This is a genomic window from Nostoc sp. PA-18-2419 (genome assembly GCF_005869855.1).
In the GTDB taxonomy this organism is placed as follows: Bacteria; Cyanobacteriota; Cyanobacteriia; order Cyanobacteriales; family Nostocaceae; genus Nostoc.
In genome coordinates this window covers 173,014-230,684 of the sequence record NZ_SZNH01000003.1, presented here as the reverse complement: position 1 = coordinate 230,684, position 57,671 = coordinate 173,014, and the positions used below count along the sequence as shown (strand labels likewise).

Genomic DNA, 57,671 nt, shown 5'->3' with positions numbered 1-57,671 from the left:
GAAGCCGTAGCCACTATTAATGAAGGAGTTAAGCTTGTATCTCTACCATTGTCAAGCAGTGACAGCATTCCGCTCGCATTGGTAAACTATGTCAAACACAGTTTAAAAACTGTTGTGCTAGATGATGCAACAGCCGCCAACGACTTTAGTTTCGACGAATATTTAATACAGGAACAACCAAAAAGTGTATTGTGTAAACCAATATTACATCAAGACCAATTAATTGGATTATTGTATTTAGAAAATCGGTTGACAATTGGCGCATTTACCAGCGATCGCCTGCAAGTATTAAATTTACTTTGTAACCAAGCAGCGATTTCCTTAACAAATGCTCATCTCTATGCCAGCGAACAGGAAAAATCTAGATTGATTGCTCAAAAAGAAGAACAGTATCGCAACATCTTTGAAGCTGTCAGTGATGGACTATCTATTTGTGATTTTGAAACTGGCGCGATTGTCGCAGCAAACACAACATTATGGCAGATGCATGGCTGTGCTTCCTACGAAGAGTTTCTCAGTCTGACTCCAGGCGATTTAATTCACCCAGACTCGCTGCATCTGTTTGCAGATCATCTGGAAGTTCTCAAATCAGATCGGCAATTCTTTTGTCAAGGTGTTTGTTTGCGTAGAGATGGAACTTTGTTTGACTTTGAGGTTAAAGCTACCAAGTGTATGTACAACGGTAAGCCTCATACATTAGCAATTGTGCGAGATATAAGCGAGCGCAAACAAACAGAAGCCGTAATCCTTGAGAAATCCCACGAGTTGGAGGCGACGCTACAAGAACTTAAGCAAGCCCAATTACAAATCGTGCAAAATGAAAAAATGGCAACTTTAGGAAACTTGGTTGCAGGTGTGGCTCATGAAATTAATAATCCTGTTGGATTTCTCAAGGGCAGTCTCAGCAATGCCGAAGAGTATATCCAAGATTTACTTGCCCATATCCAATGCTACCAACAATATCATCCCACCGCAGCCCCACCAGTCATTGAACATGGACAAGATGTTGACTTAGAATTTCTGAGTGAGGATTTACCTAAGCTAATAGGCTCAATGAAAGTCGCTTGCGAACGAATTCAAGACATTAGCACTAGTCTCCGCACTTTTTCTAGAGCCGATACATCTGAAAAAGTTGCTTGTAATCTTCATGAAGGGATTGAAAGTACGCTGTTGATTTTGAAGTATCGCCTGAAAGCTAATGAAAAACGCCCAGCAATTGAAGTCATCACAGAGTACGGTAAATTACTACCTGTTAAGTGTTTTTTAGGACAACTAAATCAAGTATTTATGAACATTCTGGCGAATGCAATTGATGCCTTAGATTCCTACACTGAAACGCTTTCTTTTGCTAAAATCCTCAAAAATTATCAACAAATATTGATTTTTACCGAAGTATCTAGTGACGAAAGTGCAGTAATAATTCGCATCAAAGATAACGGGCCAGGAATCCCAGAGGAAATCAGAGTACGAATTTTCGACCACCTGTTTACAACTAAAGAGGTTGGAAAAGGAACAGGATTAGGATTAGCGATCGCTCGTCAAATTATTGAGGAAACTCACGGTGGGCGATTGATTTGTAATTCTATTCTTGGTGAAGGATCGGAATTTATCATTGAGCTTCCAGTTATCTCATAGCAATTCTCTATGAACAAATTTTAGGGGTGGCTATGAAACCACCCCTTTATTCCCCTCATATTAGAATTTAATTCCAGCACCCTTCGTAGGATGTATATTTTACTTTGAAATATTAATTAAACTTTCAACTTCAGAACTAGCCAAGGTTGGTGCTGTAAAAATATGCGAGTACAGACTTGATGGTTGCTGATGAGCAACAACTGGTAGAACTTGGCGAGCATGGGTAGCTAATTCGACTGCCTTCACATCATAAGTCTGCGTTGCCAACTTAGGATAGAAGCCAATACCAATGATTGGTAGCAGCAGAGAAGCAGTAATAAATATTTCCCGAGGTTTGACATCAGATATTACAGCATCCAAGTGCAACTCTTGATTTTGCTTACCGTAGAAGACTTGACGCAACATTGACAGTAAGTAAATCGGTGTCAAAATCACGCCAACTGCTGATAGCAGCACTACTACAACTTTGAAGCTAGAACTGTAAACATCACTGGTAGCTATACCCAGAAATACCATCAACTCACCTACAAAACCACTCATTCCTGGTAAGGCGAGAGAAGCCATTGAACCAACGGTAAACAGAGCAAAAGTTTTGGGCATTACCTTCGCCATTCCGCCCATTTTGTCCATCATTAAGGTGTGGGTGCGATCGTAAGTGACACCAGATAAGAAGAACAAGCTAGCAGCAATCAAACCGTGGGAAACCATTTGTAGTACTGCACCGCTGATACCAATTTCTGTATAAGAGGCAATTCCAATCAGCACAAACCCCATGTGGGCAATTGAAGAGTAAGCCAAGCGACGTTTAAGATTAGTTTGGGCAAAGGCACAGCAAGCACCATAGACAATGTTCACCACACCCAAAATCGCTAGCACTGGAGCAAAGTAAACATGGGCATCAGGCAGCATTTCAACGTTGAAGCGGATAAGAGCATAACCACCCATTTTCAATAACACACCAGCTAAAATCATCGAACCGGGTGCTGATGCTTCACCATGAGCATCAGGTAGCCAAGTGTGTAAAGGGAAAATCGGCAGTTTTACACCGAAGGCAATCAAGAAACCTGCGTAAACTAATAGTTCTAAAGTTTTAGGATATTCTTTCATTCCCAGAGTCGCCGTATCGAAACTGACGGTATCTCCTGAGAATGCCATTGCAAAGCCCGCTACCAAGATAAATATCGAGGCAGCAGCAGTGTAAAGAATGAACTTAGTAGCTGCATAACGGCGGTTTTGTCCTCCCCAAATGGAAATTAGCAGGTAAACCGGCACTAATTCGATTTCCCACATTAGGAAGAACAACAGCAAATCTTGAGCAACAAACACCCCAAGCTGGGCGCTGTACATCGCTAGCATCAAACCATAAAATAATCGCGGCTTGTTGGTAACTTTCCAAGCCGCGAAGATTGCGAGGGTATTTATTAAGCCTGTCAGAAGTACCAGGGGCATTGATAAACCATCAACCCCCACAGCCCAATGTAAACTCAACTGCGGTACCCAAGGGTAGTTTTCTATCAGTTGGAGTGTTGAACTTTGAAAGTCGTATTTATACCAAAAGGTATAAATCATCAATGCAAAATCTGCAAAAGCAATTCCTAAAGCATACCAACGGACGGTTTTTCCCTCTTTATCTGGGATTAATGGGATAGCTAAGGCAGCCACCAATGGCAAGGCAATTATGGCTGTTAGCCAAGGAAATTCTATAGCATTCATCACTTCTGACAATTAATTTAAGCTTTCAATTTTAATTACATTATATTAAGGAGTTTGTACTTTTGTAAACGCGATTGCCCTCAAAAAGATTAAATTTTCGTTTTAGATAGTAATAAATACTTATCTATAGCTACTCTAGACAATTCTAAATGTAAATTTTTGCTACGTCAACAGAAAACGGCGGCTAATGCCACCGTCTTAAGTTAGGGTTTAGTCTAATTTTGGGATGATGAGTGTTTGCTCAGATTTCAGACAATTCGGTTGACAATTGTCCAGACTTCACCATCAGAGCGGACGTAAGGAACAGAGATTGTCTTGAACCCAGTAATGAAAGGTTTGTAATAAACTTGCCAATAAATCGGACTAAGTTGATCGGCGCACGCTTTGAGTAGCCGAATTTCTGTAGCTAGTTCTGCTGCAAGTTGATTAATGCGTTGAGCATGAACCTGAGCTACTTTTTTGGCTTCTTCTAGCTGCTGCTGTTGGGTAAGTTGTTTTGATTCAATTTCCCAACGGGCTAATTGGCCTTGTTTTTGCTGTAGTTGCAATTCCAGTGCTGCAACTGCATCATCTATGCCTTTGAGTTCAGCAGATAATTGGGGATTTTCTCTAGCTTGGCTACGGTAAGCCTCAACAATTGCCAGAGGTGAATCATTCTCGTCAATAATATTATTAATAGTGAGTGCAGCGCGTTCTTGTTGGAGAACCTGAATTTGAGACTTAAGCGCAGCTATTTCAACTTGAATTTGATCCATAAGGGGAGTGGGGAGTGGGGAGGTAGGGAAGGTGGGGCCCCCTCTGGGGATAAGGGGAGATGGGGAAGGTGGGGCCCCCTCTGGGATAAGGGGAGGTGGGGAGAATAACTTTTAACTGCTAACTCAACAGCCAACAGTCATCAGTCATCAGTCATCAGTCAACACTCCCTGTTTACCCAATTTACTAATCTTCTAACTTTTTGTGCCTTGGATATCTAGAGAAAGCGATCGCACTTTGGCTGTAATTCCTTCTTGTTCCCAAGTGTTGGACATTGCTGCTTCTACAGCTTGTGAGTGTAACTCATCTGTCAAAGCCAACAGTGTCGGTCCTGCACCACTAATCACCATGCCATAAGCACCGGCTGTTACAGCCGCTAGATTCACGGCATCGTAACAAGGAATTAAAGTTTTACGATATGGTTGATGCAATTTATCTTGCAAAGCTGTTTTTAACCATTCTGCTTTCCCAGTTTCCAAGCCGCGCAATAATAAACCCAAGTGTGCAGTATTAAAAATAGCATCTGCACGGCTGACTTCCGTTGGCAGAACGCGCCGTGCTTCGGAAGTGGAAAGTTCAAAATTAGGAATAGCTACAACTGGAATGATATCTTGATGCCAAGGAACATCACAAATTTCCCAACCTGCACCACCAGAAGCAGCCAGACGACATCCGCCCAACAAAGCTGGAACTACATTATCAGGATGTCCTTCCATAGCGATAGCCAATTCCATTACCTGCGACTGACTCAGCGGCGCACCCTCAAGTTGATTCGCCGCCACCAACCCACCAACAATTGCGGTGGCTGAACTACCCAAACCCCTAGCTAACGGTACACCTAGTTGAATTTCTATTTTCACTGGTGGTGGTGTCTGCTCTATATGTTGATAGAACTTAATAAACGCTTGGTAAAGGAGATTGCTTTGATCGGTTTGTACTCGTTGAGCTTCTTCACCTGTGACAGCGATCGTTAACCCACCCTCTTCCACACGAGTGAACTTGAACTGATTGTACAGCTTTAAAGCTGCACCGATGCAATCAAAACCAGGCCCTAAATTAGCAGTTGTAGCGGGAACAGTAACAGTGACATCACAAACAACAGACATCTGCAAATACTCCCTAATCAATCAACCAGCATCCCACGCAAAAGGTTAATTTGCTCATCTGGTTTTTAATTGAGTAGGGTAGCACAGTTAGCTGTACTACCCTACGAATTGTTTGTACTTTAGTTGATTGCAAACCGCTGTATATATAATTTTCTAAGATAAGTATTGCCCACCCTACTTTGTATTAGAAATTATCGAAGTCAGCGATCGCCACTTTCATTTTATCCAACACTTCATCTACAGAAATAGCTCCCAATTCCCCAGAGGCACGGGTACGGATACTCAAGGTGTTAGTTTCCACTTCCTTAGCTCCCACAACTGCCATCACTGGTATTTTATCTTTCTCTGCGTTGCGAATCAGTTTACCCAAGCGATCGCCACTAGTATCCACCTCTGCACGGATACCTAATGCTCGCATCTTTGTTGCAACTTGTTGAGTAAAATCTAATTGTGCTTCACCTACTGGCAGTAATCTCGCTTGCACTGGTGCCAACCATAAAGGAAAATCACCCGCATACTCTTCAATCAAAATACCAATCAGCCTTTCTAGGGAACCAAAAGGCGCACGGTGAATCATTACCGGACGTTTGCGAGAACCATCTTCAGCAACGTACTCTAAATCAAAACGTTCTGGCAAAATATAATCTACTTGTACGGTTCCTAATTGCCACTCCCGTTCTAAAGCATCACTAAAGATAAAATCGAGTTTAGGGCCGTAAAATGCTGCTTCTCCGATTCCTTCAAAGTGTTGCATTCCCAAGGTTTCAACTGCACGGCGAATCGCACTTTCGGCTTTGTCCCAAACTTCACTGTCACCGATGTACTTATCACTAGTTGGATCGCGGAAACTAAGTCTAGCTTTAAAATTTTTCAGTTGTAGTTTATTGAATACCGACAAAATCAAATCTACCACGCTGAGGAATTCGCTATCTAGCTGTTCTGGGGTGACGAACAAGTGAGAATCATCTACAGTAAAACCGCGTACCCGCGTTAAACCTCCCAATTCCCCAGATTGTTCGTAGCGATAAACAGTACCGAATTCTGCCAAGCGCATCGGTAGTTCTCGGTAGGAACGCAACTCACTCTTATATATTTGGATGTGGAAAGGGCAATTCATCGGCTTCATCACGAAGCCCACTTCGTTTGCGGCTGCTTCTGCATTCTCCGCCATCAAAGGAAACATATCTTCTTTATATTTTTGCCAGTGTCCAGAGGTTTTAAATAAATCAACTCTGGCTATGTGAGGCGTTACTACAGGCAAATAACCTCGTTTTAATTGTTCCTGTTTGAGGAAGTCTTCTAAAATACTTCGCAACAGAGTACCTTTAGGAGTCCACAAAGGTAAACCAGGTCCCACTAAATCAGAGAATACAAATAATCCCAGTTCTTTACCGAGTTTTTTATGATCTCGCCGCAACGCTTCTTCTTTGCGTCGCTTATACTCAGCAAGTTGTTCTGGACTTTCCCAAGCGGTGGCGTAGATGCGTTGGAGTTGGGCTTTGGTTTCATCCCCACGCCAATAAGCACCAGCAACACTTTCTAATTCAATAGCTTTGGGGTTTAATTCACTAGTATTTTCCAGATGAGGTCCCGCACATAAATCCCACCATTCATTCCCTAAATGGTAAATTGTGATAGGTTCCTCTTTGATGTCTGCTAGAATTTCTAGCTTGTAAGGTTCGTTAATTTGCTCAATCCGGCGTTCGGCTTCTTCGCGACTGACTTCTTCCTCAATAACTGGCAATTTACGATTGATAATCTTTACCATCTCTTTTTTGATGGCTTTAAGATCGTTTTCGCTAAATGGTTCTGGATTATCGAAGTCATAATAAAATCCGTTTTCAATCCAAGGGCCAATTGTAACTTGCGCCTTGGGAAACAGCTTTTGTACTGCCATTGCCATCACATGGGAAGCAGTATGACGAATCTTTTTTAATTTCTCTGATTCGCTGGTACGCGGTAAATAAATTTTTTCAGGTTTTTCTAACTCTTGTGAAGAATTTGATGATAATTTTAGCGACATTGGCTGCTGAACCATTGACGAAGTGATTACAAAAGACGATTGATGTGAATTTGTAGGCTTATTCAAATATAACGGCATTGGCATTAGGCATTGTTTATTTCTACCTGCTACCTCCCCTAATCTTCATCTATATCTATAGACACCTTTCTAAAGGAAGTGTACAAACGCCTTAGCAAAAATATATAATTGAAAATGTAATTTTTGCTACAAAAATCCGAAAATTTTCAATTGATTGTGTGTGAGAGAAATAAGACAATTGTTAAGAATCGTAAATAACGTTAATATTAGCTAAGAAAGTTGGAAATATTCCTCTGATTTATGCCAGACTCAGATTTACCAGGGACTCAGTTGCTTAAAAGGGTTTTGGAACCATTGCTAGACGATTTTCAGTTTTGGTTTACGCGCTCGCGCGATTTACTCGAAACCAACCAACTCTCATTTATGAGCAACCAAGAGCAATCTGACTTGCTGTCGCGGGTTAAGCAAGCGCAAGAAGAACTAAATACTGCAAAAATGCTGTTTAACGCTACTGATGGACAAGTTGGGATTGATATGGCAACTTTGATGCCTTGGCATCAATTAGTCACAGAATGTTGGAATGTAGGAATGCGCTTTCATCAAGCACCTGAAGCGTAAATACCATCAGTTAAAGTTAGATACCGCACACAGCTTAACAATTGGAAGATGAGATATTCAATCGTTAACTAAATAGTACAAAATTCTTAACACTATCTTAAGTTTGTTTCCATTAACAAAATAATGTATCCTATGTTACCGTAAGTGGAATAACGGTTGACAGATCGCTCCATTTCAATACATGCGCATGAAAAGTGCGTTAAATAATCGTCCTAACTGTGAGCTTAAACGTGAGCCGCAGCGTCGGCGAACCAAAACGTTACAAAATAAACTTTTAAAAATTGCTGCCCTGGAGGAAAATCCAATGTTACACCTGCTTTACATCTTTGCTTTTACAATCCTTGCATTTATAGCTGTTGGTAATTTGATTCGTAACCTGATTATGTTCAGTTTTGATCGGGAGCGAACTTACCCAGCGAATTCTTCGCCAATGGGTAGTCAAGGTAGTTTTGGTTATTACGCATCGAGAAAACAGTTTGTACCACATCCAGAGTTATTAGATAACGCAGGTAATTTAATTAAAGAGCCATTATTAGTAATGCGTTCGATTAATGTTGAAGATGCTCGCCAGCATTTAGATGCACTTTACGAAGCATCTCCAGGGCATAAAAGTGAAAATTCCGAAGAAGCATAGAAATAAAGTTAGGAATTAAAAGTTAAAGATTAGGACAAACCTTGGAGGAGTGCGATAGTGCAAAGTAACCACCAAGGTTTTTTATTGGCGATCGCTTCCCCATACTTCTGATAGCATTATTTATCACATTCAGAAAGACAAAAAACAGATGAGCATTGCAAGGTTTTGGCACTCATCAAAATTCAGCCTTGAATTGTAATTGTAAGTTTTTATAATAAAGTGTATTGACAACGTAAATACATCTTCCTTAGACTATCAAGCATGGATGTGTATTTCGTGCTGAGTGGTGTAACCTTTGTTTGGAACGAAGACAAAGCCCGCATTAATCCCAGCAACCATGATGGTATAACGTTTGAGCAAGCCACAGAAGCTTTCTTCGATCCGTTTCTAGTTGTGGTTAATGCTAGCCGTAACGATGAGGAACGGGATGCTGTGATTGGCTTATATAGACGATGTAATCTTCTATACGTTGTCTACATTGAACGTGAAAAAGACATGATTCGGATCGTCTCGGCTCAGAAAGCGACGAGTAAGGAATGTGAATACTATGAAAGCTGAAGTTTTAAAAAAGCGACTCGATAAAAATCGTCCAATGACGACAATCACAATTCGCATTCCTGAAGATGTGATTGAGGATTTGAAGCAAGTAGCACCATTATTAGGGTTTTCTGGTTATCAGCCATTAATTCGTGCTTACATCGGACAAGGACTGAGAGCCGATCTTGAGCGACTTGAGAGTGATACTGTTTCTACATTGATTGCCAGCCTAAAACGGCATGGTGTCAGTGATGACATCATTCGTGAAGCACTTAGCGAAGCTACTGAGCGGTAGTTTAATGTTCTGGTTACACCCAGTATTTCAATAAGGTAAGATTCACCTGTAAGGTAAACTGCATAATACTGTCTTGTGTTGTTCTAAATTTAGTTGAATTTCGTTAATAAGTTGAAAAAGGAAGTGGTGAGTAGGGAGTAGAAATTCACCACTCCCTACTCCCTTGCTATGCTTCGATAACTACCCGCAGATTCCCGCGTTTTTTGGCAACGCGACAAGCAGTCGTACTACCAGAACGCTCGAATTCTAAATCGAGGATGGTAGTACCAACTTGTAAATTATGTAAGCACAGGCGATTAATTGATTCTGGTAAAGCTGGGTCGATGATTCGCAAACAGTTATTTTGAGCATCAGGCACCAAGTTGACCATCATTTGCAGTAATTGGAAGATACTCCCAGTAGCCCAAGCCTGGGGAGTACAGGCGACTGGATACTGCACGGGGGCATTATCACCGTTACGTTCGTACCCACAGAAAAGTTCTGGAGGACGTTGGTAGGATTGCTGACTAGTCATGTCCAATAAACCTTGGAAAATTTCCAGTGCTTGGTCAATAAGACCGAGCGATCGCAATCCCATTGCAATCAAAGCGTTATCATGAGGCCAAACTGAACCTATGTGATAGCCCATTGGATTATAAGCAGGTGACAAGCTACTCAAGGTACGAATGCCCCAACCGTTAAACATATCTGGTCCCCGTAACCGTTCTGCTACACTGTAGGCTTTTTCGTGTGTAAAGATACCCAAATTCAGACAATGACCGGGATTTGAGGTAATACTATCTACTCGCTTACCATCTCCATCCAAAGCCAAAGCGCAGAAATCCTGGTCTTCCATCCAAAAATCTTGATTAAAACGCACCTTGAGATTTCTCGCCTCTTCTTGCCAACGGTCTGCTAAATCAAGCCGCTTCTTCATTCTAGCTATTTCTGCTAAGCGCATTTTTGCAGCATAGACGTAAGCTTGGACTTCACACAAGGCAATTGGACCGTTGGCTAATTCTCCCTTGTAGTCAACAATACAATCACCAGAATCTTTCCAACCTTGGTTAACAAGACCGCGTTTAGATCTACGGTAGTAGCTGAGGTAGCTGGTTTGTTTGGTATTGCGATCAATCCACTCCATTGCTGCTAGAGCATTGGGCCAAAGTTGCTCTAGAAGTTCTTGGTCGTGAGTCCAAGCATAATATTCCGCATATAGCATCAACCACAAAGGAGTAGCGTCAACTGTACCGTAGTAAGGTGTATGGGGAATTTCTTGACAGCGAGCCATTTCCCCCAAACGTAACTCATGTAAAATCTTACCCGGTTCTTCTTCACACCATTCATCGTCAATTTGACCTTGGTATGTCGCGAGTAATATCAGGGTTTCTTTAGCAATTTGCGAGTTTAACATCAAAGTTTGGGAAGCTGTAATCAGCGAATCTCGCCCAAACAATGTAGAAAACCACGGTACTCCGGCGGAAACAGTTTTGTGCTTACCAAAGGACTGACGCAACAAATACATATCTTGCTCAGCTCGCTCAATTACTCGATTGAAGATACTCTTATCTGAGCTAATCCGTGTAATTTGTTGTACCCAACGTTGTTCTTCCATCCACTCAGCATCTTTCGCTTGTCCTAAGGTAGCAGGGGCGCTGACAGTTGAAGTAGACTTGTTGTTGGTCAACATGTTCACTCGGTAACCGAGCTTTTGGGTTTCGTGAGAAGCCAAGTCTAGTTGCCAGACCGCAGTATAACCCTTGAAATAGTCTGGTTGGTGATGTTGGAATAGAAGGCGCGATTCCATCACTGAGCCATCTACACCTTGATAGGCGAGTGTTAAAGATTCTTCCCTAGAGGTGTCTGCTTTGGCTACAGGCGAAACCCCATTACCAAAAGAAAATGTTCCTTCTTCGGCTGTTGGTTCCATTAAGCGTAATAGCCTACCCCGTTTTTCTCTGTCATAACCTCGAACTTCAAATAAATCAACAAAATCGGCATCAAAGCTGATGCTGAGTTCAAAACTGACGGTGGTTGTGCTGTAGTTAGAAATCTCTATTTCTTCAAATAGCGCGCCATTGAGTACCATTTCCCGACGAATTCCTACAGTTTCTGCTTTCAAGCGTTCGTCGATTTTCGGGTTGGTACACAAAACTGAGACTGAAAAGCCTTTTTGGGCAGTACTACTTAAGAGTACAGGCGACCGCCCTTCAATTTGCAGCTCCAAGCGATTGAGAAATCGCGTATCACAACAAAACAGTCCCATGCTCAGGTTCCCATCATTGAGGGAACAGCCAGAAATGTTGCCTATGGTATCTGTAACGAAAAATAAATCATCATCTTTAATCGTCAGTGTCGGCTGTGGTCTTTCACTCACAACACAAGGCCACTCCGGAATAGGTAATTGTTCAGCAGCAATAAAGGTTTTTCCATCCACTAAAATTTTTTCTGGGGTCATGAACGCATCTGGTGTCATTAGCCAAAGTTCCGTCTACAGGTCTATCTGTTTGCGATCATATTATTTCTAGCTGTTATCGATTAGGTGCAATATATCCTTAAAGAGGAAAGTTGGTTTTCCTGGAGAATCTTGGGTTTAGCCATACTTCACAAAAGTATTCCAGCACAGCTACCTGTGATTTTAAAAATCTGTTCTGAGGCATTATTAACAGTTGTCAATTGTCAGTTTTGTTGCTTTGGTAGCGATCGCTCCACCTATTCAACTGTATACTTTGATTAACAGTATGATTGTATCAATCACCTACGTGAGGAACTTTGGGGCATCGCACCCTAGCAACAATCTCAAGGCTTCGATAGTAAAGCTGGTCGAGAATATATATTGAGCTTAGTGGTCTAGTATTTAAAAAATCACGATTAGCGATTGGGGATTAAGAATCAGAAGTATGTTCTAGAAAACCAGTCCCCAGTAACAGAGCGCTCCGCGACCAGTTACATTTTGTAAATAAACCTGCACCCACTTTCGCTAATTGGTAACAAAGTGTTGCGTTTACTCAAGCAAAAAGTGCTTATTTAGCGTTGTTTACATATTGAAACTATCTATTTAACTTGAGAGTCCATTGGAATTTGTACAATGCAGCTGTGACGTGGATCTTGTTGAGATTGAGCGTTTAACGATAATTCATGAGCATTTCGACTTCTGTGCTGAGTGATCTGCTAAAGTCCCTACCCTACTTGCGGCCCCAGCTATATTTTAAGGCTTCACTAACAGCGCTCTCCCACGCGATGGAAGATCAAGTTTTGGCTGTGACTTTAGCTCAACCCCTTGTAATTGCCAGTTTTCAGCGAGAGCGATTCTATCGCCAAGAAGCTCATCGCTACCAGCGACTTGCCTTGCGAAGTAATCAAATATACGTATTGTCGGCTCCAGAAACTGATTTTGCTAACAGTTCCGAACACTATGAAAAGGTAGCTTTTGAACCAGAGGATGGCTTAAGTCAAGAGTGGCATTTGGTTGTGATTGCTGACAGTTATGCAACTTGTTTGGTTTGCCGGGAAAACCTTGGTTCTATTGCTAAAAACAAGCAACAACCAGAGCAAAGCCCCAGTATGGATATGGATACAGCGCGAAGATTTGAGGGAATTTGGACATCAGAAAGGGGAGTTAGCCTCAAAGCTGCCGAATTGCTGTTAGAGAGAATTTTGGTCTACAGACCAGAACTGGCAAGCAAAATTGAGCAAGCACGTCAGAGGTTTGGCATTGGGCAAACGAGAACCTACTTTGGAACCGATACAATCAACGAATATGCATGTGACATTGACACAGATCCGTTTGTGCAGCGCTTAGTAACTTACTTGCAAGCTAGTCAGTACAAATTACACAAAGCCTACCGCTCAATTACTGCCCAAGCACGCAAAGAACGATTAGTCAACAGCATTAGTACTGCCATTCGGCGATCGCTCGATCCTCACGAAGTTCTTCAAGTAGCAGCGCAAGAATTAGGACAACATTTAAATGCATGTAGGTGTCTAATTTACCGCGCTCAAGCCACAGATAGCCAAGCGACCATTGAACATGAATCTTTAACTGCTGGTGTTTTATCTATTTGTGGACAAACCTGGGAGTTAGAAAAAAATTCCCTATTTCGGGAGATCGTGCAACAAGGCGAAGGTATTTATGTAAGCGATACACAAACTGACCCTCGCGTTACTAATTCGGCGGGACTTTCCTTGATTGCCAAAAAATTTGCGATTCGTTCTTGGTTGATGGAACCAGTATTTTATCAAGGGCGATTATTGGGCATTGTCGAGTTACACTACTGTCGAATGCCACCCCACGAGTGCCAACCTGGAGAATTGGATTTAGTCAAAGCGATCGCCACCCAAGTAGGAGCAGCTCTCATCCAAGCCGAAGCTTATGCCAACCTAGAAGAACTCAATCAGCAATTAGAAGCCCTAGACCGCACCCGCAGCAACCTGATAGCCATCACTGGACACGAACTGCGTACCCCCCTGTCTACGATTCAAGTGTGCTTAGAAAGTCTGGCTAGCGAGCCAGATATGCCTTTAGAATTGCAACAGGTGATGCTCAACACTGCTCTTGCTGACTCAGAACGGATGCGGAAACTGGTGCAAGATTTCCTCACACTTTCCAATTTGGAAAGCGGTCGTGTGGAATGGCATCCAGAATCCCTGACTTTACAAGAGTGTGTAGATTTAGCACTCAGCCGCATTCGCACCCGTTCCTCAACGGAAAAGCCGCCCCAAATCGAGACTCAAATTCCCCAAAACCTACCTTTAGTTAGAGCAGATGGTGATTGGCTGGTAGAAGTAATAGCAAAACTCATAGACAACGCTTGTAAATTTACGCCATCTCAAGGAGAAATCAGCATTAAAGCGATTTGCAACAGCCATCAAATGGTCGAGGTCACTGTGGCTGACACAGGACGTGGCATAGAACCAAATCGCTTAGAAGTCGTCTTTGACCGCTTCTATCAAGAAGAAGGAGCGCTGCGACGCACTACTAGTGGTACTGGACTGGGACTAGCAATTTGTCGTCAAATTGTCAATGGCTGGGGTGGGCAAATTTGGGCTAAGTCAGCCGGCAAAGACCAGGGTAGTCAGTTTCACTTCACCATCCCAATTGTTCAAAGTACCCAGGAGGAAAAGCGGACGAAAGTCAAAAGTAAATAGGGATAGGGAGATGACAGTTGATCCCTCCGGGGTGACGCTCCTGTGTCGCTAACGCCAGTCGCTCATGGGGGAGACACTCAAGACTGCGCTGGCTCACTGTTCACTGTTGACTGGTTAATAGGTTAATAAATGACAAATCATAAATGACTAAAAACTGTTACAGTCTATAACGCGATCGCAATATGATCCTAGTTACGGTGTTAGGATGCCCTAAAAACGTTGAGAGAACACTTATGGCAGAAACACTCTCTGGACAAACCCCCCGATATGGTGGCAACACTGGTGGCTTGCTTTCTAAAGCAGAAGTCGAAGAAAAGTACGCTATCACTTGGACTAGCCCGAAAGAGCAAGTATTTGAATTGCCTACAGGTGGTGCCGCCACTATGCTCAAAGGCGAAAACCTCTTGTACTTCGCCCGCAAAGAACAATGCATCGCTTTCGGTGGTCAGCTCCGGAAATTCAAGATTGCAGACTACAAAGTTTACCGAATTTATCCCAACGGAGAAACTATTTATATTCACCCAGCTGATGGTGTCTTCCCTGAAAAAGTAAATGAAGGTCGTGAGAAAGTGCGTTTTGTGCCACGTAGCATCGGGCAAAACCCCAGTCCAGCACAACTCAAGTTCAGTGGTAAAACTACTTACGATGCATAAGGATTAATTACTGGGTATTGGGGACTAGAGATTATGAAGAAGCAGGGAGCAGAGAGCGGGGAGCAGAGGGGAGGAGCTTCTCCCGTCTACCCTGCCCCTTCCCCTCTGCCTCCTTTCCTTGCCCAGTCTCCAATCCCTAGCCCCCAATCCCCAATCCCCTAGCTATTTATGGTATTACCCGATTTTTCTGAATTTTCTGTGCTAGCTGCACAAGGCAATTTCGTTCCGGTATATCAGGAATGGGTAGCAGACTTAGATACGCCAGTATCTGCTTGGTATAAAGTCTGTGCAGGTCAGCCCTATAGTTTTTTGTTGGAATCCATAGAAGGTGGAGAAAAACTCGGGCGCTATAGTTTAGTGGGTTGCGATCCGGTGTGGGTTTTGGAAGCAAGGGGTGATCGCACGACTCAAATCAACCGTGATGGCTCACAGGTAGTTTTTGCAGGGGACCCTTTTACAGCTTTAGCTCAATGTCTGGCACCTTATCACCCAGTAAAATTACCACAGTTGCCGCCAGGAATTGGCGGCTTATTTGGGTTTTGGGGCTATGAATTAATTCGCTGGATTGAGCCACGGGTACCAATTCATCCACCAGATAAGCGTAATATCCCTGATGGATTGTGGATGCAGGTAGACCACTTGTTGATTTTTGACCAGGTGAAGCGAAAAATTTGGGCGGTCGCCTATGCTGATTTACGCGACCCAAAAGTTGATTTCAAAGCAGCATATCAACAAGCAGGCGATCGCGTTACCCAAATGCTCGAAAAGCTATCTCTTCCCCTATCACCGCAAAAAACTAGGCTGGAATGGAAGCCACCAACAAGCAGAGGAGCAGAAGAGCAGGGGAGCAAGGGAGCAGAGGAGTATCAGAGTAACTTTACTCGTCCCGATTTTTGTGCCAGTGTCCAAAAGGCAAAAGAATATATCAAAGCTGGTGATATCTTCCAAGTAGTTATTTCCCAGCGATTATCAACAACATACACAGGCGATCCCTTTGCTCTTTACCGTTCTCTACGTCAGGTAAATCCTTCGCCTTACATGGCTTATTTTCACTTCCAAGATTGGCAAATCATCGGTTCCAGTCCAGAAGTGATGGTGAAAGCCGAAACCGATCCAAATGGTGGAGCGATCGCCACTCTACGTCCAATCGCAGGGACACGTCCACGGGGTAAAACCACCCAAGAAGATACAGCTCTTGCTGAGGATTTACTCCAAGATCCTAAAGAAATTGCCGAACATGTGATGCTTGTTGATTTAGGACGAAACGATTTAGGGCGTGTTTGCCAAAGTGGTAGCGTCAAAGTCGATGAATTAATGGTAGTTGAACGCTACTCCCACGTCATGCACATTGTCAGCAATGTTGTGGGTAAATTAGCACTTGATAAAACAGCATGGGATTTGCTCAAAGCCTGTTTTCCAGCGGGTACAGTCAGCGGCGCACCCAAGATTAGGGCAATGGAAATTATCCATGAGTTAGAGCCTAGTCGGCGGGGTGTTTATTCTGGTGTTTACGGATATTATGATTTTGAAGGACAATTAAATAGTGCTATAGCAATTCGCACAATGGTAGTGCATAATAACACAGTCAGCGTACAAGCTGGTGCAGGTTTGGTAGCTGATTCTGAACCAGAAAAAGAATATGAAGAGACGCTCAATAAAGCTAGAGGTTTATTAGAAGCAATTCGTTGTCTACGTTAAATTCGCCCATTTGTCCTGTCTGACAAAGTTGAGGCTTTATATTAAGACTTCTGTGGAAGCTGCCATGAATAATATATGTGCTGTAGTTGTACTACATGAAGCGGCTGAAGAATTGTCTAAGTTGGAAGTTTGAGTTGTCAAATGAGTAATGGAGGTATAGCAGAAGGCAGGAGGTAAAACTATTACCATTCCTAACATTCACGTTTTCAAAATGTCCTAAAGGGTATGACTATGGCTATTTTTATTAAAATCATCGAAGTCAAAATTTTGATTAAAAGCTTTTAATCATCGAGCATTTGGAGTATTAGGATTAGATTGCTCTGTTTTAAGAGCATATGAATTTTTTGATTGCCCAACAAAACCCAAAGTTACTCGTTTCATAATCCAATACAGTCCAATAAGTATCAAAAAAGTGATAACGATAATTACTAATGGCTGTTTTCCAAGAATTTCCTCAACACCTTTGGTAAGTACGGCATCGGGTTGAGTAATAAAATCCCAGCTGTTAAAACGCAAAAATCTTCCCCAGTAAACACCGACAGCGCAAAGAGCATGGGTAATCAACTCAAAGCGCCAAATCCATTGACTCTTACCAATACGATTTAAGTAGTAGCCCCAATTAATTAATGATATTACGTAAGCTTCAAATCCAGCAAAAATTACTAACAAATACACAGGAATTAGTACCAAAGTAATAATCCATACCGATTGAATCGTGCGAATATCATCTATTAAGTGAATCACATCAGTCAACAAATACGGTGCATTGGGTAAGAATGCATAGAATACTAAGAATCCCAGCCACCACAGCCAAGTACCACCACGCTTAATGCGAAATAGCCAAACACTTAAAGCTAAAGGTATAAAAGCCAGAAATAAATTCCAAGTCATCCAACTCATATTAATTCGTAAGACCTGTAGAACTCTGGCTATCAATTCTTCTTTCATAGGTGCTAACTTAGAAGACGTTTAATTGAACTAAATCTATCTTGTAGTATTAATGTTAACCTGAGTGATTGACTGATAAAATTTACGTAGTTCTCAAGAAAATTTATTTTTTCTAATGCCAGACAAGGTATTTTCTCAGTGAAAAGAAAATACACATTGATAAATGTCCCAAATCTAGATTTTTGTATTTTTCATCTTGAACAATCAAATTTATCAATCAATCAGCTTAAGCCACTAGTATAGCCAGAAAATCATTAGGGTAAAATCTACCAGAGAAAGGAAGTCTGACCAGTAAAACACTACAAAATAGTTTCTGGTGGACTTTTTGAATTGAAATATTACCCCATCCTGGCTATTATATAGATTTTATTCTGCCTTGCAAGAGTTCCAGAAGTACCTAAAAGTTTTGAGAATAGAAAAAGAGAAAAGGTTTTTGTTATTAAATATCTAACGCACTAGCACTCGACTGCGAGGCCCTACCACTTCGGCTGAAGAAGGTTTTGTACAGCTTTTGACAAAATCCTTTGAACAAGCAACTTCAACAAGGGTTGCAGGGTTGACAAGTATTTGATTGACTGGAGAATTGTCACTACTGAATTCCATATTAGATGTAGGAGATAGTGGTGGAGTAGACCTAGATGTCTGGGTTGTAGTCGTCGGCGAAGTTATTGCACTACCGCCATCAACGATTGGTGCAACATTTATGGTGTCACCACTATCAACGATTGGTGCAACATTTATGGTGTCACCACTATCAACGATTGGTGCAACGTTTATCGTGCTACCACCACTAACTACGGGTGCGGGAGTCGGTATGTTACCACCACCATTAACTATAGGTGTAGGAGTCAGTGTACTACCACCATCAACTACTGGTGTGGGAGTGACCAGAGTCGCATTTGCTGGTACTTTAATTGTCAGTCTTGCCAGGGGAGAGTTAGTCATTTCCAGAGATGTCACCTTTGGCGAACCTGGGAGATCGGATTTGAAATCGAAGACTGTAGGGGTTGCACCACCATTGCGCGCGCTATATCTGACTCCATATCCAGTGACTTCAAAAGTTCCCTGATACTGGCTTCCAGTATTTGGGTCAGTAACAGTACCAGTGTATAAGGCTTTTGTTAGATTAAATTCATCCTGAACTACTCCTTGAAATGTAGTTCCTGCTAATTTTCCCTGGTATTTATAAGCTGTCAACTCTCCGTCAAAGAGAAGGGGTGAGGTGAGAACGCCGTTGAAGGAGACAATTGGAATGCCTTTAAAGTCAACAAAATAGTGCAAACTACCATCATTACGTGTTTGTACTTGCACATAGTCTGACTTGTATATAGGAAGGTAATTAGGATTGTTTTTAGTACCTAAGTTCCGCGAGTAAGTCCCTGTGTCATCCGTATCAACACGAGTAATGCTTTGATTGAAATTGGGATTAGTGCTCGGAAGTTGAATAGTACCTGATAATGTCCCTGTACTTTGAATTGTGATTTGAGCCAAAGCACTTGTTCCACCCAAACCAATGATGACTGCGGCTAAACTACTGCTGCTAACAACTGCTGCTAACAACTGATAAAATTTTGAATTTTGAGATTTTGCGGAAAGTCTCAGTCGCGGCTTTTGCCAATCAGAACTTTCCAAGACGAATTTTTGAGTGTCGTCAAAACTTCTGGAGGTAGTGTGAGTTGATGGATGTAATCTCATAAAAAATTTGCTCCTTTAATCACCTGGAAAAATATACGCATAGGTTTTTCCTTACTTTCATTAAGGAATGGAGGTATTTAACTACTGAATTTTTCAGTAGTTAAAAAGCATATTTAAATACATCTACAACAGTATAAATTTAAAACCGGAAAGTTGCTCTTAATGTTCCAACGACTAAAGCATCGTTAGCAGCATTGTGATCAGGATTGAAAATGACGAATAAGCCTGGAGTCAGGGCAATATTGTCACTCAGTTGGGCGCGATAAAAAAGTTCTACATGAATTGATGTATCACTGCGTCCGCCTGCTGTCCCTCCATCGGAAAACTTGGGAAAATTAAATCCCTCAGGTAAAGTACTAGAAGTAATTTTTGGCGGTTGTCCTACAAGAAATCCCCCTAAATTTCCACGACTGAACAAATTGGGAAAAGCTGCGAACACCATCCAGTTAGTAGTTTCCACACTTCCAGAAAGATGGAATGGTTTAGAGCAAGTGAACCCACCCCAACCACCCAACTGCAAGTTAGGGTTAATTCGCCAAGCAACGGTAGCACCAATTGCTTGGGTATCGAAAGCTGTAGTCGGTGCAAAAGGTGAAATCAATTGAGCATCCCCGATACCAGTTCCTAGTAAGCTATCTGGAGAGTGGGAATAAAGATAATGCACACCGATATCAATGTCATTGGTAGGTGCAAAACTTAACTGAGTTCCAGCAGTAAATCTACCGCCAAATAATCCGCCTTGTTTACTATTGCTAGGAAAACTGGGAATTTCTGCACTGTAAACGCCTTGCAAACTAATGCGATCGCTAATCTGCCAGTCAAAACCTATACCACCAGTACCGTTACCAATGCCTAAAATCGGGTTACGCTGACCAAATAGAGAAATTGCACCGTCGCTAGAACCTTCTAATGGGCTAATACCGCGAAAGGTGTTGATGGGGTTGACTCCCGCCGTACCAATGACGATTCCCAACTTATTCGAGACCAGAAATCGATAAGATAAATCACTAATAACTAGATTGTTGTCTGTATTGGACTCGAACCCCAACCGCCCCATATTGGTATATACCAACGAGGCCGTAGAACCCAAATTACCAGCAGACAATCCTGTTAAGAGTAAATCTCGCCCGGTAAATGAAGTTCCTAAGGTTAGTTGAGCGCTACTTGTGAAACTCAGATTTGTTTTTCCTTGGCGTTCAGGTACTCCATCTCTAGGAAATAAATCCACATCGGTGCTATTAGTTCCTTGAATGCTGAAAACAGCTTGACCAAACAATCTGGTAGTTGTAGAAAACTGATTGTTTTGTAATTCACTTGTCCGGTTTTCCACAACCTCGACACGCTGCTGTAATTGTTGCAACTCTGCTTTGAATTCACCTTGCAACCTTTGCAGCAGGATTAAATCTTGATTATTAACAGTCTTGAGTTTATTGTTAGCGATCGCTTGGTTAATTTTCTTTAAGCAAGCATTTAAACCAGCCACAAATTCATAACGGCTAATAGTACGATTCCCCAAATAAGTACCATCAGCATATTCTTCAATGCAGCCATAGCGTTTTACCAAAGACTGCAAAGCACTAAAAGCCCAGTCAGAGGGTTGCACATCCTCAAGCTGAGATACTGAGGTAACTTGAGACATTGGGTTGTCTGAGTCTGGGGAATCAGAAGATTGGGAGAGGGGGAGATGGGGAACTCGGGGCCCCCACGTTAGCAAAGCGGGGCGAAGCTCAGTAGGGATTAGGGGAGATGGGGGGATGCGGGGGCGGGGATGGGGAGAATTTTTATCAACTTTCTCTGTTAGAAGTTGGGTATTTTTTGATTTCAGGAAATTAGAAGAACTTATAAATTGAATTTTTTTTCGAGTTTTTTTCAGTATATTTTGGTATTTATTTTTAATTGCTGTTGAGGTGATTATATCTGGTTGTACAAATTCAGGCGGTATAATTTCCGTACGCGGGATTACTTGAGATAAATTTTTCTGTGTTGATTGCTGTACCAAGTTATCTGACTCATTTACAGCCTGTTCTGGTACATTAAGTGCAGATATTGGTGCTGTTGCTAGCACACTTGCTATCAGTAGATTCATATCACTTCTGGTATTTCATTTGACTTGCACTAACATTTCTTTTGACAGATGAAGTTAGTGTGAATCAGGAATATTTTGAAAAAGGAGTGATAAAAGTTACTTTAGTTCCCAGGCGATTAGCGTGTTAGCGAATGATTGAGAAGTGGACAGCCTGACTTTTCACGTCATCTGAAAAAAGGGACAGGGTGTGGGGTTGCAGGTATTGGTAAAACTTGCATCATTTCCCCTACCCCCAATATCCTGCCCCTACCGATGCTATTGGCTTAAGGAACTTCCAGAAAATAAATTATCCAATTTCATGCCCATCAAAACGACTTTCTCTCCCTCTGCTCACTGCTCCCCTGCCCTCAAGGCGTTCGCGTAGCGTCCCGCAGGGATGGAATATTTTTTTAATGGAAGTCCCTAATGCCCCAGATAGAATTATTCAGGCTGGCTACAATACTTATTCATTTCATTGACTAAGGTATCTGACTGCTTACCAATGGTTTCAGCTTCTGTCAAAGCTGAGTCAATTTCGGTTCTCGCTTTTTGAACTGTCTCCCTGCCAGCCGCCGAGTCTTGGGCTGTTTTAGTTGCATTAAGTGCTTTACCTGACTTGGCGATCGCTTGACTGAGATTGTGGAAAATCTTGACAAAACTGCTTTGATATTCTTTCAACTTTAAGTCTGTTAAATTCAGTTCCTTAATCGATTTAGTAATAAATTCCAAATCTTTAGACAGTTGGATGCTGGTGATCACTTGTGTTGCTTTATTTTGATCAATCTGTGACGTTCCTTCATTGACAAGTCGAATCAGTCGCTGGCATTGAGAAACTTTATTTTCACTGCAACTAGTAATGAACAAAGCAATACTCAGGCTAATAGGAGCAAGAACAGTATATTTGTGTGAAATAGACATTAACACCCCAACAACAATAAAACCGAGAAGCTAGTATTCAATATTATGAGTTAAAGATAATAACTGAGTAGGGGGTAATGAATACAAAAGTCTATGTAATTCGTAATTAATAATACTCGCCTGGGTCTGAGAAGCAAACTATGTGTTTTTTGTGATTAGAATCAGTGGGGGGCTTAGCTGATACCCTGATTGTCGCCAAATTTACAGGCATTATCAACTAATTTTGTCAAAACCTCAATCAGTTCTTCTCCATCTACCTGGATAGACGGTAAGTTACGGGGCAATTATACGACAATTTTAAATAATTTTTGACGTAATTTGAGTCTGCTGAGGGCTAAATCGAGTTATTCTTGAAGGAATATTGGCTCAAGTTGCCAGCGCACTAACCCACCCCCTAAGCGAGAGAGGGTGATATCTGCCAAGTTAATAGAGATGCCAAATGTTTGGATAATGGTATGCACTACTCCTGACTAAGTATTTGCGATTTTGATTGGGTGCGATCGCTGGAATATTTAATATTTCCTTTTAACTACTTATTAAGCTCAGAGGTTTACCAAATAATCTCACTAGAACATGTTCATCAAAAAACATTATTGCCAATATAAAAGTTGGTATACATATAAATAAAAAATTATCTTGATACTTTTGAGTATTTTCAATTAAAATCTTTCTTTTTTAATTCACGTTGTGCTGCTGCTAAGATGAGGCGTTGTTCAGCGCGGTTGATCGCTTGATACGTTCGCTCGATTGCTTCAGGTTCTACGGAAATCGAAGTTATACCCCATTCCACTAACCGATCAATAATTTCCGGATACAGGGCTGGTGCTTGACCGCAGATTGAACAAGGTATGCCAGCATTTTTAGACATCTGAATGAGTTGAGCGATCGCACTCATAACTGCGGGATGACGTTCGTTAAATACTTTTGCTAGCTGTCCTTGTTCGCGATCTACTCCTAGCAATAACTGGGTTAGGTCATTTGTACCAATAGAAACTCCCGCTACACCTGCTTTGACGTATTCTGGTAATAGAAATAGTACGCTTGGCACTTCTGCCATCATCCACAATTCAAATTCTGCTACCTGCATTAAAAAAGCTTGTTCAACTTTGCGACGGCAAAAGACAAATTCTTCCACTGTGCGAACAAAAGGTAATAGCAGGCGGATATTACTGTAGCCTGATTGCTGTACATTTGCTAAAGCTTTCAGTTCCAACTCAAACACAGTCGGATTTTGTAGATAGCTAAAGGTGCCGCGTTCACCTAACATTGATTGTGGAGAAGATTGTAAACTATCACTCAATGACGGTAACTCGTGCGATCGCCAATCTAAAGAACGATAAAAAACTGGTCTTGGTGCAAAAGCCTGAGCAAACTGCATAATCTGCTCAGACCAACGCTCTAACAATTCTGCTTGACGCCCGCCTAAAATCCAACTCTTAGGATGCTGTCCATCTAATATATTTAGTGCCATCAATTCTGAGCGCAACAATCCTAATCCATCCACAGGCAAGTTTTTTACTTGTTCTATCAAGCTCGACTGACTCAAATTAACCAGCAGTTTAGTAGCAATCATAGGTAGATGGGGTGATGGCGTGGTGGGGTGGTGGGGTGGTGGGGTGGTGGAAGTAGTTTCGCTGATCTCCCCATCTTTCCATCTCCCCATCTCTCCATCTCTAGTTTCTCCTTTAATCCGATAAACTTCTCCTCTGTCGCCATCAAGTAACAGTCGTTCCCCAGTCTGGATTATGCTTGTAGCTGATGTTGCATTCACTACTGCTGCTATACCTAATTCTCTGGCAAGGATTGCAGCGTGGCTAGTTAATCCACCTTTTTCAGTGATAATACCAGCTAAATTTTGTAATAATGGCAACCAGTCCGGTGTAATTGTTGGTACTACCAAAATTACTCCTTTTGGGAGTTCTTCAGGTTTTTCCTGGGAATTAATCCTTACTAAGGCATTTGCCACAGTACGTCCTCTTGCCGCTGGGAGTCCCCTGATGAAGTGTGCGCGGGGAATTACAGATTGGGGAGTACTAACTTGTGTTAAATAGAGCTTGCCAGATGTACTTTGGCTAGCAATAGTCCATTTTATGGTAAACGTTTGACCTAGTTCGCTCACCAATAGAGTTCCCAGATCGATTATTTGCTGTAAGTATTCTTGTCGTAAAGCGTACTGTTTTTGTTGGGCTTCCTCAAGTACGTAAGTGATCAGACAAGTTTTCTCTAGTGTTAGCACTGAGTCTGCCAAAGGTTGGGAAATTCTAGGGGAAGCATCATCAACATCATAAGCCAGCATTTTATTGCCGAGCTCTTGCTCTAGGATTGCTCCAGTTTCGCTTTGAATATAGTAGACATCTGGCAATACTTCACCATGAGCGATCGCTATTCCTAATCCCCAAGTAGCTTCGATTTCCCATCCAGAGGAATTGGCTTTTAATAAGCCACTGGCGATCGCATTTTCCACAGGTTGCACTAAAACTGCAAGATTAATTTGTTGCAGGTTAATACCTGTATGCTGCCAATACAGTAAACTTCTAGCGCGAAATATTTGACTCCAGGTACGCTTTAATGCTGTGGCGATCGCTTCCTCTTGGCAGTGGCAAAATACTGACTCTAGTAAACCAGAAATATTTCTCGGAGTTGACGTAGCATTTGATACTATTAAACTTGGTCGAAATATCAAACAGCTAGTTTGCCATTCTCTTGCTGCTGTAAAAATTGTACTTACCCACTGCTGTGGCACAGTCGCAGTGAGAATTTCTTGGCGCAAACGCCCAGCTACTTGCTGAAGTTGACGCCAATTAGTTACATCTAGGTGTAATGAGGAATAAGGTAAGTCAGCAACTAATGACTCTGAACTGTTGAGATTTTCGAGAAATTGTCGCCAAACTTCTGCTGAAACGACAAAACCAGGCACCACCGGATAGCCATGTTGGATAATTCTGCTCAAGTTAAAAGCTTTGTCACCTACTTTGGTACGGTCTTGTAGTTTAATTTCGTCTAGCCAGTAGAGTTTTTCCACTCAATTTGTTAGTTGTCAGTTATGTATGTTATCACCACAGCCCTTCCTTATTTAAGAATGCAAACCTATATTTATTGACCAAAATAATATCTTATTAGAAAAAATCTTCACAGAGGTCTACAATCAGGTAATGCTTGGATTTACACCTAATTTTATTAATAATTCTGCATTCTTATTAAAAGCTATATTACCAATTAACTTTGTAAATATAATTATCCATACCAGAATTAACTTTGGCAAACACTTACTATCTTGCAACTAATGATTGGTTAAATGTTAGCTTCCGGCTATGTATCGCATTGATGATTGGCGGAATTATTGGCTGGGAACGCCAAATTAGGCACAAACCAGCTGGTTTAAGAACTCATATGCTGGTGAGTTTGGGTTCAGCCTTGTTTATCATCATACCTCTGCAAACAGGTGAGTTACAAACTAGTTCTGATGTACTCAGCCGTGTGATTCAAGGAATTGCAACTGGTGTAGGATTTCTGGGTGCTGGAGAAATTGTGCGTCAATCTTCCCAGCCATCACAGCAACAACTTGAAATTCATGGACTGACATCAGCAGCGGCTATTTGGGTTTCGGCTGGTTTAGGAATTGCTGCTGGTTGTGGTTTATGGCAGTTAGGATTAATTGGTAGTGTTCTGACTTTTTTAGTTCTCAAGGTTTTTAAAAGGTTAGAAAAACGTGATTAGTAATTAGTAACTGAAGTTTAAACTAAGTAGATAGCCATGATTAAATATAAGATGTTCTGTCATCCCGAGCGATGACAGAACATCTTATATTTATTTATCTCCATCAACTCAAAAGCAGGCGATCAATAATAAAAGAATGATATGTGTCGTTTGTATAAAATTTTTTCAAGCATAGTCTGCGGTTAATAAGCTGTTCCACATTTAACTTGCATAATTAGAGCGGGCAAGATGCTCACTCCACAAGAGTTACATAAATTTTAGATATGCAAACTAGATGTGGTTTAGCTTACAGATTTCCAAGACCTGTATAAGACAAAATAAACACCAACTTTCACTAACCACTATTCAATATCGCAAACATCATCTTGGTTAACAGTTAAAAAATCAACTGCATCAGTAATACATTTAACTAAAACCAATCATTTTAAAATATTTTTGATCTGAGCATAAAAAATTTTATATTAATACATGTCAATAAAAAGTGCTTTGCTTTTTTGTGAACTTATATCTACGATAGCTTTTTACGTAACTTTCCAATTGGAGACTCTATTAACTGATAAATTGTATAGGCTAATCCTAAAGAAATTAATAAAGCAATTCCTGCTTGGGTAACTCTATGCAATTTGGGTAGATACATCCATACACCGAAAAGCACAATGTAATGAACAAGATACAGAGAGTAAGAAAGTAGTCCAATAAAACGCACCCAATTTAAATTTATTATTGGAAATAATCCCCAATTTGAAAAGCGAATAGCAGTAAAAAAGACTGGGTATAAGCCAATTCCTTGTATCGTATAACGAAAAGTTTCTTGAAAATCTGATGAACGATAAAGTAATGAAAAAAGAATCAAGATTATTCCTGCGGGAAAAAAGAAATACTTCCAGAGTTTGTTAGAGTACTTTTGAGCATCTAGCATTGGATTGTTATAAACTGCTAATGCACAACCAAATAGAATACTATCTACCCGAGTATCTGTTGCATAAAGTACACGTGATGAAGGTACTCCAAAATCGAAAACTAGAATGTACCGCCAAACTAAAACAGCCAAACATAATCCTAAAATAGTCAGCAGTTGTTTGCCTGGATTGATACGCAGTTTACGCAGAGCTACATAAAGCAGTGGGAAAAAAAGATAAAAGTGTTCTTCGACAGCAAGAGACCAATATACCCCACTACCAGGAGCTATTCCTATACTATCAGTCAAGATACTGTAGTAGTTACCAAAGTGTAGAGCTTGAGATAAAAAGCCTAATAAATAAATTTTACCCCTGAGGAAGCCTAAGGCAGTTAAAGCAGTTCCGACAAATAAGACTAAATAAAATGAAGGCCAAATACGTAGTACTCGTCTGATATAAAACAGCTTAAAATCAAGAGTTTGATGGCGGTCATACTCTCTTCTAATCAGAGTTGTGATTAAGTAGCCACTGAGAAAGAAAAATATTGTTACACCGAATCCTCCAGGAATCACGTTTACTACTTTTGCATGGTTTAAAAAAACTAATAGGAAAGCAATAGTCCTGATCCCATCTAAGGATGATATATAAAATTTTTTATAGTCACTTGTACCCTGTGAAACTTGTCCATTAGTTTCTGGTAAAGGTATTGAGGATTTTTCTAACAATTTTACTCCTTCACATTGCAACCCAATAAACCAAAATTTTATGACATAAAAATGTCAGGTAATATCAAGCTTGGCTAATTACTTACAAAGGAGTTAGTCTTTTTCGCAGTTGGGTAAAAGGTAATTGCCAATAAGTGAACAGTTATGTTTTTCTTCCCCATTACCGATTACCCATTACTCATTACCGACCCTCACAAATATCATAAGTATTCAACCGGGTATGATATAAGTTATTTGAATTACTGTATTTTTATAAGTATTTTGAGTTTTTGTCAATTTTTCTTCTATAAGAGAATTAAAAAATTTTTCTTATAGAGAAACTTTCGCTATATTCAAAGTATTTAATAACCCAGAATTTTCATTAAAAAAAGTTTTAGTTAGTATATAATTCCTGGGATAAAACTATCTTTATTCAATACAAGAATTTTAAATATAAGTTCTCAAACATAATTATTAAAAATCTTGCATTATTTCTCCTGATTTTACAAAAACAATTTGTGAAGATTTTAGCCATTGGGAATCAAAAGAACCCAAATGAGTAGTAGTAATCAGGGTTTGAAAGCGGTCTTGAATAGCATCAAGCAATTGATTTTGGCGAGATAAATCTAGTTCAGCCAGAACATCATCAAGTAATAGCAATGGTGGCTCTTTAACGACTTCTTCAATTAATTGTAATTCTGCTAATTTTAAGGCTAAAACTAGCGTTCGTTGTTGGCCTTGAGAACCGTATTGACGAGCAGGTGTCTGGTTAATGGTTAATTCAACTTCATCGCGATGGGGACCCACAAGGGTAGTACCTTGGTGCAGTTCGGCTATAGTTCGCTGTTGAATTTTTGCTAAAAAAGCTTGCTGGACTTGTTCTGGTTGGTTATCTTCTAAAGGAATATTAGGCAGGTACTTAATTTGCAGAATTTCTGTACTACCGCTGATGCTAGTGTGCCAAGCAGTAGCGATGGAAGCTAATCGCTGGATGGCGCGATCGCGGCGTCTAATTACCCGTGTACCTGTGGTAGCTAACTGTGCATCCCATATAGCCAGTTCTGAAGAGTTAACGCCCAAGGCTGAGTCTTGAGTTTTTTTTAAAAAGGCATTGCGCTGGCGTAATACATGGTTATACTGCTGCAAAATGTGAGCATAAACAGGTTCGAGTTGAATTAAGAGTGTATCTAACCAGTTGCGGCGACCTTCAGGGCCTCCGCGCACGAGTTCTAAATCCAGGCTAGAAAATTGGACTGCATTGAGAACGCCAAGAAAATCTATTTGACGACGTATAGACTCACCATTAAGAGCAACGCTACGACGACCATTGCGGCGGAGGGTTAAAGTTAAATCACTTATACCTGTTTGTCGCTCAAGAGTAGCATTAATCTGGGCTATATCTTCCCCTTCTTGAACTAAATCGCGATCGCGTGCCATCCGGTGCGATCGCAATGTTGCCAACAACTCCACCGCCTCTAACAAATTCGACTTTCCTTGAGCGTTATTACCTACCAAAATTGTTTTGGCAGCAGTAAACTCAACCTTTTGTTCTTGATAATTGCGAAATTGCCGGAGGTGTAATGTTTTTAGGTACATAGTAAGAAAGTGGGGATTAGGGAAAGATGAGGCAGTGGGGGGAGATGAAAAAGCAAGTAAATAATTATTATTCTTCCTCATCCCCCGGTTGGTGAGCGTACCCCTGCTCTTAAGCAAGGCTGGGCGTAGCGTCTCCTAGAGAAGTCGAACCACATCTCCTCATCTGACTGATCCCTGATTCCCTAATTCAAACGGCTTTCTTACCCACAACGCGTAAGAATATCTTCTCTAATTCAATCCAGACAAACATTAAGGCACTGAAGCCAATACAAACTCCCAATTCTTGCATAGTCAGGTAGTGAGTACCAAAGAACTCTCGCAGAGGTTCGACGTAAACTAGTAGCAACTGTAAAATTGTGGTCACAACAACAGCAGCTAGTACAAATATATTAGAAAATGGATTGATTTCGATGGTCAGTTGGTTGTTGGAGCGAATAGCGATCGCGTGACCCATTTGGGCGATACACAAGGTAGTAAATACCATCGTTTTCCAAGCATCAGGATTTCCCTGATAGCCACGGGCATGGGTATGTTGATAAGCCCACCACATCAAGGCAATGGTAATAATCGCAAAGATGATGCCAATGCGAATCATATAAGAACCCAATCCCCTAGCAAAAATACTTTCGCGGGGACTAAAAGGCGGACGTTGCATTACATCCGGTTCCGGAGGTTCTACAGCTAATGCTAAAGCTGGTAAACCGTCTGTTACCAAATTCATCCAAAGAATTTGCAAAGGAGTAAGCGGAACGCCTCCCAAACCGATTAAGGGCGCAGCTGCAATAGTCAAAACTTCCCCAATATTACTACCCAGAATGTATTTAATAAAGCGGCGAATATTGGTATAAACAACTCTACCTTCTTTGGTGGCGCTGACGATGGTGGCGAAGTTGTCATCAAGTAACACCATGTCACTAGCTTCTTTACTCACATCGGTGCCAGTAATACCCATTGCAATGCCGATATCAGCTTGCTTGAGGGCTGGGGCATCGTTGACGCCATCACCTGTCATCGCGACAAATCTACCCCGACGTTGCAGTGCTTGGACAATTCGCAGTTTATGTTCTGGGGCAACCCTAGCATAGATACTCACCAAATCAACGTTTTGCTCTAGTTCCTGGTCGCTCATCCGCTGCAATTCTTGACCTGTGAGCAGTCGGTCATTTTCTTGGGCAATTCCCAAATCAGTGGCGATCGCTCGTGCTGTTAACTGGTGGTCACCAGTAATCATGACTGGGCGAATTCCTGCTTCCCGACACTCTTGCACAGCCGTCCTGACTTCTGGGCGTGGTGCATCCAGCATTCCGACTAATCCCAGCCAGACCAAATTTTGTTCGGATGTCTCGTCTGACCCTTCTGGTGGAATTTCAGAGAGGGGTTTATAGGCAAAACCTAGCACCCGCAGACCTTTACTCGCCATCTGGTCATTTTCTCTTAAAATTTTCTGACGTTGTTCTTCGGTTAACCCCGTTGAGCGATCACCCAAATAAATCTGAGTGGAACGTCCTAAAATTAATTCTGGCGAACCTTTGGTAAACATTAAGTAAGGTTCAGATTGTAAAAAATTAGCGATCGCTGGGTCAACGGCATTCAAAGACGTTTCACCTGTGGCGACTGACTGCACTTGAGAAATCACGCTCATCCGCTTACGTTCCGAGGAGAAGGGAAACTCCCCAACGCGGGATAACTTACTATTCCACTGATCTTTTTCGATTCCTGCTTTACCTGCCAGGGTAATTAATGCCCCTTCTGTGGGATCTCCTAAAATCGCCCATTCACCTTTTTCTTTTTGCAGTACCGAATCGTTACAAACGGCACAGGCGACTGACAAAGCGGAGATTTCTGGCGACTCTTCTAGGAAAACTTTTTCACCATTTAAGAGAAAATCTCCGGTGGGGGCATAACCTTCTCCAGTGACACGAAAAGTTTTGTCATTGGTAAAAAGCGATTGCACCACCATTTTATTTTGAGTCAGCGTGCCGGTTTTATCAGAACAGATGGTGGTTACAGAACCTAATGTTTCTACTGCTGGCAGTTTGCGAATCAAGGCATTCTGGCGCACCATTCGCTGAGTTCCCAGTGCCAAGGTAACAGTAATTACCGCAGGTAAACCTTCTGGAACCACAGCAACCGCCATACTTAAGGAAACTTCCAAAAGTTCTTTGATATTGCTAAAACCTTTAGCCTGGATGACACCACCGATAACAACGATCGCTACCAGAATTAAAGAACCCGAAACTAAGACATTGCCTAGTTGAGTCATTCGCTGTTGTAAAGGCGTAGGTTCGCTTTCCACCGACTGCAACATGGCAGCAATTTTGCCTAATTCTGTTGTCATGCCAGTATTGGTTACCAGAACCTTCCCGCGTCCTTGGACAACTTCGGTTCCTTGGAATACCAAATTGATGCGATCGCCTAAATCTGTTTCTGCTGGTAAATTTAGTGTTGCTTGTTTGTTGGCAGCTTCAGCTTCTCCAGTCAGTGCCGATTCTCGCACTTGTAAATTCGACTGTTCGATCAACCGTCCATCTGCGGCTATCTGCATCCCAGCTTCCAGCAGCATCATATCTCCTGGGACTAGTTCCTTAGCTGCTACTTCCACCAGCCTAGCGTCGCGCATGACTCGCACTAAAGGAGAAGTGAGTTTTTTTAAGGCTGCTAGGGCTTTTTCGGCACGGCTTTCTTGGACGTAGCCGAGTATGCCATTGAGGATAACAATTGCTAAAATAGCGATGGTATCTTTGAATGGCACTTCACCTGGCTTCAAACTGCCCGTTCGCCAAGCCCATAGGTCTAAAAACCCAGAAATTAGAGCTACACCAATCAGCATCAACAACATAATGTTGCTGAACTGATCGAGCAGAATTTGCCAAGCACTACGACCAGCATTTTCTTTGAGTTCGTTGGGGCCGTATTTCTGCAACCTTTGTTGAATATCTTCGGATGTTAAGCCACTGTCTGCGTTACTATCAAGCAGGTCTAGCGCTTTATCAACATCTAAACTATGCCAAACAGCGGCATCTTCAGGCAGAGAATTAGCAGACATCGTGTAAGTCACAGGAAATGGTTACAAAATTCGATCATAATCATAATTTAGTGATAACTGGAAAACCATCTCCTAAAGTTACATTAAGCTAATACTCAACTTTTTTAACTCATTCCATTCCGGAAAAAGGATATACAGCAGTTTTCGTTTACACGAAGTACAAAGTCACAGGTTTTGAGGCAGTTCTTGCTGGAGGCAGCTATGCTGAAGGGATAAAGAATAATTAGAGTTTTGAATTCTCAGTTTTGTACCTCATAAACCTGCAATACGCTGTAATTTCAGCTTGACTGTTGACGGTTAAGGGTTAACACTCAACACTTAACCCCATGTATTGGATTGCAAATTTCTCTTCTATTAACATATATGTGTTATTTCTTATGAAAGAGTTTTTGGTAACACATTGTACTGAATAATAGTGAGTAATAGAAATCTGAAGTTAGGTTACAGAAGATATGCCACAATTATTTTTAGGCTGCTGTTGCTTAAACTTGCATCCAGTTATTAGCCAGGATGCATGGCATCATCGCATTTCTTGATTTGGAATTAGGTCAAGTTGCCAGCCGGGTTGCCGTTTGTAGCAAACTTTTCCAGACGAATTGGGAACTGCTTAAACGTGCTGAACCATTTAATAAATATTTAATATGAGTTTTGTACTCCCCACTTTGACTGCTAGCCAGATGTTTGGGCAAAAGATAATTCGACCGCTTACTGCTGCTACCCTCTGCGGTATTGCTTTCATTAAAGATAGACTGATTGCCATTGACAGTCTAAAAGGGCATCTACTGGAAATCGATCCCACCTCTGACAACAGCAAAATTCTCAATCCCCATCAAGTTAAGGAATTTTGCGATGTCACTGGTTTAGCGATTTGGGAAGATACTCTGTGGGTGAGTCGCGATCGCAGTGTTTATTTGTGCAAGCTGAATGCCTTGGGTCTGGAACATTTCGTAACATTGCCTTATGCTGCCGATGGGGTCGCTGTTTGGGAAACAACAGTCTACATTAGCTGTCAAAGGTTAGGCTATATTCTGATTTTTGACCGGGAAACCCGAAAAGAAATTACCAGATTTTCTGCCCCTGGAGTAGGAGTAGAAAATTTGGCAGTTAGTGAGGAAATATTGTGGATTTGTGATCGCACAGAACAAACAGTTTACGCAATGGACAGGGCAACTGGAGAACTTCAATTCAGTGTTCTGACTCCGTTTGAATCGCCTACGGGTATAGCAATCCATCTTGATGGCGATACAGGAAAACAAAGTCTGTATGTCGCCTACGCCTCTGAGGAGCCTTATATCCGCGATAACCCAAATGCTGACCCAAATCATGAGCTAACCTACCGCGATCGCACTTTTATTCATCCCCTGTATTATCATTACGAGCCAGATAAGCGCTACGCCCTCTCTAATGGCTATCTCATCGAAATGTCCTATGCTGAAGAAATAGCTCCCTTAGATGAAGTTTATTTACCAAACGTAGAATGGCGCATTGCTTTACCATCTCAAACCGAGCGTCAAAAAGTAAAACATGTTGAACCCATTGGTATACCCTTCACCGAAGAAGTGGTAGATGGGCAACGTGTAGCAGTATTTAAATTTGATGCTCTCACCCCAGGAGAACGTCATGTATTTGGCTGGAAAGCACTTCTAGAAGTTAGGGGAATTAAGTATCGCATCACACCCAAAGATGTGGAAAATATACCTGAACTTTCACCAGAATTGCAAACCCGCTATCTAGTGGACGATGACGACTTAGCAATGGATACTACCATTGTCCGCCGTGCTGCCAGAGAAGCAATTGGTTCTGAAACCAATGTGCTACGGAAAATGTACAATATCCGTAATTATGTTTATGATGAGTTATCTTATGGTATTAAACCCTACATAGATCCACCTGATATAGTTTTAGAACGCGGTGTTGGTTCCTGTGGTGAGTATGTTGGTGTTTTACTCGCTCTATGCCGCTTGAATGGTATTCCTTGTCGCACAGTTGGTAGGTATAAATGTCCTCCCAATGCCGAACACCAAGGTGTACCATTACAGCCTGACTTTAATCATGTTTGGCTAGAGTTCTACGTACCGAATTTTGGCTGGTTGCCAATGGAATCGAATCCTGATGATGTGGGTCACGGTGGGCCATATCCTACACGCTTTTTTATGGGCTTGTGCTGGTATCACATTGAAATTGGTAAGGGTATCTCCTTTGAAACTTTGACCAGTCAAGGTGCGCGGTTAACTAAAGAAGATATTCCCATTGGAGATCTGGCGATTAATCATATTCGATTTACAATTCTTAAAGAATTGCCACCTTTTTGAATTAGGGCATTGGGTATAGGTCATGGGGAGTGTAGCAGGGGGCAATACGATTTGATTAATGGGGAAAAGCGTAAGTGAGAAAAGTTTGAATTCAACCTTTACCCTTTTCCCTTACAGTTTTAATTTTTAATTCTCCGAAGGGGTTGATAGCAGTTGTTCATAGGGAAAACGCCTGTCGGGAGTACTCCCTCTACTTGGGGAGATCCCAACACTCGGAATTAACTTATATCAAAACTCAAGTAACTCAGAAATAAGGCTGATTATGTCTGGGTGTTATAAAAAATCTATTAGCTGATGGTCAAATAAACGAATAGCCTTAGTTTCAGGTCTTATCCTCCTTAAACTTCAAGATTTACCCACTCATATCTTCCAACCTTTTTTGTAAGGCTTGCTTGGGGAAATCTAAGTTTTAGGCTTCGGTGCGTAAGTTTTAAATACACACGGTAGTATAGAGAATTTGTCAATGCTTAGAAAAGAGTTTTTATTATAAATTTATTTTATCAGCATAAGTTCAGTAAAAAAGTTAACTGACTTTTCATATTTGGGAACAATAAACCTATTAAAGCTCAGATTAATCGAACTGGATTGCTAAACAATATCCGAGACATTTTACCTGCTTATATTCCATTGTTTAGCCAATTTATAGAAGACATAACTCCGGATTTCACTACAATTCGCTCTCCAAATCACCAGCAGGTAAAATGGCTGTTAGTTTGTCTGGATGAAATGTCAGATAATCAACAAATCAAGACTGTTAATCATTTACTCATTAATGTTTCCAATAATATAGCAACCAATCATTCATTAATGATTGATTGGTTGCAAAATAATTATAGAAATGGTGAAAATTGGTATAAACTTTCAGATCCAGCAAGACAAAGACTTCGAGAGTGGATTGGAGCTATCAATTATACTGATTTCCAAAAGTTAGTAAATATCATATTGAACAAGCTTGATTTGCAAGACTTCGAGTCAAATCGACTATGTAGACGTAGAGATTTTTGGACTGATTATAGTAACCGCTTTGAAAGGCTTCGCATCTTGTTACCTAAAACATTACAAATTACCATTGGGTATCAAATCCAAGGTGATGTTGATCTGTTAGAGGATGATGGTAGCGACCCGACAGAGGTTTGTATATTCGATTTTGGTGAGTGGTTTGTAGTCGAATTCTTTCGTGGAAGAGGTAGTGAGACGCGTCTATTTCCGAAAAACTCCAGAAATGAGCAAATCCTTTTTGGTGAATCCACTCTTTCAGTCAAGCAGATTCGTTGTCTGGATGCCGATAAGCACGATCATGAATTTCTTTGGCAGATATTTTCCCGCATCTGGCTTGCAAATAATGGAATTTTGCCTAATCTAAATACCCAGCCTTCCAGAAACCCTACAATATATTAATTACAAGACCGAGAACACAGGCTTGAGTTGTGGAAAAGAGAAATTGAACGTCTAGAACGAGAAGCTAGAGCCTACTGTAACAGCAGTCCATTGCGATCACACTCAGCTAAATGTTAAGACTTTTGATGTATTGACTTATACGAAAATTACCCCACCTCCACAACCAGCGTACACATTCAACCTCCTTCAAAATGCACCATAACCACGTTAAGCTGGATTTAAAGTGGCAATTTATTGCGCTCTTGAAATAAGAAAATCTCTGTTACTGTCAAATTTTAATTTTTCTGCTTGAGAAACTTGGAATGCTAGACCAAATTTTTGATTACCTCCACTTTCATTTGAGCGTCGAAGCCCCGATAGTCCTGCTGATCTTAGTGTTTTTAGAGGCGGTGTTATCTGCTGACAATGCCATCGCCCTGGCTGCTATCGCCCAAGGGTTAGAAGACAAAGAACTTGAGCGTAAAGCTTTAAACTTTGGTTTAGTTGTTGCTTATGTACTGCGAATCAGCCTTATTCTTACCGCCACTTGGGTACAAAAATTCTGGCAATTTGAATTATTGGGCGCTGCTTACCTGCTATGGTTAGTATTCCAACACTTTAGCTCACAAGAAGCCAGCGACGATCGCCATCACGGGCCGCGTTTTAACTCTTTGTGGCAAGCTATACCCGTGATTGCATTTACAGATTTAGCATTTTCATTGGATAGCGTAACAACTGCGATCGCTGTTTCTCAAGAAAGGTGGTTAGTGCTGACAGGTGCAACAATTGGTATTATTACGCTGCGATTCATGGCAGGATTGTTTATCCGTTGGCTAGACGAATATGAAAATCTAGCAGATGCAGGCTATATAACTGTTGCTTTAGTAGGCTTGCGACTGTTCTTAAAAGTAGTTAACGATAGTTTAGTCCCACCAGAATGGGTAATGATTACAGCCATCTTCCTAATTTTAGGCTGGGGATTTTCTAAGCGTGTTGAGACCGAATTACCCCAAGTAGAACCAGAAAAGACTGAAGTACCCAAATAAGGAACTTCCAAATAAAAAAATATCCCATCCCTGCGGGACGCTACGCGAACGCTTTTAGGGCAAGGGGTAGGGAGCAGGGGGAGAGAAAGTCGTTTTGATAGGGGTGAAATTGAATAATTTATTTCTTGGAAGTCGCTAAGAAGAGGGGATCGGGGGATGGGGAGATGAGGAAATAACGGTGATGAAGCGAATAAAGAAGAGAAGATTAATTATAAAGAACTTCGTTATCTTCTCGTAGTCTCTACTCCCTTATCTACCTATCTCCTCATTCCCTACTTTGCTACTCGTGCAACCAGGGTGTTAAATGCGGTTGCCAATTAACTAATTCTTCATCCTTAAACCACAAAGCTATTTCTCGTTGGGCGGTTTCTTGAGCATCGGAACCGTGGATCAGGTTGCGACCAATATTTATGCCAAAATCGCCGCGAATTGTTCCTGGTTCGGCTGATAAGGGGTTTGTCGCACCAATGATTTTTCTTGCACCCGCAACGACACCATCTCCTTCCCATACCATCGCCACTACAGGCGCAGAAGTAATAAATTCCACTAAGCCACCAAAAAATGGACGTTCTCGGTGGACATCATAGTGTTGTTCAGCTAATTCCCGACTGACTTTCAGAAACTTCAAACCAACTAAGGTAAAACCCTTAGTTTCAAAGCGACGAACAATTTCACCTACTAATTTGCGCTGTACACCATCAGGTTTAATTGCTAAAAATGTGCGTTCCAAAGCTATCTCCCAAAACTTAGTAAAGTTTTTATTTGGTCAATTGTCTTTGAAGTTATGAGCGCAGGCTTTTGGCGCTGGTGACTTCACTGTTTGTCCTTCGTCCTTTGTCCTAGGGTTTTGCACTAATGACTAAATAAGACATGACTCTTGACCAATCAGAGTTTATCTCAGAAATTAACCTTGGGTGCATATCTGTTGCTAGATGAATGCGCTAAATTGTTAACTTGTGGGTGAAACACAGAGGTTAGGAAGAAATGGGTGTTGAGTCAACTGCTACATCTGACGAGGTGGTACTACCGTCCAATGCACATAAATCTGAAGTGAAAAATCATAAGCAAAAAAACTTATTACCACCTAGTACTACCACAGGAGATTTACCTCACTCCTGGAAAATTGAGGATAGCGAAGCCTTGTATCGCATTGAAGGTTGGGGACAACCTTATTTTTCGATTAACGCTGCTGGTCATGTCACCGTTGCGCCTAAAGGCGATCGCGGGGGTTCTCTAGATTTATTTGAATTAGTCAACGCCTTGAAGCAGCGCAACTTGGGACTACCCATGCTAATTCGCTTTTCTGATATTTTAGAAGACCGGATTGAGCGGTTGAATGCTTGTTTCGCTAAAGCGATCGCTCGTTACAACTACCCTGGTGTTTATCGTGGCGTGTTTCCTGTCAAATGCAACCAAGAGCGGCATTTGATTGAGGATTTAGTTAAATTCGGCAAGCCGCATCAATTTGGTTTAGAAGCTGGTTCCAAGCCAGAATTAATGATTGCTCTAGCTATCTTGGATACGCCGGGAGCATTATTAGTTTGCAATGGCTACAAAGACCAGGAATACATTGAAACTGCAATGTTAGCCCAAAGACTAGGGCAAACACCAATCATTGTCTTAGAACAGATTGAAGAGGTGGATTTGGTAATTGCAGCCAACCGCCAGTTAAGTATTAAGCCGATTTTGGGCGTTCGGGCAAAACTCAGTACCCAAGGTATGGGACGTTGGGGAACCTCCAGCGGGGATCGCGCTAAATTTGGTTTAACTATGCCTGAGGTAATCGAGGCAGTTGACAAATTACGGGAAGCTAACCTGCTGGATTCTTTGCAGTTGATGCACTTCCATATTGGCTCACAGATCTCTGCTATTAATGTGATTAAAGATGCCATTCAAGAAGCCAGTCGCATCTATGTTGAATTGGCAATGTTGGGGGCAGATATGAAATACCTTGATGTCGGTGGTGGCTTGGGTGTAGATTACGACGGTTCCCAAACCAACTTCTACGCATCGAAAAATTACAACATGCAAAACTATGCCAACGATATTGTGGCAGAGTTAAAAGATACTTGTGCTGAACGGCAAGTTTCCGTACCAACATTGATTAGTGAAAGTGGACGAGCGATCGCTTCCCATCAGTCAGTCTTAATTTTCGACGTTCTCAGTACCAGTGATGTCCCTCTCAATCCACCAGAATCACCACAAGAGGGAGAATCCCCAATTATTAATTACCTTTGGGAAAGCTACCAATCGATCAACAAAGAAAATTACCAAGAGCTATACCATGATGCAGCACAATTCAAAGAAGAAGCCATCAGTCGGTTTAACTTGGGAATTTTACGTCTTAGAGAACGAGCAAAAGCCGAACGGCTCTACTGGGCTTGTTGTCAAAAGATTTTAAACATTACCAGGCAGCAAGAATACGTACCAGACGAGTTGGAAGACTTAGAGAAAATTATGGCTTCCATCTATTACGTCAATATGTCAGTGTTTCAATCAGCACCAGATTGCTGGGCGATCGACCAGCTATTTCCGATCATGCCAATCCACCGCTTGGATGAAGAACCAACGCGGCGGGGAATTTTAGCAGACCTTACCTGCGACAGTGATGGTAAGATTGATCGCTTTATTGACCTGCGCGATGTCAAATCGGTTTTAGAACTCCACCCATACACAGCAGGAGAACCCTATTATTTGGGCATGTTCCTCAATGGAGCTTACCAGGAAATCATGGGTAATTTGCACAATTTATTCGGCGATACCAATGCCGTTCACATCCAATTGACGCCCAAAGGCTACCAAATAGAACATGTAGTTAAAGGCGACACCATGAGCGAAGTAGTCAGCTACGTCCAGTATGACTCCGAAGATATGGTGGAAAACATTCGCCAACGCTGTGAACAAGCTTTAGAGGAAAAGCGGATTACTCTAGCAGAGTCTCAGCGACTCTTACAAACCTACGAACAAAGTCTCAGAAGATATACTTATTTAAATAGTTAGGGACTGGGAAATAAGGATATGAGGGGGATGAGGCAGTGTAGGGAGCGTGGGGGAAAAGATTTCTTCCCTATCTTCTCACACCTCCCACACTCCTTGTTTGCCCAATGCCCCATTCCCCAGTCCCTAATTTGTGCTTGTCCCCAGTAACTCCTCTATTGCTTGTCGCTCTAAAGGGGTATGAGATGGTAATGTCTGACGGGCATCAGTAATCAGCCAGTCTAAAGCTGCGGCTTGAACATCGATTGCAGCGCCAGTTTTATCAACGCAATAACGTCCAAACACTAACTTATCTACTAAGCGGACTCCTGGCCCAAGGCGCGACCATTCAAAAATCACGCTGTTTTCTACTGTTGCACCACTACATATCCAACAATTGGGGCCAATCATCGCTGGCCCGACAATTTTAGCTCCATCTTCTATTCTTGTCATCCCACCAATGTAAACTGGGCCTGTAATATCCACTTTGTCCCAATCGACAGCAACATTTAAACCGGTGTAGATTCCAGGAGCAACTTCATGACCAGGAATTTGCACATTTTTGATTTCACCTAGCAGTACACCGCGAATTGCCCGCCAATAGTCTGGTACTTTACCAATATCTACCCATTCAAAATCCATAGAGATGGCATGAAAGGGAGCTTTGATTTCCACTAATTTAGGGAACAATTGGCTACCAATGTCATACTCAACACCAGAGGGAATATAGTTAAATACTTCTGGTTCAAAGATATAAATACCTGTATTGATGTTGGTGCTGAGGGCTTCTTCAGTTGAAGGTTTTTCTTGAAAAGCTTTGACACGACCTTCTTCGTCAGTAACAACCACACCGTAACTAGAAACTTCTTCCTTGGGGACAGATTTTGTGATAATAGTAGCGATCGACCCTTTAGCTCTATGCCATTTAACTGCCGCAGTTAAATCTAGGTCAATCAAAGCATCACCGCACAACACGATAAAAGTATCGTCAAAAAACGGTGAAAAGTCTTGAATGCGCCGCATTCCTCCAGCTGAACCGATGGCTTCGCCTACCAGTTTACCGTCGTCATCTATTTTCCCTTCAAAAGAATAGGCAATTTGTACGCCAAACCGCTGACCATCACGAAAATAGTTTTCTATTTCCTCAGCCAAATGACTAACATTAACCAGAATTTGGTCAAATCCATGTTGGCGTAACAGTTCCAACAAAAACTCCATCACTGGCTTTTGCAGGATGGGCATCATCGGTTTGGGCATAGTGTAGGTAATCGGGCGCACACGAGTACCCTTACCAGCAGCGAGAATCATCGCTTTCATAAAAGTTTATTCCTCAACCACAAGCCAGTTTACTTTCATTGGGTGATACTTAATCATCAGTTTTTATTTCTGCTGTAAGTTATCCCTCCAAATAGGGATAACAGTAATCTAGTGGTTATTGCAACCATAGGCACACTTAGATGACAAGCGATCGCTTATCTTTTCAATTTACTCGGATTTTAGGGCTGAAGCAAAAATCTGTTAATTATCTGTATAGATAAATAATATTTACTCGAACAAATGTTGTTGCCCAGATCCTTGATTATTCAACAGTTGGGGAGCTAAATCTAGCGAATTTATAGCAGGAGGCAGTTCTTGCTGGAGGTAAAACTATTACTGTTCCTAACATTCACGCTTGTCATTATGTCCTAAATAATGTGACTACAGCTATAGTAAGTGACATTGATTTATGGAGCCAGTTTTAGCTTCCTTAGTTCATTGATTGCTCTAAAGGTTTACGGGTATTAGCCGAATCTGTAAGTAAGCGAACTTTAATCTCATCATAAAATTCCTCTTGAAATAGCTCTACTTTGGATTGAGCTGAGAGTAGTAATAGCGCCCAGAAAACGCTAACTAGGTGAGAGTGTTTAGACTGGTGTCCAGACCCGTTTTGAGATGATTGTCTAGTTTGAATCCACAACTGTACAAGTTGTTCTAAACTTAAGCAATTTTCTTCTAAATATAGCTCTTTAGTGGATAATTTCATTACCTGCTCAAGTTCTCCAGCCACTTGTGTTAAATTTTCCTGGTGAGCCAGTTCTAGAGCCTCCCGCATACTTTGGATGCTAGGCTGACGCTTGGGACGGATAGGTTTACTGGTTTTCTCTACGAGTTTGAGCTGGTTGGCCATAATCTGTAATTGCTCGATTAACTCTTGCAGAGTTACCCGGCGTTTCGGCGGTGGCATTGCCGCTGGACGACGACGCAATTGTCGTTCTAATGGTAAACGATGACTCTGATGTAATATACCGTCTTCATCTGTCAGTAAAGCATCATCTACTACATCATCCTCTTCATTTTTTATTGTTGACAATTGCATTAAGGTATTGGCTTTGAATAATACCAGCATTGACGCTGATAAAAAGGCTTGTCCAGATTGAGATAAGTCTGCTTCATAGCCTTTTTTTATTGTCTGTGGTGCCATTAGTTCTAAGTAACGGTCAATCACCTCAATCACTTGCACATCCCAAGGGTCTATTTCCCCTTGCTGGGCTTGATGAATTAGGAGTGTAATTGTTTCTAACAGCTCAGAAGCTTCCATCAGCAGGTACTAAGTTAATTTAGAGTCGAAAAACCTAAAGATAACAGAGGAAGTGGGAAGTAGAGGAAATGACAGAGCAAAAAGCCAGAGGAAAAATTATTCTTAACTCGAGCAACCCAAAAGTCTGTGGCTTTGCTCTAAACTCTTGTACAGACAAGGGTTAATCGCGTCTCTCCTAATGCCCAATAATTAAAAACGCCACCAAGTTCTTTGAGCATAACTGATGATCCCGATCGCGAGCGCCCCGAGTAGTAGTAGCCAAATAATTCCACCTGGAATAAAAGTAAGAATACCAAAGCCTCTGAGTACCCAAACAGCTACACTCATCCCCAGAAGGATACCGACAATTTGGATTAATCTACGATTTAAAGAAGATTGACTCACTTAGTTTTCCTCTCAACTCAACAGACATTACATTTAGTATTGACATTCAGGTATGAAGATACGATGAAATTGTCGTTTCATCAGAAATAACACGCAGAGATTAACAGACGTTAACCACTAAAAGTCCCCAAAAGTGGACGAAGTGTCTACCGAGTAAACTTCTAGAATTATTCGTGGTGCTTGATATCATCTCGTGTTTGTGCCATTTTAGCTGTTAAAAACTTCATTTTTATTTATGAGTATTGCTTTTAGCAACATTTACTTAGGTGTTGATTGTGTTAAGTGCGATCGTCAACACAGTTTTTCGAGTAAACTGACTGAAATAATTATCAAGAAATTATTATTTCCGGAAAGAGCAAATACTAAACTGGAACTAAAATTTAGTGGGTTGGATCTCAATTAAATCAGTGAACGGTAAACAGCGAATACTTAAAGAGGCCTATGGTGGGAGATTAAAACCTGGTACTAATGCTTACCCCCAACTTTTGTAGAGAATTTTTACCCAAGGAACAAAACTGATAAGTGTTAAGTTTTCATAGCTTGTAGTTCTAAGGTTGTTAGGTGGATGAGTAGAGGAGTAAACGAAATCATTATGTCTGCGTCTGATATATTAAACTCAATTATTGCAGGTTCAAATATGGCTTGGAGTCAAGACAAGCAAAGGTTGCTGGTACAAGGTGAAATTTTAGTAGAAACGCGATCACACAAGGCGTGTGGTGGCGCTGTCACCGCTTGGATGTATGTACCAATGGTGCGATCACAAGTTTGGCAGCAATTAACCGATTACCCTAGCTGGGTGCAGTATTTTCCTGATATCACCAAGAGTGAAGTAATACATCGAGGTGAAGTCAAGCGACTGTATCAAGCAGCACAAAAAGCCTTTCTGTTTTTCACGGCTCAAGTAGAAATTTATCTTAATGTTGTAGAGGTGCTAGGGCAACAAATCCAATTTCGCATGGAAAAAGGGACTTTTGAGGATTTTAACGCTCATTTAGAACTTAAAGATTGCGGTAATGGCACTTTACTCGCTTATACTGTACAAGCTACGCCTAATATCCCGATTCCATCGTTTTTCATTCAACAAGCAATGAACTTTGAATTACCAGCGAATATGCGTAAAATGCGACAAGTTATGTGTAAGAATCAATCAAAAATTTAGATAATGTCTAAATTTTCGCTAAGTCCGCTAGGCGGACTTAGTTCGTATAGCCTTGACTTATAATTACTAAGACTTAAGTTAATATCAATAAGATACAGTGGGTTTCAAAATAATACCAATTTGAAAAAAGAATGTGAGAAATAGATTAGTTGTAGAGATGCGATGAATTGCGTCTTAAACCAAAGATATATTGCAATCATTAATTGAATTTGTATAAGTGAAGTATATAACGGTTGGTTCGGTAGTCAAATATAAAACCTGTTTTAATTCCCAATTCTGAATAGACAATTGCTAAAGAGCCGATTACTCGTACTTTTTCTGTTTAACGAGCTAGCAAGAGTGTCTTCTAGAGAAGTAAATAGAAGTTTGTTAATCGACTCAACACACCATACATAACATGATTTTTAATTCTCCTATATTCCCTGCCTCTACGAATTATTATTTAGTCTTAAAATACGAAATTGATTTCATCAATCGATTGATTGTTGATTGAGGTAATCGTTGCGGATACTTACAGAAATAAGAAATTCTTAAGGGAATAAAAATTATAATTCGAGCCAAACGTATCTCCCATTGCTCAATTAAAGAAAGTGTTTTGGCATACTCCTTAAATAGCTGTCGAATTCGCGTTTGACTTGTTCCATTTGTAATATCACCAAAAGTTTTTGTTCCCGGATAATATCTATAATTCCCCCAAATTTCATTAAAATATTTAACCTGAGCTAATCTAACTGCTTTCAGCAGAAAATCTAGATCCATCAGATAATCCTCTTCAACTTTGTATAATCCAATTTGTTGATGCAAGGATTTGTGGTAAAAGTAAGCTGATGGATTGACAGGATAAGCGGTATCAATGATTCCATCATCATTAATTTGCTTTTCCGTCAGTAAATTAACTGTTCGTAGTCGTTTAGGTTTGTTCACCTGAATTAACCTGTCTCGATGATCCCAGATATTACAATTACCAACGATTAAGCTAGGTTCTGGTAGAGTTTGAAAAAGTTCCCAGATGCGACGAATAACGTTTGGTTCATAAAAATCATCAACATTCAAAATGCCTATAATTGCTCCTTGTGCTAGAGAAATTCCTTTATTCATCGCATCTGACTGTCCTTGGTCTTTTTCAGAAATCCAGCGAATATGAGAATATTGATTGGCATAATGCTTGATAACGTCTATTGTTTTATCAGTTGAGCCACCATCAACAATGATATGCTCGACTTCTGAAAAATTTTGTTTAATGACAACTTGAAGACAAAATTCTATAAATTTCTCACCATTATAAACTGGTGTAATTATACTAATCATTGGTTATCACCTTTTGAAAGTGAGGACTAGAAAAAAATTTTCTTTATTCACGATTCCTTTGATGAATATAACTTAGGATTCCCAGCTTCTCAATAAATAATTCAAAAACCCGCTCTCTCTCTGAAAACGGGTTTTTGAATGTGATTTGCAAAGTATAATTATGCAGTAAATACCTCGGCTGGTAAACGGCTAAACGACAACCTTTCATTTTGCACGTCTACAAAGATAGTGTCGCCGTCGTTGAATTCGCCGCGCAGGATGGCTTTGGCAATTTGCGTTTCCAACTCCCGTTGAATTGCTCGCTTCAGAGGACGCGCTCCAAATACTGGGTCATATCCTACTTCTGCCAAAAAGTCAAGGGCGGCATTGGAGAGTTTAAGAGAAATTTTGCGATCGCCCAATCGTTGGCGTAATCTTTCCACTTGTAACTGCACAATTTGTCGCAATTCCTGCTTATTCAAACCGTGGAAGATGATGATTTCGTCAATCCGGTTGAGGAATTCTGGACGGAAACTATTTCGCATCGCCTCCATTACCCGACGGCGCATTTCCTCGTAGTGGGCGTTATCGGCAGCAACATCGAGAATATACTGAGAACCGATATTACTAGTCATAATAATAATAGCGTTCTTGAAGTCCACAGTATGACCTTGGGCATCAGTGACGCGACCATCATCAAGAATTTGCAGGAAGATGTTAAATACATCGGGGTGTGCTTTCTCGATTTCGTCGAACAGAATCACAGCATAAGGACGACGACGAATCGCTTCGGTTAATTGTCCGCCTTCTTCATAACCTACATATCCTGGAGGTGCACCGATTAACCGAGAAACAGCGTGTTTCTCCATATATTCCGACATATCGATTCGCACTAGCGCCTCTTCAGTGTCGAACATATACCCCGCCAAGGCTTTTGCCAATTCAGTTTTACCTACACCCGTCGGCCCGAGGAAAATAAAACTAGCGATGGGACGATTGGGATCGGCTAATCCAGCACGCGATCGCTGAATTGCATCGGCTACGGCTGTGACTGCTTCTTCTTGTCCAATCACGCGACGGTGCAATTCATCTTCTAAATGCAGCAGTTTTTCTTTTTCTGATTCCACCAACTTGCTAATCGGAATTCCTGTCCATTTAGAAATAACTTCGGCAATATCGGCTTCGGTTACTTCCTCACGCAAGAGAGATTTACCGCTTCTTTGGACATTTGCTAGTTCGGATTCTGCTGCTTCCAATTGGCGATGTAAATCGGTTAATTTGCCGTATTTCAACTCTGCTGCACGATTGAGGTTGTAGTCACGTTCTGCTTGTTCAATCTCGAAGTTAACGCGTTCAATCTCTTTTTTAACAGACTGAATTTTGTTAATAATATCTTTTTCAGATTGCCATTGAGCATTCAGAGAACTTTGTTCTTCTTTTAAGTCAGCAATTTCTTTTTCCAGTCTTTCGAGACGTTCGCGAGAAGCTAGATCACTTTCTTTTTGTAGTGATAACTTCTCCATTTCCAATTGCAGAATCTTGCGGTCAATTTCGTCAAGTTCTTCTGGCTTGGAAGTAATCTCCATTTTTAATCTAGCAGCAGCTTCATCTACCAAGTCAATGGCTTTATCTGGTAAAAAGCGATCGCTAATATAACGACTCGATAATATCGCCGCTGCAACTAAAGCACTATCAGAAATCTTCACCCCGTGATGGTTTTCATAACGTTCTCTCAACCCGCGCAAAATCGAAATCGCATCTTCCACACTGGGCTGATCGACATAAACTTGTTGGAAACGTCTTTCCAGTGCGGCATCTTTTTCGATATATTTGCGATATTCATCCAAGGTTGTCGCCCCAATACAGCGCAATTCGCCCCGCGCCAACATTGGTTTTAACAAGTTACCAGCATCCATTGCCCCTTGGGTAGCACCAGCACCAACAACAGTATGAATTTCATCAATAAATAAAACAATATTGCCGCCAGATTCGGTAACTTCTTTTAATACTGCTTTTAGACGTTCTTCAAATTCACCCCGAAATTTTGCCCCCGCAATCAAAGCGCCCATATCTAAAGCAATTAACTTGCGGTCTTTGAGAGATTGGGGGACATCACCAGCAACAATCCGCTGTGCTAATCCTTCAGCGATCGCAGTTTTTCCAACACCGGGTTCACCAATTAATACGGGGTTATTCTTAGTGCGGCGAGAGAGAATTTGTACAGTGCGACGAATTTCATCATCCCGCCCAATTACTGGATCGAGTTGACCTTTCCGGGCTGCTTCTGTGAGGTCACGTCCATATTTTTCCAGTGCTTCATATTTGCCTTCTGGATTTTGGTCGGTCACTTTTTGGCTCCCACGAATTTGCTTAATAATATTTTTTAGTTTGGCTTCATTTAAACCAAATTCTTGAAATAAAGCTTTGCCAAAACGCTCATCTTTAGCATAAGCCAGCAATAAATGTTCAATTGAAATATATTCGTCTTGGAATTCCTGGCGATATCCGTCTGCGCGATCTAAAAGTGTATCCAAGCTGCGTCCTAAAAAGACGGAAGTGCTGGTGCCAGATACTTTCGGCTGACGTTGGATAAACTGCTCAGTACGATCGCGCAGTTTTTGCAAGTTAACATTGGCTTTGGTCAAGATACTGCTGGCTAGACCATCTTGTTCTAGCAGGGCTTTAAGCAAATGTTCGCTTTCAATTTGCTGTTGTTGGTATTGTTTAACAATATCCGGTGTGTGGGCGATCGCTTCCCAGGCTTTTTCTGTAAATTGGTTAGGATTAGTAGGTTGCATAGGCTTTTAGAGGAACGAACCGCATTAGACATTTATAAACGTGCAGAGCGCCGCTGACCTCAAACCACAGTGGCTTGCCGTAGGTTAGACTCTAAGCAAAGAAAAATTTTTGTTCTTAATCGATATTGTAAAAACAACAAAGCGATCGCCTGGATCGGTGTTCACGTCTTGTGAAAGTGGTATTTTCCCCTACTTGTGATTTTCCCATCCTATCGCCCCAAGCTGGCAAGTCGTGACTTCTATTTTTATCTATAATTCCTCTTGTCTGCTGATCCTTTTTCCAATGACATTAGCATTCTTAACAATATTTATTTATACTTTTGTACTGAGCTGGCAGCCAAAGTCGGGTAAACCTTAACTGGAATTATTAATCTTCTACTTTGTAGAAAATTAATTTTCATCTAGAGTAGGACAAAGATACCTGCTGTTGACTAAATAAATAAAAGCTAGATGAAGCCTCTGGCTCATAGCTATAGGAAACCAACTTTAATTATTGAGAGTCTGGTTTCAAAATGGGTAACAGCACCATTCCCCATCAGCTTGATCACCTATGCTAAAAGTTATGCACTCGGCCACCAACTCAGCCACTCCAAATGCCCAGTGGGAGGATTTAATCAAGCTTCCAGCCCCAAATACAGTTCAATGGGACAATATCAAAACCCAATTAGACTTGGTGCTGTTGGCGCTAGAAACCTTAACTGGAATTGGTTCTGAGGCTATGCTTTCGGCGGCAACTGATTTGAATTTAGAGTCAAGAGTGCCAGACCGCGTAGCTTTATGGCGACTGCGTCAATCAAATCCGTTACGCAAAGGTCAAGGAGGGCGAAAAAAGCTAGATGTAGAAGAAGCGCGATCGCTTGTTCTCATCATTTGCTACTTAGCCAGACAAAACCAGGAATTGATTCGCCGCGCTGTTGGTTTGTTAGAACAAATGGCAGAAACGAACCGGGAACCTCACCAGGCTGCTTTACTTGGAGATTATATTGATGCTTTTTGTAACACTTACCAAGAACGGATGGAAGAGGACGAGGAAATCTCAACGGATTTACTTACCAACCTGGCGCTAAAACTGCTAGTAGATTTACTTTTTTACAGCGCCCCTGGTGGGCATCGCCGTCTTTGGCTAGCACTTATAGACCGTTCTACAAAATTTTAAATTTAACATTTGACGATTCCTTAACCAAAATTCGCCCCTCAAGTTTGCTAGGTCAAGAAACCCTGATGACGCTCGCTAGCCGTTGGGCAATGAGCTATCAACATTGGTTGTTCCCTGCACATCAGTTTGCAGAAAAAAAGAATCTTCTAAACTTCTGAGTCACAACTTTTATTTACCAACAACTAACTCAACTTTTGTCTTTGACACGCTACGCGAACGGAAAATCCTAAATAGTCTTCCTTGCTACTTCCTGCTATGCCTCTATCAAATACTGTGATTCGTCGCTACACACCCCCTACTTGTACGCTAGAAGTATTCGCGCAAAGCTCACCTTTGTCCCGTTGGATGGGGAAAACTGTTCTCAAGCACCTCAGCTTTGAGCTGCGTTTTGACGATCCCCGACTACCACCAGAACACAGAGTTCCCATTCGGGGCGATCGCAACCAACTCGAAGCTTTGTCTGACGCAGTTACAAGCTATGTACAAGAATTCCTCCAACAGTCTCCAGAAAGCTTTTGGGTCAGTTTCTCTGGTTCTCAACAATCAAGCACGGCACTGGATGAGCCAGATTTACAACTATCAACAAAAACATTAAATTCTTCTAGTGCCCGAATTCCAGCGGCAAATATACATTTAGAACCCAGCAGCTATTTAACTCACAATCTATTTCTTGGTTCTCTTGCTAACCAAACATCTGGCTCAGTGATTCAACTGAGTTTGTTGCAACTGTTCGATTTGGCAACTGCTTTAGATGAATACTCAACCGATGTCATGGCACTACCAACTCTCAACAGTAGGAGTTCAGATATGAGCTTCCCCGCTTGGGCACCTGTTGCCGCAATATTAGTATTAGCTGTGGGCTTCTTACCAGTTACCTGGCAATATGCCAACAATATTAGGCAAAAAGAACAGCGGACAGTTAAAACAGCAGATTCAACAGAAGTAAAGACTCCTTTAGAACCTTCACCAGCCTTTCCTACACCTCAGCCCGGACTCACCACCCCAGCAGATAATTTGCTCGGTTCCACCCCTCCACTGCGGACATCTAGTTTGCCCCAAACACCTTTAACATCCCCTGGTTCAAGTTTTTCTACAGCACCACCTGTGTTGCCAAATGCACTGACTATACCCCAAGGGACGACTCCAACTGTTCCTAAGAATTCAGCCATCGCACCATCGAGTAAAATTCCTGGACAGGAAATCGCCATACTACCAAATCTCGGACAAAATCTTACAGCCTCAAATCCCCAAGCTGATGCTCTTCCTAAAAGGCGAAATTTACCATCTGGCCTATCTTCTACCACTAACAACTTATCACCCAATATCTCACCAGTAGTCCCACCCTCCGTTGCCACCATACCCAATAATAGCCGTGGCAATATTCCCGTCCAACCGTCTCCATTAAGCTCACAACAACTGGACGAAACAATCAGTGCCCTACAAGCAGCTTCTCCTAGGAATAAACCCTCTTCAGAAGTGCCCTCATCTAAGACTGCCAATACTAATCCATTTATCGATCAATTAGGGGATGAACGCAAAACCCCCACATCCAGAGAAGTGGCAACAGGCACATTATTTGACACAACTCAAGTAGCAGAAGCTAGAGAATATATAAAAAAGCATTGGCAACCACCTACAGGATTAGGACAAACATTAGAATACAGTTTGATAGTCGGTGTTGATGGCACAGTTGAACGAATTTTTCCTCTGAATAAAGCAGCAAGAGAATACGTTGATAGCGCTGGGATGCCTGAAGTTGGTCAACCTTTTGTTTCTGCCAATACACGCGGACAAAATGTCAGGATTCGAGTTGTTCTCAGTCCTGATGGTAAGGTACAGACTTTTCCAGATGATTAAGTAAACTCATCCGTGTGTTGCCACTTTTGTAACTGGTACAATATTTGTGCCAGTTTTTATTTGCTCCAATTGCTCTGAAGTTGGGCTTTTTGAGTCCAGTTACTAAACTGGTCTGATTATTGATATCAGTAAACTTACCAATCAATACAATTATTTTTAACAGCAATTATCCAAAATAAAAATACAAAATACATCTCTGAAAACTCCGGTTTAATGGGAAAATTCTTAATTAAAAAAATAATTAAGCAAAAATTTTGTATGAGTGGCGTATGAACAAACCGTACTTTTCTACTCTTACTAAATCGTTGGTGCAGCTCTCAGAAAGAAGATTGATGTCGTTTTAAATTAAGGCTAGTCTGAATTCTCCACTAATTGATGATAAATTCTAAATTATAGCTCCTGAATTATTTTGAATAATTGCTATCAATTACTTAAATAAAAGGTAGAGAATATGCAAACAGTTGGAACTCAAAAAGATAGTCTAGCTTGGATTATTCAAACATGGGCAGCTTTTATGCTTTCTATTTCTATGACTACCTATGGTATCGTACATTTGCCTGTGGATAGCTGGGTGAAAGGCTTTATGGGTATGGGTTTGGCTTTTTCTGTTGGTTCCACTTTTACTTTAGCAAAAACCACTAGAGACTTGTACGAAACTAAAAAATTAACAGCTAGAATCGATGAGGCAAAAGTAGAAAAATTGCTTTCACAACACGAGCCTTTAAATTTTAAATAAAGGCAACCAAATTAACTTTTGATTTTTTTACATTAAAAAGCTGTTTTAGGAATATCAAAGAATAATATCTATTCCTATTTTAGATTATCTAGATATCACTAAACGAGGCAAAAGTTAAAAGTTATAGCCGTAGTCACACCCTTTAAGACATAATGACAAGCGTGAATGTTAGGAAGAGTAATAGTTTTACTTCCACCAAGAACTGCCTTCACGCTCCTTCTATAAAAAAAGAAGAATCAAATTAGTCTCAAGTAAATAAATTTATTTATATGTAGTACTCTTTTGACTTTTATCTTTTTTTTACAAATTACAAAAATAACAAATAATAAAAGGACTGGTTGTACCAGTCCTGATTACATTCGTTTAAGTTTTTTATTTTAATAACGGGATTTTTTACTTCTTAACTTTTGCCTTTTACGTCGCCGTTCGCTAGCAGCAACTGCCTGTTCTACCGGATAACCCACTATAGGAATTACCTGATATTTGCGCTCTTCTTCTAACTTTTTCAGTTCTGTATAATCAACCCAGTGAATGCAATCAACCGGACAAGTGTCAATTGCTTCTTGGATAATTTCTTCGGCGTCCCCATCTTGACGAATTACTCGCGATCGCCCATAATCTGGTTCAATGTAAAAAGTATTACGCGCAACATGAGCGCAGTGCTTACAACCTATACAGGTGATTTCGTCAACATAAACACCGTTTTGGCGAAGCACACCTCCCAATTCCGGTTCTAAACCAGAACGTTCTGGGGTATCCCGTAAAAAACCCCCTAATTCTGGTTCCAAACCGGAACGATTTCCTTCTTGTTCTTCCAGCGACGGCAGAAAATCAGCCATTACGCACTCCAGCGTTGTACTACCAGGCGAATTGAACCATCTTCATTTTTTTGTTCTTCAGCAACTTGAAAGCCAACACGAGCAGTTTCTTTCATTACTGTTTGGTAAGCATAGCGTTGTGTTACCTGGCGCAAGAACCCATCCACAGAAAGATTTTGCTGCCAATATTGCAAGTCAGCCACCAGCTCATATTCTTTGCCGTTCCATTTAAAACCGATGTCGTAGCCATTTTCTTGCTCAATACTAACTTCGGCAGGATGAGTTTGACCCCGATAGCCGCGTACTTCGTGTGGACCTGGTTTCCAGTCTATGCCTAATTCAGTCAGAGCATCTTTCAGAGAATCAAGGTTACGGATTTGAGTCTTAATTTGGCTAAAGTGTGACATGGTGGTTTGAATTAAATGACACTAAACTACTGTGAAAACTTACCAATCGCTGTAAGTGGTGTGCGTATTCGCCACATTTGATTGCTGCACCTTGGCGGCGAAGTATTCTGAGGTTGGCTCATGCTTAAGTACTTGCCCCAGCTGCGCCTCTATTGCTGCTGTAACCTCAGCGCAAGAAGTACCCACAATGCCAGTGACTTTTTCTTGTACCCGACCATCTGGATAGATTATGAACTCTAATGTCTCCATGCTCTTGGCCAACCACGATAAGTACCTATGAATTCTACTGCCTTAGCAGAAGGCTAAAAATATAGCCATCGGAACATTTTTACTTAGATACAAACTTGCCATTTGTTAACTAATGTTCCATCTCTCAAAATATATATCTTAAAAAATTTACAAAAATTAGTAATTTTATTAGCATACACATCAGTCTTTAGTTAGTCTCTCTTAACCTCATCAATTAGTCAAGGTAACAACTGAGTTTGCTATGCAAGCGGCAAAAGTCCTAAATATAAGCATTAGAGACAGTATAACTAGCCAGATAAGTTACAAAAGTATAATTTTTATTATAAAAGTTTATCATTTACATTAACTTTGCTGATAAGTGAGGTGAAATTCAGCTTAGTGTAACCTAACAGCAAAATGGTAAAGTGTGCGATCGCAGCTTAAAACCTTTTGATTGTGGTTAGTTGCAAATCGACACTAGTCAAAATCAGCACCAAAAAGTGTTTATAGATATCTGCCGGATTAAAATTTTAAGTATTATTCAGCAAACATTTCAGCTAATGTGTCGAAAAGATGCATTATTGCTCTAACGTGAGACTGTCGTGAAGTTGCGCTTTGAAGTGCGTTGTCTAGTCGATGATGGTAAATGCGTGAGTAGAAGTCGGCAATATCTGTAACGGCGACAAATTCTATGCTCTCGTCTTTTAGCAAAAATTGTGTTTGTTCTATAAAAGTTCTGTAACTAAATGTTGGCGTTAAAAAGCTGTCCATTTAAATCGGCTGCAAAGCGATATGAGAACACTAAGTTTTGATTGATAGGAACTCGAAAAGCTTTAATATCAGAGGCAATTTCTCTGACAGTAGCAGCAAATATAATGAAATCAAGTGGATCTAGCTGTGTAATAACTCTGAAGCCATATTTAGCTTTTGGTGAGAGTAAAGTTCTATGTGGACGAACTTGCCATTCAAGAATATTCTGTTGTTCTAATCATGAACGTAGAGATTGCCAGTCATGCTGTATCGCTGCATACTCAAATGGAAGTGGAAAAACATCAGTATTACCATATCTTAGTGCATGTTCTAAAGCCCAGTTAAAGCTATTCGCCTGGAGGGTCAGCATATATAAATTAAATAGAACAATTATATGAATTTTAGCTGTATAAACATTTAAACGTAATTTAATAACAGTATTTGGCGCAAATCCTGTATCAAGATTGGCACAGGCCTAAATTCACAACCAAGACTTTCTGCTAAAAAAATGCATTGGTCAGCCGAAGAACCAACGATAATAAAGCATAATTAACCTCTATAGCTTTTAGCCATCAGCCACAAGGCGAAATCTAAGACGGTAAGTACTGAAAGCTGTTAACTCAACTCAACAAATTGACTATGAATACAGAACAGGCGAACAAAACAATCCGCGTAGGAGTACTAGGGTTTGGCGGACTTGGACAAGCCGCCGCCAAGCTACTTGCTGGTAAACGCGAAATGATTTTAGTCGCAGCAGCAGATCAAAAAGGCTACGCTTACACTGCTGAAGGTTTGAATACTCAAGAATGTATCGCCACCTATCAGTCTCAAGGTTCAGTAGGTTATTTAGAGCCAGTTGGGACATTAAGCAATAACAGTATTCAAGATTTAATCGCTACCAGTCAGCCTGTAGATGGGTATTTTCTCGCATTACCCAACTTACCAAATGATTTTATTTCCTTTGTTGCCAAGCAATTTATCGAATCTGGTTGGCAGGGTGTGCTAGTGGATGCAATTAAGCGCACCAGTGCTGTAGAACAATTACTGGCGATGAAAGATGAACTGGAAGCTGCCGGAATTACTTACATGACAGGATGCGGTGCTACGCCTGGACTGTTAACTGCCGCGGCCGCTTTAGCCGCCCAAAGCTATGCCGAAGTTCACAACGTAGAAATTACCTTTGGTGTAGGAATTGCCAACTGGGAGGCTTACCGCGCCACCATCCGCGAAGATATCGGACATATGCCTGGTTACACAGTGGAAACTGCTAGGGCGATGACTGATGGAGAGGTAGAAGCACTATTAGATAAAACCAATGGCGTGCTGACCTTAGAGAATATGGAACACGCCGATGATGTAATGTTAGAGGTAGCTGGGATAGTGGGGCGCGATCGCGTTACTGTTGGTGGTGTAGTCGATACTCGCAATCCTAAAAAGCCCCTCAGCACTAACGTTAAGGTAACAGGACGCACTTTTGAAGGTAAAATTTCCACTCATACCTTCACTTTAGGAGATGAAACCAGTATGGCAGCCAATGTCTGCGGCCCTGCTTTCGGCTATCTCAAAGCTGGTAGACAATTGCACCAACGTGGCATCTATGGAATATTTACCGCTGCGGAAATTATGCCCCAATTTGTGAAGTAATAAGTAGAGACGCGATTAATCGTGTCTTTACAAAACTAAAAAGGCAAAATAAAAAATAAATTCTTTCTTTTGCCTTTCTACTTTTACCTTTTGCTTTGATTAAGCTGGTGGAATTTCCGGAGAAAAAGTGTCTGTATAATTCTCTTCAATTAAAAAATTTGATGTTTCTATAATAAATGGAAGTTCTGCTCCTACAAGACCTCGCTGGATGCGTTCTGATGTTTCATGAAAAACTATAAATAAAGGATATATACTATTAGCTCCTTCACTTAAAATATGGCTGTGAGGGAGAGGCATCAACCATTCATAATCATTGTCTAAAAAAACTTGGGATTGTCGCCAACGTCCTAACAAATCAGAAAAGTCTTCATGGGGACGATGAATAAAAATTAAAATCTCTACTCCAGTTTTGATTTTCCATTCTGGATCGCACATCAAAAGTGCTACATCACAGGGTAAACAAATTGCTTGTAGTTCTTTTGTAGCAGTTTTACGAAGACGAACAATTGGTAAAGGAATAGCAATCACACTATCATCTGGACGGCGCAGACTGGGAATCATCTCCAAGTATGGACGGTGTTGTTTTAGTAAGGCGATCGCAGCCAGATGATTACTGTACTCTGCTAAGCTTGCTTCGTAGTCAGATTTTTGGACAGTCATAGTTTATTAAATAGTAAGTAGTTAAAAGTTAGCAGTTAAAAAATAAGTTTCTAAGTTAGAAATTAAAAATGAGAAATAAAGAGTTTCAAATATTAACTCATAACTATTAACTCCTAACTCTTAATTCCCTATCCCAATTTTTCAAATACCTTAAACATTGGTAAATACATTGCCAGCAAAATTGTACCAACCATCCCCCCTAAAACCAAAATCATAATTGGTTCCAAAACACTGGTAAGTGCTTTTACTGCTTGCTCAACCTCATCTTCATAAAAATCGGCAACTTTCATCAACATTCCATCTAATTCTCCTGTTTCTTCGCCAATACTAATCATTTGAATTGCCATAGCTGGAAAAACGTTATCTTTTTGTAAAGCAATGCTAATCATACCTCCTTGTTGAATTTCTATACGGGCTGCATCTATAGCATTAGCAATTATTTGGTTTCCTGATGTATCTCGGACAATTTCCAAGCAAGTTAAAATTGGTACACCTGAACGAGTCAAAGACCCAAAAGTCCTGCTAAAGCGCGCAACCGAAGATTTTTGAATTAAGTCACCAAATAACGGCATCTTCAAGGAAAGGCGATCAATTGTTTGGCGGCCAACAGGAGTTTTAGAGTATTTTGAATAGGCAATTTTGAATCCTATAAGAGCACCTATAAGAATGAAAACCTTTGGACTTCTCAAAAATAAACTAGCATCCATCAAGAATTGCGTTAGAGGTGGTAATTCAGTTCCAATTTGGACAAAAATCGTGGCAAAAATCGGAATAAGAAAAATAGTCATACCGAGAAAGATAGCAACTGCTATAAAACCCACGACTGTTGGATAAGATAAAGCTGATTTAATTTGGTTTTGTAAGCGGGCAACATCTTCTAATAACTTGGCTAAGCGATTTAATACTTCGTCTAAAACACCACCAACTTCACCAGCTTGAATCATACTTACATATAATCCATCAAAGCATTCAGGATGCTTCCGCATTGACTCTGAAAGATTCGTTCCGCTTTGAACATCGTTACTAATGTCCATAAGAGCTTGTTTAAGTTTAGGATTACTACACTGTTCAGAAAGCACTCCCAAACTTCTAACAATCGC

42 protein-coding genes (2 of these 42 only partly in view) are annotated in these 57,671 nt (G+C 41.0%); 18 read left to right on the top strand and 24 right to left on the bottom strand.

Annotated features, from left to right (window positions below; genetic code table 11):
* Positions 1 to 1,635 carry the final stretch of an AAA family ATPase gene (locus FCR06_RS04765; protein ID WP_138497694.1) on the top strand. It extends 4,194 nt beyond the left edge of the window, so 1,635 of the gene's 5,829 nt are visible here — the last part of the coding sequence; its start codon lies off the left edge, out of view; it ends in the stop codon at positions 1,633 to 1,635.
* A gap of 99 nt (positions 1,636 to 1,734) precedes the next feature.
* Here FCR06_RS04765 and FCR06_RS04760 read toward each other — a convergent pair whose 3' ends face one another.
* From FCR06_RS04760 to thrS, 4 genes are all read right to left on the bottom strand, one after another.
* Positions 1,735 to 3,348, bottom strand: a complete 1,614-nt coding sequence (locus FCR06_RS04760) for an NAD(P)H-quinone oxidoreductase subunit 4 (RefSeq protein WP_138497693.1) — start codon at positions 3,346 to 3,348, stop codon at positions 1,735 to 1,737.
* Positions 3,349 to 3,596: 248 nt separating this feature from the next.
* Positions 3,597 to 4,103, bottom strand: coding sequence for a hypothetical protein (locus FCR06_RS04755; protein ID WP_138497692.1), 507 nt, complete (start codon positions 4,101 to 4,103; stop codon positions 3,597 to 3,599).
* A gap of 192 nt (positions 4,104 to 4,295) precedes the next feature.
* Entirely contained in the window at positions 4,296 to 5,207 is a 912-nt protein-coding gene (gene thrB / locus FCR06_RS04750) for a homoserine kinase (RefSeq protein WP_138497691.1), read from the bottom strand.
* Between the two features lie 184 nt (positions 5,208 to 5,391).
* Positions 5,392 to 7,245: a threonine--tRNA ligase gene (gene thrS / locus FCR06_RS04745; RefSeq protein WP_138497690.1), complete on the bottom strand. Its 1,854-nt coding sequence runs from the start codon at positions 7,243 to 7,245 to the stop codon at positions 5,392 to 5,394.
* A gap of 303 nt (positions 7,246 to 7,548) precedes the next feature.
* Here thrS and FCR06_RS04740 point away from each other — a divergent pair, with 303 nt between their 5' ends.
* The 4 genes from FCR06_RS04740 (at position 7,549) to FCR06_RS04725 (ending at position 9,332) form a co-directional block, all read left to right on the top strand.
* Positions 7,549 to 7,866 carry a DUF2605 domain-containing protein gene (locus tag FCR06_RS04740; protein ID WP_138497689.1) on the top strand — a complete coding sequence of 106 codons (318 nt, stop codon included), beginning with the start codon at positions 7,549 to 7,551 and terminating at the stop codon, positions 7,864 to 7,866.
* Positions 7,867 to 8,170: 304 nt separating this feature from the next.
* The gene (locus FCR06_RS04735; RefSeq protein WP_189523323.1) at positions 8,171 to 8,500 is read left to right on the top strand and encodes a DUF2973 domain-containing protein; all 330 of its coding nucleotides are present in this window, start codon (positions 8,171 to 8,173) and stop codon (positions 8,498 to 8,500) included.
* 261 nt (positions 8,501 to 8,761) lie between these two features.
* Complete coding sequence (locus FCR06_RS04730; RefSeq protein WP_138497688.1) at positions 8,762 to 9,058, top strand: BrnT family toxin; 297 nt, start codon at positions 8,762 to 8,764, stop codon at positions 9,056 to 9,058.
* Positions 9,048 to 9,332 carry a hypothetical protein gene (locus FCR06_RS04725; protein WP_138497687.1) on the top strand — a complete coding sequence of 95 codons (285 nt, stop codon included), beginning with the start codon at positions 9,048 to 9,050 and terminating at the stop codon, positions 9,330 to 9,332. The genes FCR06_RS04730 and FCR06_RS04725 overlap by 11 nt, the downstream gene beginning before the upstream one ends.
* Positions 9,333 to 9,498: 166 nt before the next feature.
* On the opposite strand, the gene FCR06_RS04720 is transcribed toward FCR06_RS04725, so the two are convergent.
* Positions 9,499 to 11,787 carry an amylo-alpha-1,6-glucosidase gene (locus FCR06_RS04720; protein ID WP_138497686.1) on the bottom strand — a complete coding sequence of 763 codons (2,289 nt, stop codon included), beginning with the start codon at positions 11,785 to 11,787 and terminating at the stop codon, positions 9,499 to 9,501.
* A gap of 662 nt (positions 11,788 to 12,449) precedes the next feature.
* Here FCR06_RS04720 and FCR06_RS04715 point away from each other — a divergent pair.
* The 3 genes from FCR06_RS04715 (at position 12,450) to trpE (ending at position 16,810) form a co-directional block, all read left to right on the top strand.
* Positions 12,450 to 14,459, top strand: a complete 2,010-nt coding sequence (locus tag FCR06_RS04715) for a DICT sensory domain-containing protein (RefSeq protein WP_138497685.1) — start codon at positions 12,450 to 12,452, stop codon at positions 14,457 to 14,459.
* 233 nt (positions 14,460 to 14,692) lie between these two features.
* A complete protein-coding gene (locus FCR06_RS04710) occupies positions 14,693 to 15,112 on the top strand; it encodes a photosystem I reaction center subunit II PsaD (protein WP_138497684.1) in 420 nt (139 codons plus the stop codon).
* 168 nt (positions 15,113 to 15,280) lie between these two features.
* A complete protein-coding gene (trpE, locus tag FCR06_RS04705) occupies positions 15,281 to 16,810 on the top strand; it encodes an anthranilate synthase component I (protein ID WP_138497683.1) in 1,530 nt (509 codons plus the stop codon).
* A gap of 285 nt (positions 16,811 to 17,095) precedes the next feature.
* Here trpE and FCR06_RS04700 read toward each other — a convergent pair whose 3' ends face one another.
* The 5 genes from FCR06_RS04700 to FCR06_RS04675 all read right to left on the bottom strand — a co-directional run bounded on the left by FCR06_RS04700 (position 17,096) and on the right by FCR06_RS04675 (position 25,458).
* Positions 17,096 to 17,758, bottom strand: a complete 663-nt coding sequence (locus FCR06_RS04700; RefSeq protein WP_138497682.1) for a DUF1361 domain-containing protein — start codon at positions 17,756 to 17,758, stop codon at positions 17,096 to 17,098.
* Between the two features lie 447 nt (positions 17,759 to 18,205).
* Positions 18,206 to 19,453, bottom strand: coding sequence for a hypothetical protein (locus tag FCR06_RS04695; protein WP_223280037.1), 1,248 nt, complete (start codon positions 19,451 to 19,453; stop codon positions 18,206 to 18,208).
* A 139-nt stretch (positions 19,454 to 19,592) separates the two neighbouring features.
* Positions 19,593 to 21,539, bottom strand: a complete 1,947-nt coding sequence (locus FCR06_RS04690) for an iron uptake porin (protein WP_138497681.1) — start codon at positions 21,537 to 21,539, stop codon at positions 19,593 to 19,595.
* Positions 21,540 to 21,959: 420 nt separating this feature from the next.
* Positions 21,960 to 22,436: a hypothetical protein gene (locus tag FCR06_RS04685; RefSeq protein ID WP_138497680.1), complete on the bottom strand. Its 477-nt coding sequence runs from the start codon at positions 22,434 to 22,436 to the stop codon at positions 21,960 to 21,962.
* 655 nt (positions 22,437 to 23,091) lie between these two features.
* Positions 23,092 to 25,458, bottom strand: coding sequence for a putative PEP-binding protein (locus FCR06_RS04675; protein WP_138497679.1), 2,367 nt, complete (start codon positions 25,456 to 25,458; stop codon positions 23,092 to 23,094).
* Between the two features lie 233 nt (positions 25,459 to 25,691).
* Here FCR06_RS04675 and FCR06_RS04670 point away from each other — a divergent pair, with 233 nt between their 5' ends.
* Positions 25,692 to 26,153: an MgtC/SapB family protein gene (locus tag FCR06_RS04670; protein WP_138497678.1), complete on the top strand. Its 462-nt coding sequence runs from the start codon at positions 25,692 to 25,694 to the stop codon at positions 26,151 to 26,153.
* 508 nt (positions 26,154 to 26,661) lie between these two features.
* Here FCR06_RS04670 and FCR06_RS04665 read toward each other — a convergent pair.
* From FCR06_RS04665 to FCR06_RS04655, 3 genes are all read right to left on the bottom strand, one after another.
* Positions 26,662 to 27,777, bottom strand: a complete 1,116-nt coding sequence (locus FCR06_RS04665) for an acyltransferase family protein (protein ID WP_189523322.1) — start codon at positions 27,775 to 27,777, stop codon at positions 26,662 to 26,664.
* Positions 27,778 to 28,230: 453 nt separating this feature from the next.
* Positions 28,231 to 29,352 (bottom strand): DNA replication/repair protein RecF, encoded by a 1,122-nt coding sequence (gene recF / locus FCR06_RS04660; RefSeq protein ID WP_138497676.1) that lies wholly within the window; start codon positions 29,350 to 29,352, stop codon positions 28,231 to 28,233.
* 187 nt (positions 29,353 to 29,539) lie between these two features.
* Positions 29,540 to 32,398, bottom strand: a complete 2,859-nt coding sequence (locus FCR06_RS04655; RefSeq protein WP_138497855.1) for a cation-translocating P-type ATPase — start codon at positions 32,396 to 32,398, stop codon at positions 29,540 to 29,542.
* Positions 32,399 to 33,039: 641 nt separating this feature from the next.
* Between FCR06_RS04655 and FCR06_RS04650 the strand changes: the two genes are divergently transcribed.
* From FCR06_RS04650 to FCR06_RS04640, 3 genes are all read left to right on the top strand, one after another.
* Positions 33,040 to 34,710, top strand: a complete 1,671-nt coding sequence (locus FCR06_RS04650) for a transglutaminase-like domain-containing protein (protein WP_138497675.1) — start codon at positions 33,040 to 33,042, stop codon at positions 34,708 to 34,710.
* Positions 34,711 to 35,295: 585 nt separating this feature from the next.
* The gene (locus tag FCR06_RS04645; RefSeq protein WP_223280036.1) at positions 35,296 to 36,108 is read left to right on the top strand and encodes an EH signature domain-containing protein; all 813 of its coding nucleotides are present in this window, start codon (positions 35,296 to 35,298) and stop codon (positions 36,106 to 36,108) included.
* Between the two features lie 302 nt (positions 36,109 to 36,410).
* Positions 36,411 to 37,133: a TerC family protein gene (locus FCR06_RS04640; RefSeq protein ID WP_138497674.1), complete on the top strand. Its 723-nt coding sequence runs from the start codon at positions 36,411 to 36,413 to the stop codon at positions 37,131 to 37,133.
* A gap of 280 nt (positions 37,134 to 37,413) precedes the next feature.
* On the opposite strand, the gene ndk is transcribed toward FCR06_RS04640, so the two are convergent.
* The gene (gene ndk, locus FCR06_RS04635) at positions 37,414 to 37,863 is read right to left on the bottom strand and encodes a nucleoside-diphosphate kinase (protein WP_138497673.1); all 450 of its coding nucleotides are present in this window, start codon (positions 37,861 to 37,863) and stop codon (positions 37,414 to 37,416) included.
* 254 nt (positions 37,864 to 38,117) lie between these two features.
* Here ndk and speA point away from each other — a divergent pair, with 254 nt between their 5' ends.
* Entirely contained in the window at positions 38,118 to 40,133 is a 2,016-nt protein-coding gene (gene speA / locus FCR06_RS04630) for a biosynthetic arginine decarboxylase (RefSeq protein WP_138497672.1), read from the top strand.
* Positions 40,134 to 40,256: 123 nt separating this feature from the next.
* Here the strand turns inward: speA and FCR06_RS04625 are convergent, their stop codons facing one another.
* The 3 genes from FCR06_RS04625 to FCR06_RS04615 form a co-directional block, all read right to left on the bottom strand.
* Positions 40,257 to 41,426, bottom strand: coding sequence for a sugar phosphate nucleotidyltransferase (locus FCR06_RS04625; protein WP_138497671.1), 1,170 nt, complete (start codon positions 41,424 to 41,426; stop codon positions 40,257 to 40,259).
* A 430-nt stretch (positions 41,427 to 41,856) separates the two neighbouring features.
* A complete protein-coding gene (locus tag FCR06_RS04620) occupies positions 41,857 to 42,687 on the bottom strand; it encodes a segregation/condensation protein A (protein ID WP_138497670.1) in 831 nt (276 codons plus the stop codon).
* A gap of 189 nt (positions 42,688 to 42,876) precedes the next feature.
* On the bottom strand, positions 42,877 to 43,071 hold the full coding sequence (locus FCR06_RS04615) for a hypothetical protein (RefSeq protein ID WP_138497669.1): 195 nt from the start codon (positions 43,069 to 43,071) through the stop codon (positions 42,877 to 42,879).
* Between the two features lie 592 nt (positions 43,072 to 43,663).
* Here FCR06_RS04615 and FCR06_RS04610 point away from each other — a divergent pair.
* Complete coding sequence (locus FCR06_RS04610) at positions 43,664 to 44,230, top strand: SRPBCC family protein (RefSeq protein WP_138497668.1); 567 nt, start codon at positions 43,664 to 43,666, stop codon at positions 44,228 to 44,230.
* Positions 44,231 to 44,668: 438 nt separating this feature from the next.
* Here the strand turns inward: FCR06_RS04610 and FCR06_RS04605 are convergent, their stop codons facing one another.
* Entirely contained in the window at positions 44,669 to 45,538 is an 870-nt protein-coding gene (locus tag FCR06_RS04605; protein WP_138497667.1) for a glycosyltransferase family 2 protein, read from the bottom strand.
* A 158-nt stretch (positions 45,539 to 45,696) separates the two neighbouring features.
* Positions 45,697 to 48,315: an ATP-dependent chaperone ClpB gene (gene clpB / locus FCR06_RS04600; protein ID WP_138497666.1), complete on the bottom strand. Its 2,619-nt coding sequence runs from the start codon at positions 48,313 to 48,315 to the stop codon at positions 45,697 to 45,699.
* A 550-nt stretch (positions 48,316 to 48,865) separates the two neighbouring features.
* Between clpB and FCR06_RS04595 the strand changes: the two genes are divergently transcribed.
* From FCR06_RS04595 to FCR06_RS04585, 3 genes are all read left to right on the top strand, one after another.
* Positions 48,866 to 49,471 (top strand): DUF3038 domain-containing protein, encoded by a 606-nt coding sequence (locus FCR06_RS04595; RefSeq protein WP_138497665.1) that lies wholly within the window; start codon positions 48,866 to 48,868, stop codon positions 49,469 to 49,471.
* 255 nt (positions 49,472 to 49,726) lie between these two features.
* A complete protein-coding gene (locus FCR06_RS04590; RefSeq protein ID WP_138497664.1) occupies positions 49,727 to 51,328 on the top strand; it encodes a DUF4335 domain-containing protein in 1,602 nt (533 codons plus the stop codon).
* A 451-nt stretch (positions 51,329 to 51,779) separates the two neighbouring features.
* A complete protein-coding gene (locus FCR06_RS04585) occupies positions 51,780 to 52,064 on the top strand; it encodes a YiaA/YiaB family inner membrane protein (protein ID WP_138497663.1) in 285 nt (94 codons plus the stop codon).
* A 377-nt stretch (positions 52,065 to 52,441) separates the two neighbouring features.
* On the opposite strand, the gene FCR06_RS04580 is transcribed toward FCR06_RS04585, so the two are convergent.
* The 3 genes from FCR06_RS04580 to FCR06_RS04570 are packed head-to-tail and all read right to left on the bottom strand — an operon-like array spanning position 52,442 to position 53,538.
* Positions 52,442 to 52,903 (bottom strand): ferredoxin, encoded by a 462-nt coding sequence (locus tag FCR06_RS04580; protein ID WP_138497662.1) that lies wholly within the window; start codon positions 52,901 to 52,903, stop codon positions 52,442 to 52,444.
* Positions 52,903 to 53,289, bottom strand: coding sequence for a DUF1257 domain-containing protein (locus FCR06_RS04575; protein WP_138497661.1), 387 nt, complete (start codon positions 53,287 to 53,289; stop codon positions 52,903 to 52,905). Before FCR06_RS04575 ends, FCR06_RS04580 begins: the two co-directional genes overlap by 1 nt.
* Positions 53,290 to 53,328: 39 nt before the next feature.
* Positions 53,329 to 53,538: a DUF2997 domain-containing protein gene (locus tag FCR06_RS04570; RefSeq protein WP_138497660.1), complete on the bottom strand. Its 210-nt coding sequence runs from the start codon at positions 53,536 to 53,538 to the stop codon at positions 53,329 to 53,331.
* A gap of 1,368 nt (positions 53,539 to 54,906) precedes the next feature.
* Between FCR06_RS04570 and bioU the strand changes: the two genes are divergently transcribed.
* The gene (gene bioU, locus FCR06_RS04565) at positions 54,907 to 55,911 is read left to right on the top strand and encodes a (S)-8-amino-7-oxononanoate synthase BioU (RefSeq protein WP_138497659.1); all 1,005 of its coding nucleotides are present in this window, start codon (positions 54,907 to 54,909) and stop codon (positions 55,909 to 55,911) included.
* 99 nt (positions 55,912 to 56,010) lie between these two features.
* Here bioU and FCR06_RS04560 read toward each other — a convergent pair whose 3' ends face one another.
* Together FCR06_RS04560 and FCR06_RS04555 are read right to left on the bottom strand one after the other, a co-directional pair.
* Positions 56,011 to 56,571 (bottom strand): hypothetical protein, encoded by a 561-nt coding sequence (locus tag FCR06_RS04560; RefSeq protein WP_138497658.1) that lies wholly within the window; start codon positions 56,569 to 56,571, stop codon positions 56,011 to 56,013.
* A gap of 128 nt (positions 56,572 to 56,699) precedes the next feature.
* Positions 56,700 to 57,671: the 3' portion of a type II secretion system F family protein gene (locus FCR06_RS04555; RefSeq protein WP_138497657.1), read on the bottom strand. Its footprint extends 252 nt past the window's final position; the window shows 972 of its 1,224 coding nt (coding positions 253-1,224); the start codon falls outside the window, past its right edge — the gene reads right to left on this strand; it ends in the stop codon at positions 56,700 to 56,702.

Excerpts from the sequence above, each read along its gene's own strand:
- FCR06_RS04760 (WP_138497693.1), bottom strand. The coding sequence starts at position 3,348 with ATGAATGCTATAGAATTTCCTTGGCTAACAGCCATAATTGCCTTGCCA.
- FCR06_RS04755 (WP_138497692.1), bottom strand. The coding sequence starts at position 4,103 with ATGGATCAAATTCAAGTTGAAATAGCTGCGCTTAAGTCTCAAATTCAG.
- thrB (WP_138497691.1), bottom strand. The coding sequence starts at position 5,207 with ATGTCTGTTGTTTGTGATGTCACTGTTACTGTTCCCGCTACAACTGCT.
- thrS (WP_138497690.1), bottom strand. The coding sequence starts at position 7,245 with ATGGTTCAGCAGCCAATGTCGCTAAAATTATCATCAAATTCTTCACAA.
- FCR06_RS04740 (WP_138497689.1), top strand. The coding sequence starts at position 7,549 with ATGCCAGACTCAGATTTACCAGGGACTCAGTTGCTTAAAAGGGTTTTG.
- FCR06_RS04735 (WP_189523323.1), top strand. The coding sequence starts at position 8,171 with ATGTTACACCTGCTTTACATCTTTGCTTTTACAATCCTTGCATTTATA.
- FCR06_RS04730 (WP_138497688.1), top strand. The coding sequence starts at position 8,762 with ATGGATGTGTATTTCGTGCTGAGTGGTGTAACCTTTGTTTGGAACGAA.
- FCR06_RS04725 (WP_138497687.1), top strand. The coding sequence starts at position 9,048 with ATGAAAGCTGAAGTTTTAAAAAAGCGACTCGATAAAAATCGTCCAATG.
- FCR06_RS04720 (WP_138497686.1), bottom strand. The coding sequence starts at position 11,787 with ATGACACCAGATGCGTTCATGACCCCAGAAAAAATTTTAGTGGATGGA.
- FCR06_RS04715 (WP_138497685.1), top strand. The coding sequence starts at position 12,450 with ATGAGCATTTCGACTTCTGTGCTGAGTGATCTGCTAAAGTCCCTACCC.
- FCR06_RS04710 (WP_138497684.1), top strand. The coding sequence starts at position 14,693 with ATGGCAGAAACACTCTCTGGACAAACCCCCCGATATGGTGGCAACACT.
- trpE (WP_138497683.1), top strand. The coding sequence starts at position 15,281 with ATGGTATTACCCGATTTTTCTGAATTTTCTGTGCTAGCTGCACAAGGC.
- FCR06_RS04700 (WP_138497682.1), bottom strand. The coding sequence starts at position 17,758 with ATGAAAGAAGAATTGATAGCCAGAGTTCTACAGGTCTTACGAATTAAT.
- FCR06_RS04695 (WP_223280037.1), bottom strand. The coding sequence starts at position 19,453 with ATGAGATTACATCCATCAACTCACACTACCTCCAGAAGTTTTGACGAC.
- FCR06_RS04690 (WP_138497681.1), bottom strand. The coding sequence starts at position 21,539 with ATGAATCTACTGATAGCAAGTGTGCTAGCAACAGCACCAATATCTGCA.
- FCR06_RS04685 (WP_138497680.1), bottom strand. The coding sequence starts at position 22,436 with ATGTCTATTTCACACAAATATACTGTTCTTGCTCCTATTAGCCTGAGT.
- recF (WP_138497676.1), bottom strand. The coding sequence starts at position 29,352 with ATGTACCTAAAAACATTACACCTCCGGCAATTTCGCAATTATCAAGAA.
- FCR06_RS04655 (WP_138497855.1), bottom strand. The coding sequence starts at position 32,398 with ATGTCTGCTAATTCTCTGCCTGAAGATGCCGCTGTTTGGCATAGTTTA.
- FCR06_RS04650 (WP_138497675.1), top strand. The coding sequence starts at position 33,040 with ATGAGTTTTGTACTCCCCACTTTGACTGCTAGCCAGATGTTTGGGCAA.
- FCR06_RS04640 (WP_138497674.1), top strand. The coding sequence starts at position 36,411 with ATGCTAGACCAAATTTTTGATTACCTCCACTTTCATTTGAGCGTCGAA.
- speA (WP_138497672.1), top strand. The coding sequence starts at position 38,118 with ATGGGTGTTGAGTCAACTGCTACATCTGACGAGGTGGTACTACCGTCC.
- FCR06_RS04625 (WP_138497671.1), bottom strand. The coding sequence starts at position 41,426 with ATGAAAGCGATGATTCTCGCTGCTGGTAAGGGTACTCGTGTGCGCCCG.
- FCR06_RS04620 (WP_138497670.1), bottom strand. The coding sequence starts at position 42,687 with ATGGAAGCTTCTGAGCTGTTAGAAACAATTACACTCCTAATTCATCAA.
- FCR06_RS04610 (WP_138497668.1), top strand. The coding sequence starts at position 43,664 with ATGTCTGCGTCTGATATATTAAACTCAATTATTGCAGGTTCAAATATG.
- FCR06_RS04605 (WP_138497667.1), bottom strand. The coding sequence starts at position 45,538 with ATGATTAGTATAATTACACCAGTTTATAATGGTGAGAAATTTATAGAA.
- clpB (WP_138497666.1), bottom strand. The coding sequence starts at position 48,315 with ATGCAACCTACTAATCCTAACCAATTTACAGAAAAAGCCTGGGAAGCG.
- FCR06_RS04595 (WP_138497665.1), top strand. The coding sequence starts at position 48,866 with ATGCTAAAAGTTATGCACTCGGCCACCAACTCAGCCACTCCAAATGCC.
- FCR06_RS04590 (WP_138497664.1), top strand. The coding sequence starts at position 49,727 with ATGCCTCTATCAAATACTGTGATTCGTCGCTACACACCCCCTACTTGT.
- FCR06_RS04585 (WP_138497663.1), top strand. The coding sequence starts at position 51,780 with ATGCAAACAGTTGGAACTCAAAAAGATAGTCTAGCTTGGATTATTCAA.
- FCR06_RS04580 (WP_138497662.1), bottom strand. The coding sequence starts at position 52,903 with ATGGCTGATTTTCTGCCGTCGCTGGAAGAACAAGAAGGAAATCGTTCC.
- FCR06_RS04575 (WP_138497661.1), bottom strand. The coding sequence starts at position 53,289 with ATGTCACACTTTAGCCAAATTAAGACTCAAATCCGTAACCTTGATTCT.
- FCR06_RS04570 (WP_138497660.1), bottom strand. The coding sequence starts at position 53,538 with ATGGAGACATTAGAGTTCATAATCTATCCAGATGGTCGGGTACAAGAA.
- bioU (WP_138497659.1), top strand. The coding sequence starts at position 54,907 with ATGAATACAGAACAGGCGAACAAAACAATCCGCGTAGGAGTACTAGGG.
- FCR06_RS04560 (WP_138497658.1), bottom strand. The coding sequence starts at position 56,571 with ATGACTGTCCAAAAATCTGACTACGAAGCAAGCTTAGCAGAGTACAGT.